Raw genomic sequence first — 57,671 nt, 5'->3', positions numbered from 1 at the left:
GGTTCCGACTGGGCGGGCTCCTCTGCGGAAGAAGTTTCGTCTCCCGTATAGACCTTGATTCCGCTTACCGTTTCATTCGTATGCTGCACCTGTGCGCTGCTTGTCGCCCCTTCGTCGGGAGAAGCATAGTTGACCACGCTGTCGTAAGTGGTCCAGGCCGCAACACCAACCGCAATCAGGCACACGCCAAGCGCGATATAAAATCCCTTGGAGTTATTCTTTTGTGATTTGTTGTTTAGCAGATGTAAATTACTCATTCGTGCCACCTCCGAATATATTTTGGCCATAAATCAAACGTTATATTCGGGGGATAACATTTTTATCATAAAAATAAAAAAAGAAAAAAGACCTAATCCATTTCGACCAGGTCCTTTTTCATTAGCTTGAGGGGTATATTGAGGAGGGTAGAACATGTATCAAGTAATGGTGCGGCTCCATATCCTTGATTACGTCTATATTATATCGCATGGCGGGATTCAGTTGTTACATAGCTATGAATATCTTATGAATTTTTAATATTCCAAACATTTGTTTGATTTTTTTCAAAAATGTGCTATAATATTTGCAGAAGCCAAATACACGGGAGGGCTGCGGAATGTTAACCAAAAGCCAGCAAAAAGTATATGACTATTTAAAAAGCCGGGCCGAAAACGGGCTTCCGCCCACTGTGCGCGAAATCTGCAGCGCAACCGGGCTGAAGTCGACCTCCAGCGTACACGCTCACCTGAAAACGCTGGAACGCGCCGGGTATATCAGCCGTGACGCGGGCCTGAACCGCGCAATTCACCTTGCGGGGGAACAGAGCACCATACAGGTCCCCATCGTGGGAAAGGTCGCCGCCGGCCAGCCGATTCTGGCTGTCGAAGAGGTGGAGGGCTATGTCCCCTTCTCACCCGCCCGTCACAGCGATGAAGAATATTTTGCGCTGAATGTCCGAGGGGAAAGCATGAAGGACGCCGGGATTCTGAACGGCGATATCGTCGTCGCTCTGAAAACGCCGACCGCGCTCGACGGGGAAATCGTGGTTGCCCTAATCGAAGACGAGGCTACGGTGAAGCGTCTGTTCCGCGAAAAGGACAGGATCCGCCTTCAGCCGGAAAATCCGGATTACCAGCCGATCTACACGAAAGACGTTTTGATCCTCGGGAAAGTCGTCGCGGTGTTCCGTTATTATTAAATTTGATACGGTCAAAGGCGGGAAATTTTTACAATTTCCCGCCTTTGCTATTTGCGAACGAAAATTTTTAAACAAAAAACCGTCAATCTATAATATCCATACAATTATCCGTCCGCTTTACTCTGAACCAATAGTGGTAAAGCACATGGAAGCCTAATTTCTGATACAGGCTGATAGCCTTGTGATTTTCACAACTCACCTGTAAATATGCTTCCATTCCATTCGCAGCTTTACCGGCCTGTAAAATAGTCCTGCAAATACGCGTACCGAATCCCAATCGGCGATGGTTTTCATCCACCCGTATATCATACAATCCGATAGAACCGCCGTCGAGGACGCCCAAACCGCATCCAACCACCCTTTTATCTTGCCTAACCTTTACGCAAACAGTCCTGCCCGCAATCTTCCTTAAAATCCTTTTTTGGATGTTCTGCATGGCCTTATGGTGTATATCAGAAAAACAGACAGCCGCATTCAGCCATTCCTCATCTATTTTTTCTGATACCTCCACACCGTTCAAGCAATGCGCGTCAGAGTCCGGTGGTATCGCAGCGCTCATAAGGTCCACGCTTTTCGCTATGGAGAAACCTCGTTGTTCCAAGATTCCGTCCAAATCCCGTGTGTTTTCCGTCATTTTAAAGACCGCCGGCAAGCCTTTTGCAGCATATTTTTGTTCGCATAGCCTGATTTTATTTTCCAGATTGATTTCCGACGGATAAAGAGGGCAAATACAGTTCGCCCGATAACTAAACCCATCCGAAAAGCGTAAAACCCAACCGTCAAACAGTTCCGTCTGTAAAGCTGGAAAAGCATTAACGGTCAGTTCTTCAAATCTCCGAATCTGTGGATTCATAAAAACAATCGCCTTCATTCTCAAGCAGGACGGCCCTTACCGGGGAAGCCTCCGCTCCGCCCAGGCGGAGCGGCAGGGCGATCAGCCGGTAGTCACCGGGCTCCGCCGCGGAGAGGTCCAGCCCTTCCAGAATCAGTACGCCCGCCCCCAGCAGCTCTTTGTGCGCGGGAAAGGAGTCGTCCTCTTCCGTTTCGATGCTGAGCGCATCCGTTCCCACGAGGGTAACGCCCGCGGCCGTCAGCGCGAAGGCGGCGCTTTGGGACAGGGATGCCTGCCCCTTGAAAAGAATCATTTTCTGAGCATACGGCACGATATTGTCAATATCGGAACCGGTAATGATACCGCTTGCCTCTGCGACGGTACAGGGGCCTGTCAGCCGCGCCAAATCGAGCTGGTCGACCGTCTCGCCGTCCTCAATGAAATGGCGCGGTGCGTCAACGTGGGTGGCGCTGTGGCATCCCGTGTAAAAACCTGAAAGATTGCAGACGTCCCCCAGCTCCATCCGGCGCACGGGGTCCCGGTAAGGCTCCGGATCCCCCGGATAAACCGGTGCGGAAAAAAGCTCACGCGACACGTCGATGATCTTCATGTCTTACACCTCTTTTTCAGATGGAGGGTAATATTTTTGTGATAAGCTCCGCAGTCTTATGTGCGGAGGAAATAGCAAAAGCGGCAAAATCGATATTGGCCGCCTCATTGGCATTATCCGAGATGGCCCGGATGACCACGAAATCCACATGGTTTATGTAGCATACCTGGGCGATGCTCCCGCCTTCCATTTCGCACGCCGAAGCCTGAAAATCCCGGGCGATTTCCCGCAGCTTTTCCCCGCTGCTGATGAACTGGTCCCCGGTGGCGATCACGCCGACATGCACGCCCTGGCCGTAAATCTGCTTCGCGGTGGAAACCACCAGATCAACCAGCCTTGTGCTGGCGGGAATGGTGACGATATTCAGTCCGCTGATCAGGCCTTTTTCATCCCCAATGGCGGTGGTATCCATGTCGTGCTGCACCAGCCCGCTTGATACGACGATATCCCCGATATGAATGTTTCCGCCGATACCGCCCGCAACGCCGACATTGATGACCGCGCTGGGGTGATAATTCAAAATCATGGTCTGTGTGCAGACCGCCGCCGCAACTTTTCCAACGCCGCATTTGGCAACAACACAGTCGATATTCTCTATTCTTCCGGTATAGTAAACCACCGAACTGACTGTCTGCGTACTTTTATCCGTCATGACCGCGATTAAATTTTCCACTTCTACCGACATTGCCCCGATAATTCCAATCATACCCGCACCTCAACGCCTTCCTTAAACTTTAAGCCATACTGCATAGGGAATCTGTTCCCTACATTTTCTTATAAAGATAATACATCTTCCGGCTTCTCCATGGCATATTCCGGAGAAATGCCCTCCGGAGCGCGGCAGCCCCACAAAGCCAAAGCAAAGTCCACACCCGCCCCGTGCGCGCATCTGCAGTCATAAGCGGAGTCCCCGATATACAGCACATTTTCCTTACTCGCACCGGACAGCTCCATATATCTGAACATCGGCGCCGGATCGGGCTTGTGTCCGGATGAATCCTCCGCACAGAGAATGTGTTCAAAATAATGATCCAGCCCGAAAGAAGAAACAACCGTCGCGTACTCTTCCCTCGTCCGGGACGTAATAATGCCCATTTGAATCCCATTTTTTTTCAGCTGTAAAAGCGTTGAAGGGATTTCTTTGAATGGTTTTATGGAATAGGAAAACTCCAGTTCATATTCTCCCCATATGCGGAAAGCCTCTTCGAGCGGCTCAACCTTCATTTTGGTCAACGTGTCATGCCCGGGGATTCCAAGGGAAAACCGAAGTTCTTCCAGCGGATACATTTTTCCCTGTATGGTAAAAAGCATCTTCTGAAAGGATAAAAGCACCGCGTCCTCACTGTCAAGCAGTGTTCCGTCAACATCAAAAACGATATGAGTATATTTCATCAACCATAATACCTTTCTAAAATCATTTGATAAGTTCCAATCGCTTCCATGATTGTCACTACAGCAGAAATGTTTTTTCTGTTCTTTTTATCCTCATTATAGGGAAGCAGACCGGGTCTGTCAAGTTTTGTAAAGGCAGTATGATGATTTATAGTTAGTCTGAAAAGGCCGTCTTAACAGCAATTCCTTTTCAGTTTGCAAGACAAAACAGGTTTCTCCCCCGCCTTCGGCTTGGGAGAAAAGCAAACTTATTGCAGAATCAACTGGAATGCTGTAAGATGTCTTTTAATTGTCGGAAAAGCTCTTTGATTTTCAAAATTTTTAAGAATTCTTTTGAAACTGCTGCACTGATTTTCCACAAAGCTCTTTCCATCTGTTGAAAAAGGAAGGGATTAGAAATAAAAAAGCAATTCGCAAAATATGACTCCTTTTTCCTTTGAGAAGCCGCCTCCCGAGTTACGTTGCCATCAGCTATAAAAAAAAATCACCCATCTTGCGACGGGTGATTCCTTCGTCTCTCCAAATTATGCTCGCCCCTAGGGTCATGGTCCAAAACAATCCGGCCTGTAATTTTCCGACGCCCTGATTGAATCTTTCAGGACATGCAGGTAAAACACAAAGACCACCAATCCTACGACTGGTGATCTTCTCTGGCTCCCCAAGTTGGACTCGAACCAACGACCCTGCGGTTAACAGCCGCATGCTCTACCGGCTGAGCTATTGAGGAATATTTGTGTTGGCACCTTCCTATTGTCCCGGGCCGTTACCAGCCAAGTATCTTCGGCACCAGTGAGCTTAACTTCCGTGTTCGGGATGGGAACGGGTGGACCCTCACCGTCATCAGTACCAACTAAACTTATTGAATTGTAATTCTCCGACTCGGCGGAAACAAAAACTGATTGCCATAGAACAGAAAATGGTGACCCGTGGGAGGACTTTGCAGTCGGCACACACCTACGGCGATTACCTCAGACAGCCACTTCGAATCTCAACCCTTACTTTCCTGTGGAAGACCGGAGTTCGATTCTCCGACTCGGCGGAAACAAAAACTGATTGCTGCGGAACAGAAAATGGTGACCCGTGGGAGAATCGAACTCCCGTTATCGGCGTGAGAGGCCGGTGTCTTAACCGCTTGACCAACGGGCCATATCTTTCATACAGTCAGATGCAGAGGCCAGAGGCTCCAGCCCCCGTTCCGACTTCTTAATGGTGCACCATCAGGGACTCGAACCCGGGACACCCTGATTAAGAGTCAGGTGCTCTACCAACTGAGCTAATGGTGCATATGGCAGGTTGAGCCTGCACGCTCCGGATTTTCATCCGCTGCTCTTTGCATTTCTACAGGTACAAATTGTACACTGAAAACTGAATAAAGGGAGGGAAGCAGAAGTGAGAAATAGAGGGTTGCCAAGAAAAATATGGTCAAGCCCTCGGCCTATTAGTACTGCCAAGCTGAATACGTTACCGTACTTACACACGCAGCCTATCAACCTTGTAGTCTTCAAGGGGCCTTACTAGCTTACGCTATGGGATATCTAATCTTGGAGTCGGCTTCACGCTTAGATGCTTTCAGCGTTTATCCGATCCGCACATAGTTGCCCAGCTGTGCCATTGGCATGACAACTGGTGCGCCAGCGGTGCGTCCATCCCGGTCCTCTCGTACTAAGGACAGCTCTCCTCAAATATCCTGCGCCCACGACAGATAGGGACCGAACTGTCTCACGACGTTCTGAACCCAGCTCGCGTACCACTTTAATCGGCGAACAGCCGAACCCTTGGGACCGAATACAGCCCCAGGATGTGATGAGCCGACATCGAGGTGCCAAACCTCCCCGTCGATGTGGACTCTTGGGGGAGATCAGCCTGTTATCCCCAGGGTAGCTTTTATCCGTTGAGCGACGGCAATTCCACTCTCATACCGCCGGATCACTAACTCCAACTTTCGTTACTGCTCGGGCCGTCACCCTCGCAGTTAGGCCAGCTTACGCGTTTACACTCAAAGGCACGGTTTCCGTCCGTGCTGAGCTGACCTTTGAGCGCCTCCGTTACTCTTTTGGAGGCGACCGCCCCAGTCAAACTGCCCGTCTAACAATGTCCCCCGGCCGGATTCACGGCCGCAGGTTAGAATTTCAGCAACTTAAGAGTGGTATCCCAACAGCGACTCCACAAAGGCTGGCGCCCTTGCTTCGCAGTCTCCCACCTATCCTGTACATAAATTACCGAAACCCAATATTAAACTGCAGTAAAGCTCCATGGGGTCTTTCCGTCTTGTCGCGGGTAACCGGCATCTTCACCGGTACTACAATTTCGCCGGGCGGGTAATTGAGACAGTGCCCAGATCGTTACACCATTCGTGCGGGTCGGAACTTACCCGACAAGGAATTTCGCTACCTTAGGACCGTTATAGTTACGGCCGCCGTTTACTGGGGCTTCAATTCAATGCTTGCACATCTCCTCTTAACCTTCCAGCACCGGGCAGGTGTCAGCCCCTATACTTCATCTTGCGATTTGGCAGAGACCTGTGTTTTTGCTAAACAGTCGCCTGGGCCTATTCTCTGCGGCCACATTGCTGTGGCACCCCTTTTCCCTAAGTTACGGGGTCAATTTGCCGAGTTCCTTAACTACCCTTCTCCCGTTGGCCTTGGAATTCTCTTCCTATCTACCTGTGTCGGTTTGCGGTACGGGCGCCGAAGATATACATAAGACTTTTCTCGCCCTGCGCTAAGCATACTTCCCTACTCTAATTTCGGTCCCTTACGCCCGGGTCAACCATCGCCCGGGTTATGCCCTTTGCAGGTGTCCTCTTACTTAAATCTTTTGGCGGCTACGGAATTTCCACCGTATGTGCATCGGCTACGCCTCTCGGCCTCACCTTAGCTCCCGGCTTACTTGGAGCGGACGAACCTTCCTCCAAAAACCTTAGACTTTCGGCCAATATGATTCTCACACATTTCTCGCTACTCATTCCGGCATTCTCACTTGAATAAAGTCCACCAGCGCTTCCGCTCTGACTTCACCCCTTATTCAACGCTCTCCTACCATTCCTTGCGGAATCCCAAGCTTCGGTATATGATTTAGCCCCGTTAAATTTTCGGCGCAGGGTCACTCGACCAGTGAGCTATTACGCACTCTTTTAATGAGTGGCTGCTTCTAAGCCAACATCCTGGTTGTCTGTGCAACCCCACATCCTTTTCCACTTAACCATATTTTGGGACCTTAGCTGTGGGTCTGGGCTGTTTCCCTTTTGACAACGAAACTTATCTCACGCTGTCTGACTCCCGTACATCAATTATCCGGCATTCTGAGTTTGATAGGTTTCAGTAGCCTTTCGGCCCCTAGACCATTCAGTGCTTTACCTCCGGTAATCTAATACGAGGCTAGCCCTAAAGCTATTTCGGAGAGAACCAGCTATCTCCGGGTTCGATTGGAATTTCTCCGCTACCCACACCTCATCCGCTACTATTTCAACAGGAGTCGGTTCGGTCCTCCATGGGGTTTTACCCCCACTTCAACCTGGACATGGGTAGGTCACCCGGTTTCGGGTCGAATACAACTGACTTCATACGCCCTGTTCAGACTCGGTTTCCCTGCGGCTCCATCCCTTAAGGACTTAACCTTGCCAGTTACATTCACTCGCCGGACCATTCTACAAAAGGTACCCGATCACCCTTTGACGGGCTCTCGGTGCTTGTAAGCACAAGGTTTCAGGTTCTTTTTCACTCCCCTTCCGGGGTCCTTTTCACCTTTCCTTCACAGTACTGTTCACTATCGGTCACTGGGTAGTATTTAGGCTTGGAGGGTGGTCCCCCCATATTCCCACCGGGTTTCACGTGTCCGGCGGTACTCTGGATACAGCTAGGCGCTTTCCTTTTTCGCATACGTGACTCTCACACTGTTTCGTTGGCCTTCCCATGCCATTCTGCTAAATTCCAGCATCCACATTGCTGTCCGAACCCCGGGAGTATTGCTACCCCCGGTTTGGCCTCTTCCGCGTTCGCTCGCCACTACTAGCGGAATCTCATTTGATGTCTTTTCCTCGCCCTACTTAGATGTTTCAGTTCAGGCGGTTCCCCTCATACACCTATGAATTCAGTGTATGATAACTGGACATGACTCCAGTTGGATTGCTCCATTCGGATATCTATGGATCAATGCCCACTTACGGCTCCCCATAGCTTTTCGCAGTTAGTCGCGTCCTTCATCGGCTCCCAGTGCCAAGGCATTCCCCTTGCGCTCTTTGTAGCTTGACCATGTGTTTTTTCTTGGTTCTTCTTTAAAAATTTGAAATTGTAGATTTAAATCTAAAAATAACAAGTTATTTCTCGCTTAATATCTGCTTCTTCTTTATTCAGTTTTCAATGTACACGGCCGCAGGCCGTTTCGTCACGGGACAGTTCCCAGATCAAAAGACCCGTTCTGTCGCGGATTCTACCTTCTGCCGACCTTTTCCACACGATACCCTTTCCTCCACCGAAGTGAATTCAAACTACCGTATGTATTTTTGAGGACTTCCTCCGTTACGCGGGCACTCTGCTTCCTCTTTCAAGTTTGCTTTGTGCGCGGCAAAAACGGACTGTGTCCGTGGTGGGCTTAAGTGGACTCGAACCACCGACCTCACGCTTATCAGGCGTGCGCTCTAACCGGCTGAGCTATAAGCCCATATTCCGGCGTTCAGGTTGTCACCCTTAGCCACATTTTGTTTTGGCTCGTCTTCGCTTCTTTCCGCGTGCACTCATTTCACGTTTCCATCAAATCTTACCCGCGAATTGTCTGCGGCGACTCGCCGCTGGTGGAGATTAACGGGATCGAACCGTTGACCTCCTGCTTGCAAAGCAGGCGCTCTCCCAGCTGAGCTAAACCCCCATATAAAGGTAGCTTCACTCAGGTGTTCTACCCTTGTTTCCACTTTTTTTCTGAAAGCTTTGCGCTTCGCTCCTCGCCCCGGAAGCCGGTTGTTACCGTCCCGCGGCGCCAAGACACTTTCCTCGGACTGCTGTCCGCGGGCCGTGCCTCTGAGCTCAGCTCAGGGCCTTCAAAATTAAACAACGATTCGAATTTCGTCTTCCGTAACCGACCTAGGATGTTAGACCAGCGTGTTTCAGCTGCTCATGTCTCCATAGAAAGGAGGTGATCCAGCCGCACCTTCCGATACGGCTACCTTGTTACGACTTCACCCCAGTCGCCAATCCTACCTTCGGCAGCGCCTCCCTTGCGGTTAGGCTACTGACTTCGGGTATTACCGGCTCCCATGGTGTGACGGGCGGTGTGTACAAGGCCCGGGAACGTATTCACCGCGGCATGATGATCCGCGATTACTAGCAATTCCAACTTCACGCAGGCGGGTTGCAGCCTGCGATCCGAACTGAGACTGTTTTTTAGGTTTTGCTCCACCTCGCGGTCTTGCTTCCCTTTGTTAACAGCCATTGTAGTACGTGTGTAGCCCAGGTCATAAAGGGCATGATGATTTGACGTCGTCCCCACCTTCCTCCGTTTTGTCAACGGCAGTCTGATTAGAGTGCTCTTGCGTAGCAACTAATCACAGGGGTTGCGCTCGTTGCGGGACTTAACCCAACATCTCACGACACGAGCTGACGACAACCATGCACCACCTGTCTCAACTTTCCCCGAAGGGCACCTGATGCATCTCTGCTTCGTTAGTTGGATGTCAAGACCTGGTAAGGTTCTTCGCGTTGCTTCGAATTAAACCACATACTCCACTGCTTGTGCGGGCCCCCGTCAATTCCTTTGAGTTTCAACCTTGCGGCCGTACTCCCCAGGTGGATTACTTATTGTGTTAACTCCGGCACGGAAGGGGTCAGACCCCCCACACCTAGTAATCATCGTTTACGGCATGGACTACCAGGGTATCTAATCCTGTTTGCTACCCATGCTTTCGTGCCTCAGCGTCAGTTAAAGCCCAGTAAGCCGCCTTCGCCACTGGTGTTCCTCCCGATCTCTACGCATTTCACCGCTACACCGGGAATTCCGCCTACCTCTACTTCACTCAAGCTCCACAGTTTCAAACGCAGTCTATGGGTTAAGCCCATATATTTCACGCCTGACTTGCAGAGCCGCCTACGCACCCTTTACACCCAGTAAATCCGGACAACGCTTGCTCCCTACGTATTACCGCGGCTGCTGGCACGTAGTTAGCCGGAGCTTCCTCCTTGGCTACCGTCATTTGTTTCGTCACCAAGGACAGAGGTTTACAATCCGAAAACCGTCTTCCCTCACGCGGCGTTGCTGCATCAGAGTTTCCTCCATTGTGCAATATCCCCCACTGCTGCCTCCCGTAGGAGTCTGGGCCGTGTCTCAGTCCCAATGTGGCCGTTCAACCTCTCAGTCCGGCTACCGATCGTCGCCTTGGTGGGCCTTTATCTCACCAACTAGCTAATCGGACGCGAGTCCATCTTTCAGCGGATTGCTCCTTTGATATTCAGACCATGCAGCCCAAATATGTCATGCGGTATTAGCGTCCGTTTCCAGACGTTATCCCCCTCTGAAAGGCAGGTTACTCACGCGTTACTCACCCGTCCGCCACTAAATTAAGCTCAACACCCACCACTCGGTAAGGCGTCCCCACCAAACAAAGTGTTCGGTGTTAAACTTAATTCCGTTCGACTTGCATGTGTTAGGCACGCCGCCAGCGTTCGTCCTGAGCCAGGATCAAACTCTCTAAAATATTGTATATAATCGCCCGAAGGCGTTTATATCGTAATACTCAGAGTTTTTGAAGAGCTCTAAATACGATACACTAACGTGTATTTTCGTTGTCTTTTAAAGTGACAACCAACTTCGTCCGAAAGTACATTCTATACTCTCAAGTTCATTACGGGTTCCTTAATTCTATCGTTGTTTAATTTTCAAGGTCCTAGTCGAAAACTCCGCTTCCGCTCTGTGTTTGTGCCGCTTCAGTTTCGTTTTCGTTTTTTGCGTCTTTCGTAAGGCGCTTGACTATAATACCAAATACATCCCCGTAAGTCAACCCTTTTTCCAAAGTTTTTTTAACTTTTTTTAAAAAGGGTTCTCCCCAGCCCATTTTGCCTTATAATCCGACGCCTTTCAGCCGCGGGCCCGCCGAATCGCAAACGCGATCTTCGCGGCCTGCACCGCCTGTGCGACATCGTGGGCGCGAACCATATCCGCACCGTCCGCCACGGCGATGCCGTGGGCGGCCAGCGTTCCGGCAAGGCGCTGCTCGTAAGGCGGGCTGCCGCACTCGGCGCCGATCACTCGCTTGCGCGAAGCCGCGATCAGCAGGGCGCAGCCGTCCACATGGAGCCGGCCCGCGTTTCCCAGCAGCCGCAGATCCTGCTCCTGGGTTTTCCCAAAGCCGATACCGGGATCAAAGCAGATGCGCTCTTTGCAAATACCCGCATTTGTTAGGATATCCAATTTTTCCATAAAATATTGATTGACATCCTGAATAATCTCTTCTTTTGTTTCGCGGTGATGCATGACAATACAGCCGCAGTCGGAACGCGCCGCCGCCGCGACCATTTCCGTGTTATCGAAGCCGTTCAGATCCCTGAGAACGGACACCCCGTATTTTAATACCTCCGCCGCCACCTGCGGATAAAACGTATCCACGGAAAGGGGCACGGCAAGACGGCCGTTCAGCTGCATCAGCACCGGCAGAAGCCTTTCCAGCTCTTCCGCCGGAGAAAGCACCGTGCTGCCCGCGCGCGCGGACTGCGCCCCGATATCAATGATATCGGCGCCCTGCTCCTGCATTTCCAGCGCCCGGCCCGCCGCTTTTTCGGGTGTGAGGAAACGGCTCCGGTCGGACAGGGAATCCGGCGTAACATTCAATATTCCGATTACATAAGCTTTTTCGCCCAGAGAAAAACGATATTTTCCCGCACAAAACAGATTCATCCGCATATGCCTCCTTTTCCCACATACCGTAATTCACGGTTCCATTTTCCTACGTTTTTCTTTTCCTTAATTAATGATATTCCAGAATGACCGTCAGCCCGCGGCAATTGTCCGCCTGGACATACTGGATTTTATCCTCGTTGATCCGGCTCCCCGCTTTCAGGGAACGGTTTGCCGTTTGAATATAATGAAAAAGCTGATACTTCGGCGCGCCGATCATCTGCGCCACCGTATTCTCATAATTTAATTTCTCATCAATGTAAAATTCGACCGTACTGCTTTTGGATTTTGCCGCTGCGGCGACCGCAGCCGCGGCCTTTTTGTTGTTTTCGGAAGTAAACCCGCTGACAGGGATTCCCCTGGCCCGGAAATAGTTCGCCTTCATGGAGGTGCAGGCGGGCAGGGACAGGTTGTAATCGGCGGAAGAGCCGTCCTCGTTTTTTACTTTTTCCCCTTTTAACAGAAGAATATTCTCGCTGATGCTGTGGTCCGCACGGATGATACTGTCCGACACATTAAAGTAATGATAATTCAGAAGGTCGCTGTCGCCCCAGGTGGGATCGAGATGATACCAGTCGCCGTCAATGCTGATGACGTTCCACATGTGCGGCTCGCCGTTGCCCTCTCCGCTGACCGTACGGCAGTCGATCCCGCAGTAAGAGGCCAGCAGCTGCATGGCCCGTGCATAACCCTCGCAGACCGCCGTGCCGTCGACCAGCGCGCCGGTCACCTCGTGGGCGGCCAGGCGGGTCTGATCGGTCACCGCGGCGTTGTCGTAAGTACACCTTTTTGCAATAGCCTGAAAAAGATAGAGCTCCCGGTCCAGCTCGCTCAGCCCCTTGGGCATCCCGCCGATGACCGAAGCAACCTCCGCGTTCAGCTTTTTGACCAGTTCGCTGCATTTTGAGGGAGGCAGATACGCGAACAGCTGCACCGAGGTGCTTCCGAACTGATAGGTATAAGAATACTGGTTGGTAAGCCAGAAAATCTGCGGATTGTCACACCGCAGGGCAAGCACCGCCGCACGGATCTGCTTTTCGGAAAGCTCCTCATTTTTCACCGTCGCCTCATCGGCAGGATAATATCCGTCCTCGTTTGCCTCCTGCGCGATGGCATATGCCGATTTCAGAAGTCCCTGATAAAGCGCGCGGCTGTCGCTGTCCGTCAGGCTGTCCAGCCCCGCCGTCTGGTGAAAAATGGGATAATTCGCGGACGCGGGCGCAGCGTCCTGCAAAACGGAAGAAGCCTTTTTATCCGAATTTTCCGTATCCCCGGCGCTCCCGTCCGGCTCTTTGGAAGCGGAAGCCTCCAAAGCATTCTGTAAAAAGCCCGTAAACGGATCGTCCCATGCAAGCCCCAGCCTGTCGTGATACAGGACCAAAAATCCGAACATCCCGATCAAGCCGGTCAAAAGCAGCGTCATGACTGCGGTCAGAAATTTTTTCATGGGCTCCTCCGGACGTTGGTAGAATTAGTATGATTATTATAGCACGCCCAAAAATAAAATCAATTGACAAATAAAGGGGTCTGAAAGCAACTGTCCTTTGCGGAACCGTCCGCTTTCTTCGTATCCTCCAGAAACCGCTGCGCATAAAGCAAAAAGTCAGAACAGCCCACCCTTTTCGGAGAAGCTGTTCCGGCTTTTTTCGCGCTGTTTTGTATCGGTTCCTTCCTTAAACATGTATTTTTAATCCTTCGGGGCAGCCACCCGTATTTTCAGGCGGCGATTTTTGACCAGTGGACAAATTATCTAAACTTTTAAAAAAGGCCCGCTGACAAATTCGTAAGCTTATACGGTCAAAAGCCGTCTTATAATTGCTAAAATTATAACAACCTAAGAATTGAGCAATCATCTCTTATGGACCTAATGAACAGGAGGTCAATGTTACATGAATATTCTCGTTTGTGTAAAACAGGTTCCGGATACAACCGAAATCAAAATCGATCCGATTACCAAAACGTTGATTCGCACAGGCGTACCCAGCATTCTTAATCCCTTTGACAGCTACGCTCTGGAAATGGCTCTGCGGATCAAAGACGCGACCGGCGGCAGAGTGGTGGCCGTTTCCATGGGTCCCCCGCAAGCCAAAGCCGTGCTGAAGGAAAGCCTTTCCGCCGGTGCGGATGCCGCTTATCTGGTAAGCGACCGGGCGTTTGGCGGCTCGGACACACTTGCTACCAGCTATATCCTTTCCTGCGCCATTGACGCGTTGGAAAAAAAGGAAGGCAAATTTGATGTGATCTTCTGCGGCAAGCAGGCGATCGACGGCGATACCGCACAGGTTGGCCCCGAAATTGCCGAACACAGAAATCTGGCGCAGGTCACCTGCGCCATTGAAGTTACCCCGGAAAGCGAAAAGACCCTGCTGGTCAAAAAGGAAACCGAGTCCGGCTATCAGGAAATCAGGGTGGGCGTTCCCTGCCTGATTACGGCGACGAAAACCGCCTTCGACCTGCGTTGGCCCACGCTGCGCACGCGCGCCGCCGCTTCGCGCGCCGACATTCCCGCCGTTACCTCAGCGGACGTAATCATCGACCTGACCCGTGCCGGGCTCAAGGGTTCCCCGACGAAAGTAAGCAAATCCTTCACTCCCGATATGACCAAAAACAGTGTGAAGGTAGAGGGCGTCTCGCCCGCAGATACCGCAAAGCAGCTGATTCGGCTGCTCAGCAAAGCACTTTAAGGGAGGGATATAAAATGTCTATGGAAGAAACCAAAAACCTTTGGGTCTATGTAGAAACCGAAGAGGACGGTACCGCAAAGAATGTCGGCCTTGAGCTTCTAAGTCCCGGACGCCGCCTGGCGGACAAGTCGGGGGACACTCTGTGTGCGGTGGTGATCGGTTACGGCGCGGAAGCCGCCGTGCAGGCAGCCGTGTCTTACGGCGCTGAAAAGGTGTATGTGCTGGACAGTCCGGAGTATCGCCAGTTTACTACCGACGCCTATACCGACGCAATGTACGCTCTGGTCAAAAAACACCTGCCCTCTAAAATCCTGATCGGCGCGACGCCGAACGGACGTGACTTTGCACCCCGTCTTTCCTGCCGTCTGGGCACCGGGCTTACCGCGGACTGTACAGCGCTGGACTTTGATCCGGAAACCGGAAATGTGGAGTGGACCCGTCCGGCTTTCGGCGGCAACCTGATGGCGACGATCGTCTGCCCGCAAAATCGTCCCCAGATCGGGACGGTACGCCCCGGCGTGTTTAAGAAGCCGGCGGCGGCGGAAGCCCGCACCGCGGAAATTATTTCTGAAAACATCCACGTTGCCCCCGAAGCGATCCGAACCGAAATTCTGCACACAGTAGCGGAGGAAACCGGAGCAAAGATCGACTTGGAAAACGCACAGATCATTGTTTCCGGCGGGCGCGGAGTGGGCTGCCCCGAAGACTTCAAAGTGATTCAGGATCTGGCGGACGCACTGGGCGGCACTGTCGGCGCCTCCCGCGCGGCTGTGGACGCCGGATGGATCCCCCATTCCCACCAGGTGGGACAGACCGGCAAAACGGTAGGGCCCAAGATTTATTTTGCCTGCGGAATTTCCGGTGCGATTCAGCATGTGGCCGGCATGAGCAGCTCCGATATCGTCATTGCCATCAACAAGGACCCTTCCGCCCCCATCTTCCGGGTAGCGGATTACAGCATCGTAGGCGACCTGCACGAAATTCTGCCGGAGCTGACCGCAGAGTTCAACCGGATAAAAAACCGCTGATCTGCTGAAGCTCGGTGCCGTTCCGAAAAACGGCTGGTTAAAATGACCACGGATCTTCCCGGAAGCCGCCGGAATTTTCGTAGGGTCCGACGTAGTGGTGCGCGAAAAAGAATGATATTTTATTAACAGATGAAAGATTCCCTTCGTCTCTGGTTCGGTATCTTATAAATTTTTACGAAGAAGAAGGAGAGAGAACATGTCACCTGAAGTTTTGAGCCTGATTGGAATTCTGCTGGGGGTTGGAGTTTTTGTAGTAGGTGTATTTAAGGGTTTCAGCATCACCTTTTCTACACTGGCCGGCTCCATTGTCATTGCCCTGTTTTCCGGCATGGATATCCTGAAAGCCATGACCGACACCTATATGGGAAAACTGGGCGGCGTTATGAAAGCATATATGCTGCTGTTTCTCATGAGTGCGCTTTTTGCCAAAATGATGGGCGATACGGGTGCGGCCCAGTCCATCGCTTACAAGATGGCCCGGCTTGCCAAGCGTTTTCCCCGGCACGAAAAATTCGTCGCCTGTTTGTCCATGGGTCTGCTGACAGCCGTGTTCATCTACGGCGGCATCAGCGTTTTCGTTGTTATTTTCACCCTCATCTATATTGGAAAAGAATTGTTTGAGGACTTGGACATTCCGTGGTCCATGTTTACCTGCATCGGCATGGGTACCGCTACCTTTGCAACCGGTATGCTGCCGGGCTCCCCGCAGCTGACCAACCTGCTGCCCATGAACTATTTCGGCACCACGGCGGCAGCGGCTCCCGTTTTGGGCATTATCTGCTCGGTCGCGTCGCTGGCTTTTTCCTGCTGGTGGATCTGGTTTTCCGTACGCCGGTGCGAAAGGCTGGGACTTGGCTTTGAACCCACCGGTGCGGAAATCAGAAAAGGCTGGAAAGAGGTTGCCCGCGTTGACGAACAGCCGCTGTGGAAATGCCTGCTGCCTTCCGTAATCATGCTGATCGCATTGAACGGTTTTAAGCTTGACGCCCCGGTTGCCCTGGGAATCGGCTGTCTGATCATCATGCTTCTGTTCGGTATTACCAAGCTGAACTACAAAGCAGACATGAAGGACGCTACGGCGAACTCCTGCAATACGGCCCTGGCTCTCGGCTCCGCCGCCGGTTTCGGCGCGGTTCTGGCCGCCTCGTCCGGCTTCTCCTTTATCCTGAGTGCGCTGAATTCTATTCCCGGCCCCGGAACCTTCCAGGTTATTATCGCACTTGGCATTGCTTCCGGTATCACGGCCTCTTCGTCCACAGGACTCACAATTGGCCTGGATGCCCTCGGCACACACTTTATGTCCCTCGGGATTCCCGCGGCGGCACTGCACCGTCTGTGCGCCATATCTTCCCTCAGCCTGAGCACACTTCCCCACTCTTCCGCTCTGGCCAATACATACACCCTTTGCAAACTGGACTACAAAGACGCCTATATTCATCACTTTATGCTCACGATTGTCGGGAATGTACTCGTCACCATTCTGGCGGCTTTCCTGATCTCTATCGGTATTACCTTCTAAAATACAAATGAAGCTTATCAGTTGAATCGAGGATTAAAAATTATGATCAAAACAAAAATGACAGAACTGTTCGGAATCCAATACCCTATTATGCAGGGCGGCATGCAGCACTTGGGCGTGCCGGAGCTTGCCGCCGCCGTGTCCGAAGCCGGCGGTCTGGGCACCATTAACGTTACTATTTTCCCGGAGCCTGAAAACCTTCGCGCGGCAATCCGGAAAACCAAGTCTTTAACAAACAAGCCTTTCGCGGTAAACCTTTCCCTGATCCCCAGCCTGCGTCCGGGAAAAGATCTGTTCCAGCAGGTGGACGTCATGATGGAGGAGGGCGTCGCCGCCATTGAGACCGCCGGAGCCAGCCCCAAGGAGCTGGCCGAGGTGCTTGCCGCCAACAAGGACCGCATTAAATGGATTCACAAGGCCGCCTGTGTCAAGCACGCGAAAAAGGCGGAGAGCCTTGGCGCCGATTTAGTGACCATTGCCGGATTTGAAGTAGCGGGACATCCTTATAAGGATGAAGTCGGAACCATTGTGCTGTCCAACCGCACCAGCAGGGAGCTGACGGTGCCGGTGCTCGCCGCCGGAGGAATCACGGACGGCCGCGGACTGGTGGCCGCTCTGGCGCTTGGCTGCGAGGGCGTCGTTATGGGAACCCGTTTCGTCGCCAGCAAAGAATGCTGGATCCATGAGAATTTTAAAAACTGGATTGTGAACGCGGAAGAAGCGGATACCGCAATCTGCCAGCGCACGATCAACAATATGGTTCGTGTCGCAAACAACGGCGCGGCCAAGAAGTGCCTGGAAATGGAAGCGCAGGGTGCTACTCTGGAGCAGCTGATGAGCGTTATCTCCGGAAAGAAAGGCCATGCCGCCTACGAATCCGGCGACATTGACGGCGGCATGTTCGGTATCGGGCCCGCCATCGGACTGATTCACGATATTCCCAGCGTTAAGGAAATTATTGACGGTATGGTTGCCGAAGCGGACGCAGTGCTGGCGCGCCTGAGTGCCATGAACGCCTGATTCGGCGGAAAGGGAGGAAACCCATGAGCAAAAAAGTCCTGGAAGGAATCCGTATTCTGGATTTTACCACAATGGCCGCCGGACCCACGGCGGGCGCAATGTTTGCCGACTACGGCGCTGAAGTCATCAAAGTGGAACGTCCCGGCAGAGGCGAGGACGGCAGGAAATTCCCCCCGATGATAGATGGGGAAAGCCTTACCTACTGCTGGTTCAACCGCGGAAAAAAATCGCTGACCGTTGATCTCACCGATCCGGACGGGCTGGAAGCGGTAAAAAAGCTGCTGCCCACCGTCAATATCATTATTGAAAATTTCCGCCCCGGCGTCATGAAAAAATACGGTCTGGATTATGAAAGCGTATGCAGGGTAAAGCCGGACATTGTTTACGGTTCCCTTACCACCTACGGCCAGACCGGAAAATATATCCATAAGCCCGGCTACGACATTGTGGCGCAGGCAATGTCCGGCTTTATGAGCATTACCGGAGAAGCGGACGGCGCTCCGCAGAAACACGGCGCTCCGCTCGGCGATATCATCGGCGGCGTAAACCTGTTTACCAGCGTAATGACCGCGCTCTACCACTGGCGCGACACCGGCGAGGGACAGTTCGTGGACGTTTCCCTTCTTCGTTCACTCATTTACATGAACACCCCGCTGATCCACTGTAACTTCGGCCCGGAGCGCATGAGCAGGCGGCAGGGCAACCACCACCCGACCATGTGTCCGTACGGCCTGTTCCAGTGCAAAGGCGGCGATATCATTATTGCCGCAGCCGGGAAACGGGTCTGGGAAAGCCTGTGCGACCTGATGGGACGCCCGGAGATGAAGGAAGACCCGAATTATCTGGAGGTCACCGACCGCGCGCGCAACCAGAAAATCCTCATTCCAATGATCAACCAGTGGCTGCAGGAAACCTTTGAAGGACCCGAAGACGCTCTGGCCACGCTGGACACGGCCGGTATTCCAAGCTGCAAGGTTTATGACCAATACCAGGTTTGGAGCGATGAGGAATACAATGCCAACGGCTGGATTATTGAAACCCCCACTCTGCCGGACATGCCGAGTATGCGCACCTATCGCGACCGCGGCCCGAACTGCTCTATGAGCAGGACACCGGCCGAATTCACCCGTGCCCCCATGCTCGGAGAGCACACGGCCGAACTGATGCGTGAGGCCGGCTATACCGACGAAAAAATTGAAGAAATTCTGGCACGCTGGAACCAAAAATGATTTCAGATCGGAAATGAAACAGGAAAGGCGGAAATAGCAATTGAGCGGTTTATATCAAAGAACGGAAATTCAGCAGGATCTTGTTAACCTGATTCGGAGCTTTATGACCAGAGAAGTTCAGCCCCATGTGCTGGAATGGGAAAAAGAGGGCCATTATCCTCAGGAAATGATTCAAAAGGGCATTGATATGGGCCTGCATATGATGCAGGTACCGGAGGAATACGGCGGAATGGGACTTGACACCACCACCACCGCCATGCTCATTGAGGAGGGCGCCAAAGTTGAAAGCACCTATCTGGGCCTGTTCAACGTAACCAGCATGGGCGGCAAGATCGTCATGTCCGCCGGTAATGAAGAGCAAAAGCAGTACTACGCCGGACTGCTTCAAAAGGGGTATTTAAGCTCCTTCTGCCTGACGGAGCCGGACGCGGGATCCGACGCCAGCGCAGTAAGGACCACGGCCGTAAAGCAGGGAGATAAATATTTTCTGAACGGTACCAAGATGTTTATCACCAACGCCTCGCTGGCGAGCGTTTTCCTTGTGGTTGCTTCGGTCGACCCGTCCAAGGGCGCGCGCGGACTCGCTACCTTTATTGTGGGGCGGGACCGCCCCGGCGTGTCTGTAGGACGTAAAATTGAAAAATTCGGCATGAGACTTTCCAACACGGCGGAGGTCGTCTTCGACAACGTGGAAATCCCCGTGACCAATCTGGTCGGAACGGAAGAAACGGGCTTTATGAACGCTATGAAGGTTCTGACCGCTTCCCGGCCGATTATCGCCGCTTCTTCCCTGGGAATCGCCCAGCTGGCAAGAGATCTTTCGGTTCAGTACGCAAAGGAACGCATTGCGTTTGGCAAGCCCATCAGCCACAAGCAGATGATTCAGGAAAAGCTCGCCAATATGGAAATGCTGATTGAAGCTACCCGAGGTGTGGTGTACCAATCCACCGCGCTGCTGGACGCGGGGGTAAAGTGCGACAAAGAGGCCGCCATAGCCAAGTGCTTCGCAACAGAGGCGCTCGGCAAGGTAGTGGACGACGCGCTCCAGATTCACGGCGGCTACGGCCTCTGTGACGAGTACCTGATCAGCAAGCTGTACCGTGACGCGCGTGTTCCCCGTATTATTGAGGGTACCAACGAAATTCAGCGCGTGGTAATCGCCAAAGCGATGCTGCGCTGAACCTGACTCTTTTCTAACAGAATTCTTCCTCATCATGTTTTCAAAGCGCCCCGCAGGCTGATACCCTGCGGGGCGCTTTTCTGCGGGGCACACTCCCGAAGGTACTTTGGTCAAAAGCGCTTTGGAGATATGCTGATCGTATGATATAGTAAATACACCGCTGCGCATATTTTTTACCCGCGGCGTCAAAGATCCACTCTGGATGAACTGCACGAAGGACGCGGCGTTTACGCCGGGCGGCTCTCTTCACAGGCGGGCGGAGATGTTGTAAAACCGCAAAACATCCGCCGAAAACCCGCTGGTCAAAATGACTACCAATCCTGAAGAAAGCCCTTTGAATTTTCGTAGAGTCCAACGTAGAGACACGGGTAAAAGAATGATATTTTATTAACAGGGGAGTGCTCCTTCGCCTTCAGTGAGGCGTACCTGAAATCACAAAAAACAAGGAGAAAGAACATGTCACCTGAAATTCTGAGCCTGATGGGAATTATATTGGGCGTAGGGGTGTTTGTTGTAGGGGTATTCAAAGGCTACAGCATCACCTTTTCCACTCTCGGCGGCGCAATTGCAGTCGCGCTGTTTTCCGGTATGGATATACTGAAAGCGCTCGGCGACATCTATATGGGTAAGCTGGGCGGCATTATGAAAGCCTATATCCTGCTGTTCCTGATGAGCGCACTGTTCGGAAAAATGATGGGCGACACCGGCGCCGCGCAGTCCATCGCCTACAAAATGTGCCGGATCGCCAAGCGCTTTCCCAAACATGAAAAGTTCATCGCCTGTCTGTCCATGGGTCTGCTTACTTCCCTGTTTATTTACGGAGGAATCAGTGTATTCGTTGTGATTTTTACCCTGATTTATATTGGGAAAGACCTGTTTGAAGAACTGGACATCCCCTGGTTCATGTTTACCTGCATCGGCATCGGCACCGGAACCTTTGCGACCGGAATGCTGCCGGGCTCCCCGCAGCTGACCAACCTGCTGCCGATGAGCTACTTCGGCACCACCGCCTCCGCGGCCCCCGTACTCGGCATTCTCTGCTCAATCGCCTCTCTTGCTTTTTCCTGCTGGTGGGTCTGGTACGCGATTGGCCGGTGCGAAAAGAAAGGCATCGGCTTTGAGCCTTCCGGAACAGAAATCAAAAAAGGCTGGAAAACCGTCGAGCGGGTAAAGGAACAGCCGCTGTGGAAATGCCTGCTTCCGTCCATCGTCATGCTGATTGCCCTGAACGGCTTTAATCTGGACGCGGCGGTCGCCCTGGGAATCGGCTGTCTGGTAATCATGGTGTTGTTTGGCGTAACCAAACTGGACTACAAAGACGACATGAAGGACGCAACTGTAAATTCCTGCAGTACGGCGCTGGCTCTTGCTTCCGCCGCGGGATTCGGTGCCGTCGTGTCCGCTTCCCCCGGGTTTTCCTTTATTTTGAGCGGCCTGGATTCCATCCCCGGCCCCCCTGCCTTTCAGATTATCGTAGCGATCAACATTGCCGCTGGTTTTTCGGCCTCTTCTTCCATCGGTCTGACGCTCACACTGGATGCTCTTGGCGCCCATTTTCTCACGATGGGAATTCCGGCCCCCGCGCTGCACCGCCTGTGCTCCATCGCTTCGCTGGGTCTGGATACCCTGCCCAATTCTTCCGCGCTTGCAAACACCTACACCCTTTGCAAGCTCACCTATAAGGATGCCTATATGAACCACTTCATGCTTACGGTCGTAGGACCTGTACTTGTTTCCATCCTGTGCGCATTTCTGATTGCCCTCGGTATTACTTTCTGATCTCAGTACATATACCGCGGGCGTCTGATCGGATCAGGGCTTTCCGGCGTCCCGACGGAGTGCGCGCTATAAAAAAGAACGGCAGAGCCGCGCTCTGCCGTTTCTTTCTTAATCTTATGACGATCCGTTTTCTGTTTTGTAAATCGGTCCATACTTCTCCGTCAGCAATCGGCGCAGGACTTTCCCCGCCTGATTCACCGGCAGCTTTTCCACCGGCCAGATGCGCTTTGGCACCTTATAGCCGGCCATGTGCTTCCGGGCAAAGCAGCGAAGCTCCTCCGCGTCAAAGGGAACACCGCCGTTCGGTACCACACAGGCCACAACCGCTTCCCCCCAGTACGCGCTCGGGACGCCGAACACGCAGATCTGATTCACGGCGGGATTGTCGTAAAAAACATCCTCCACTTCCTTGGGGTAGACATTTTCCCCGCCGGTAATAATCATGTCGTGCGAGCGGCCCTTCAGATACAGGAAGCCTTCCTCGTCCAAATACCCCATATCCTGCGAATGATACCATCCGCCGCGCATAATGTATGCCGTCTTTTCGGGATCATCATAGTAGAACTTCATCATCCCGGAGCCCTGGATGGCGATTTCACCAACCTGTCCCGGTGGGCAGACCGAGCCGTCCGGCGATTCGATCCGCAGACTGCAGCCGTCTATGACCTTTCCCACAGAGAGACGGCGGGGGTCGCTCCCGCCGGAATGCTGAGCAGGGTGCAGCACTGTGACGGCACCGCACATTTCCGTCATCCCGTAAATCTCCATCAGCTGCACATGCGGCAGCTGAACACCGAGCTTCTCCAGCAGAGAAGGCGGCATGGGCGCCATGGAACAGTTAATGGTCCGCAGGGTGGAAAGATCAAACCGCCGGAACTGAGGATGATCCAGCAGCCTTTGCAGGACATTCGGGGCAAGGGTAATCCGGGTGACCCCCTCCCGGTCAATCCATTCCAGATAGTCGGTTTCGTTAAAATGGCTGAGCAGAATCAGGGTGCCGCCGCAGGCAAGGCACATATACCCGCCAAGGCTCCCCGCATGGAACAGCTGGGTCATCGTCTGGTATACCATATCCGCTGAAAAATCCTGTGCTAGGATGGTGCAGACCACTTTATCAAGAAAAATCCGGTGAGTATAAACGGCGGTTTTGGGTGTTCCGGAGCTTCCGCTCGTATGATAAAAAGTCATAATGTCATCCATGCTGCCCTCTATGCGAACGGGAGCCGTGCTCTCGTTTTCAACCATTTTCCGGAAAGGAGAACCCCCGGTTTCGTCCTCCGCCAGATTAACCATCCGCAGTTTTTCGCCAAATTCCTCCACCACTGCCCCGCGCCAATCGGCACGGTCGATTTTATAAAACACGATTTCACAGCGTGTGCTGCGCAGCAGGTAACCCAATTCCCGCGGGCTGCACCGCCAGTTGATATGCACCGAAACCATACGGGCACGGGCACAGGCCAGATTGAGCATCAGGTACTCCACGCTGTTGGTGGAAATCAGGCCGATATGCACCCCCGTTTTTCCGTTTGTCAGCCTTAGCAGCAGGCTTGCCATCTGGTTCACCCGCTCCTCCATTCGTCCATAGGTCACACGCGTTTCTCCGTCGATCACAGCGGTTTTCGTTGCGTAGCGGGAAGCCGCGGCGGAAAGCAGTTGGGAAGCGTCTAATTCTGTGTTATATTGAAAGGGAAACTTTTTCATGATTCACTCACTTGCATTCAAAATTTTATTTTCCCTGGAAAGCGGGTTTTCGTTTTTCCAGAAACGCATTGACGGCCTCGGCATGATCCTTCGAACGGGTCAGGCGTTCCGCGCAGGCGGCTTCATTTGCCATGCACTGGTACAGTCCGTCGTAAAGAATCCGGTTTACCGCTCCCTTGATTTCGCCGTAAGCCCGGGTGGGCCCGCCTGCCAGCTGTGCCGATAAGGAAGCCACCTCTTTGTCAAGCTCTTCTGCGGGTACGGCTCTGGTGATGATTCCCCAGTCCGCAGCCTGCCGTCCCGTAAAGCGCCGCGCAGTCATAAACAGGTCGGTCGCTACGACCGGGCTGGTCCTGCGCAGGAGTATCATGGTGCTCCCCATGTCCGGGGCCAGTCCGATCCCGGCAAACGCACAGGTCATTTTGACATCCTGCGCGGCAATGGAAAAGTCGCAGGCCATGGCCAGGCTTATCCCGCCGCCCGCGCACGCGCCCTCAATCCAGGCAATCACCGGTTTCTCCGTCTGCCGGATGGTAAGCACCAGACGGTTCAGGTTCCACATATTGGACGGAACGGACGTATCCGGCGCAACGCCCTGCGCATAACAATCGACCCGCTTTTTCATCGATTTGATATCACCGCCCGCACAGAACCGGCCGCCGGCTCCCCGAAGAACGATCACTCTTACGCTTTCGTCGTAGCGAGCCTGTTCCAGTGCGGAAAAAAGCTGCTCTGCCATTGGCTGGCTTAGCGCGTTCATCTTATCAGGATCATTCAGTATCAGGGTCGCAACGCCCTGAACAATTTCTGTCATCACAAGTTGTGACATATTCCCGCCTCCCTGTTTGTTGGTTAATTAACGAACGATCTCCCGCAAAGGGCCCTAGGGCCCCTGCTTCAATTGTTTCAGTATACGTCGTATCCGGAAAGATTTCATTGTATGAGATTATGAAATATGGGAGAATGAAAACGTCCCTCAGTGGGCACTTTATCCAGTGTCCCAACCGTGGAAAAGGAAGGAAAAAACAGTGAAAATTTCTTTGGAACTGATTTTGGAAATTCTGTACAGTCAATGCTCTGACTGGGAAAAAGGAATACAGGTCTCCCCCATGAAGGACGCGGAGTCCGCTTCCAAATGTCTTTTTGAGAAATGCGGCCTTTTCAGCGTTCGGGCGGCGCAGTCCTCCAATAAGCAGATTTCCCCCAACACCCTGTGGTTCTGCAGAGCGGAGGAGCTAACGTCTGTTCAGCCGGAGCTGATGAAAGGAAGCAGCTTTCTTCTGTATGGCGATCAGGATGCCTACCGCCAAATAGCGGACAAGCTCTGCTGCAACCTGCTGATGCTTCCCGACCAGGTGGACGCGGCCGAAGCTTACAACCTGATTTCCAACTTTTTCTCCCGGCTGAACCGCTGGAGGGCGGATATGGAAATGGTGCTTGCCAATAACGGCAGTATTCAGAATCTGGTGGACACGGCCCAGGGGATTCTGTCCCACCCCATCATTATCTGGAACCCATCGTTTGAATATCTGGCCTGTCTGAACTGTGAGGACGTGGGAGACCGAATGCCCATCAGCGACATGGTAAAAAACGGCAGCTTTTCCGGAAAAACCATAAAGCGTATTATTGAAATGGGTTATCTGAATAATGTCAACCAATACGACCGGATTTCTCTTGTTTACCCGCCAAACTGGGCCAACTGCCCGTTTGCTATCCGGGTGTTTTCCCACCAGAACCGGAACGTCGCCACGATGGCGCAGTATTACTTTGACAGCCCACCCACTCTGGGCCAGCTGGAATTGCTGGGCCAGCTGGAAAAATATCTTTGCCGGTACACCACTCAGATTCCGCGCAACGCGGTAGAAACAAACAAGCGGCTATATGAACCGTTCCTGATCGACCTTCTGGAAAACCGGCTCCGATTGGAACCGGATATTCACGACCGGCTGCAATTTGTCCGGCTTCCCTTTGAATCCAGCTTTTTGCTGCTGGAAATCAAGCTTGCCTACTTTTCCGCTCCCCTGATTACCTATGTGACCAATAACTGCAAGGCGCTGTTCGCCCACAGCAAAGTAATCAGCCACGCGGAGAGTATCTTTGTTCTGATTTACCGGGGCGGCCAGGATTCCCATGCAAAGCTCCTTCGTCCCAATCAGATTGACGACCTGCGCAAAATGATGGAGACCGTAAACGGGATCTGCGGCTGCAGCCAGCCGTTTGAGACCCTTCTGCAGCTGCATGACGCCCGCCTGGAGTGCAGCGCCGTACTGAGAGCCTCCGCTTTCCTGCAAAACGGGCAGCAGATTCTTCATTTTTCGGAATACACCTTTTACTGCCTGCTGGAAATGTGTCAGGCCAGCGGAACCATGTCCCTGAAAAATTTGATAACCAAACCGGTCCGGCGGCTGTACGCCGCAGCAAAGGAAACCGGGAACGATAACACGGAACTTTTGGACTACTACCTCAATCATAACTGCAATATCACCGATACTGCCAGAAAAATGAACCTGCACCGCAACAGCGTAATTTACCGGCTGGAGAAAATGAACGACCATCTGGGCGGCGCCCTGGATGATGCGGAGCAGAAATTCCAGATTACCGCCATGCTCAAGCTGCTTCGGCTGCCATCAATCAAAAAGCAGCTCGATGAAGAGCTGTTTCAATCTGAGAAACAGACTGAAAAGAAAAAGCAGCAATCGGAACCGGTATAAACCGGCTCAAACTGCAAAGAACCCATCCTTCGCTTGATGCGTAGGATGGGTTCTTTGAGAAGTAAATGGCCCGTAAGACAAGCTTGCGGGCCATTTCTTATTTATATTTTAGGAAAAGGGTAATGCCCCGGTTCACTTTATCGCCGAGATACTGCAAATTATCCGTGTCAATCCGGCTCCCGGCCGCCTGTTTGCTGTTCACCGCATTAACGCACTTCAGAAGCTCATACGGCGAACTGGTCGTCATCCCGGCCATCACGGTTTCAAAGTCAACGCTTTCGTCAATATAGAACGAAACGGACGAACTCTTCGACTGTACGGCAGAAGTCAGCGCGGCTGTCACGGTACTGTCCTCCAAGCTGCTGCTCACCTTCGCGGCCTTCGCCCTGAAATAGTTGGCGGCGGTCGCGGTGCAGACCGGAACAGTCAGGTTGCATTTTGCGGCTTCGCCGCCCACCGTACCGTCGATCTGGTCGTCCGTCAGGGTGGACGCACTTGGGAAAATGGTACGGCTCTGGGCAATCGCAGCATCGTTCAGGTTGAAATAGTTATATACCTCCGTATCGCTGTCGCCCCACGTCGTATCCAGATGATACCAGCTGCCGTCTATTTTGATGACGTTCCACATGTGGTTGACCCCGCTGCTCTGTCCGCTCAGCAGCATGCACTGCAGGCCGGCATAGCTGGAAAGGAGCTGCATGGCTCTGGAATACCCTTCACAGACCGCGGTTCCGTCAATCAGCACGCCGTAGGAGGAAAAAGCCTGCCAGATGCTGGAGTCGGAGACGGCGGCATTATTATAGGTACAGTTCTGCGCTATATAATGAAAAAGGTACAATTCACGGTCAAGCTCGCTTAACCCAGCCGGCATTGCGCTGATGACCGCGCTCACTTTCTGGTTCATCTTCTGGATCATCGCGGTGCAGTTGGGCTGTGACACGACGGAATAAAGCTGGATATAGGTGCTGTCATTGGAGTACGCATAGGAATACGCGTTCGCAAGCCAAAAGACCTGAGGATTGTCGTTGAGGAACGCAAGCAGGATCACGCGAAGCTGCGCCTCGGAAAGGCGGCTGCCGGATACGACGATCTTCTGGGTAGGATAGTAGCCCTCGGAAGTGGTTGAGGCCGATATCTTGTAGGCGCTTTCAAAAATCTGTTTATATACGGCGCGACTGGCGAGGTCGGGCAGGTAATTGTAGCCCTCCCGCTGATCCACGTAGGTATAGCCCGATTGGGCTGCAAAGCTTTTGGGTACGCTGAACTGTACGCCGTTGTCCGCCAGCGCGTCGCCGGAAGTCTTTTTGAGCGTCTGTTCGTCCGACGCTGCCTGTGTTTTCGGCGCCGCCGTTGTTGTTTTCTGGCTTTGCTTTGTTTCAGAAGCAGTCTTCGCCCCGGAGGCAACGGCGGAATCGGTTTTTTTCGCGCTCTGCCCCGAAGTTTCCGCTGAACCCGACGGATTTATCTGGGGAGCGGGATTGTTCGTTACCGCGGAAGATTCCGTCCGTAAGGACGAATCGGGAACGGCGGCTGTTTGTGCACACCCGGCGAGAGGCAGCGCCAAAATGACCGCGGCCAGAAACCCAGCGAGGACTGTATGTAAGCGGCTGTGTTTTATAAAATTCATATTTCCAATCCCTTCCAAATAAATCTTTGTGTTTATTATAGCATGTCTTTGTGATATTTTTGTGAAAATATTTAGAAAAAACTGGAAGAATTTTTTTATTTATGAAAATACGGAGGTGATCGCCGACCAAAGCTTTGTAAATACGCTGCGGATCCGGTCAAGAACACTCGAACCGTTTTCCTGCTGCTCCAGGTCCTTTTCCCCCTGATTCCCATCATCCTTGCTGATTTCCTCCGTCCGCAGGACGATCTGGATGCTGGACGGGGACGCGTTTTTCAAAGACGTGAACGAAATCGGCTTTGCCTTCGCATCAAGATTCAGAAAATTGTTCTCATCCTCGAACTTGTTGAGCTCCTTGTCGACGGCGCTCTTAATCGTCTGATTCGCATTTTTGACGGTGGAGGTATCGTCGATCTGGCCCAAAGCCTTCTGCAATACCGAAATCAGTCCGTTCAGGGTCTGGCGGGTACCGTCGTCCAGCTTGTTCCCGCTGGTTTTCGCAACGGTTTCCAGAGAGGTCAGGAACGCCTGCGCGCTGGAAATCGTGCGGGCGAGGCTGCCAACCAGACTTTCCATATCCTTCAGCGCGCCGACCGTATCGTCCTTGTACTGGTTCATGGTGCCGTTCAGCGCCGCAATATTGTCGGTGACGCTCTGCGAAATATTGAGGAGATCTTTCAAATTGCCGCCGGCCTGATTCGCATGGCGCAGCAGGTCGTCCGCCGAGTCCGCCCCGTCGTCGAGCACGTCCAGATAGGAATCCACTACGCCGACGGTTTTCGCTCCCGTATCAAACAGGGTATCCGACTGTCCGAGTATCGCTTTCAGAGCCGTTTCCAGCGTTGCGGAGGATTTTTGAGTGGTTTGCAAGCTGGTCAGCACCGTACCGATACTCTGCATCAGCTGATAGGTAGATGCATTGCCTGTTCCGGACTGTTGTATCTGCTGCATAGTCTCCATCAGCGATTGCACATCCGCAGTGAGCTGCGCGGAACCGTCGTCTATTTGCGAAAGCAGCGCGGCAAGCTGTTTGGCCGTCGTTTTGGCCGTGCCGAGCTGCGTATTCAGGTCCTTGGCCAGTGCGGCGCGCCGACCGGACGCGTCGTCCGCGTCGTCAAGGACGTCCCGCAGGTCGTTCACGTCGCTGCGCACCTTGCTGATGGTAGCGGACAGCGAAGCCATTGTGGAACCGACGATGGTCACGTTCTGCGACATGGTGTTCAGGGTGGTGCTCACGTCCTCCACCAGCTGCTGGCTTTTCTGCAGATGGGGAACCAGCGCCGAGGTCTGGGACGCCGTTTGGGACAAATCCGCAAGCGCTTTGTCCGCGTTGCTGTATACGCCGCCCTTGGAGGAGCTGACGCTTTGGCGGGCGCCGTCCAGCGCGGCAAGGCCGGACTGGGTCTGCTTGAGTCCGCCCGACAGGCTTTCCAGCGTGCTCAGGATTTCATTCGCACTGTCGCTGATGGCGTCCATGGAGCCCTTGATGGTATCCTTATCTTCTTTCAGGTCCTTGATATCCTGCATCTGCTCCAGCGTACCGGGCACCATCATCATAACGACCCCGATCGATTCAAAGCTGTTTGTGCCGATGCGGATGACGTCCGTCGTCTCTTCCCCCGGCAGCCCGGCGAACAGGATCGCCTTATAGTCGCCCAGAGACTGGACCTGCGCCCCGGGGGCCTCCACACTCAGCGTGTCCTTCATCTTTACGACCGTCCCGACCTGCAGCAGAAGGTTGTTGCGGTAATACTCCGGCGCGCTTTTGTCGGGCGTCGTTTTAATATCGATCTCCACCAGCCCGGAAGCCCCGGCCAGTTTGTCCGCCGCTGTGGGAACGCCGTTCAGCTTGTAGGAAACGTCGAAATTCCACGGAAGCGTGACCGTCCCGTTTTTCGGCGTACATTCATAATAGAAACGGCCCGTGCTCTGGGGAAGCTTCCAGCTGACCGAATCCCCGGAGACGGTGGGCTGTGCCTCATTGGTCATATTGGTGACCTTTTCGTAAGAGCCGTAGTCCGTAAACTGGCCGACGCCGTCCAGGTCGCAGCCCTTGACAATGTTGACCTTCTGCGGTTTGCCGTAATAATCCAGATTGACGTAGACTGCCTCGTCCGTGGAGACGGACGGCGCCGCAGCCCGCGCGGTGGTGGACAGGGACGGGACCAGCACCGCCGCCGCGAGGATTCCGGCCAAAGCCCTCTGTATTTTTTTCATGGAAAAATTCCTCCTTGATTGCATGTTCTTGCCTGTCAGGCAGCGGGGTTCGAGCGGCCCCTGTGAAGCGCGGGCAGCCTTTTCCGCGCCTTTTCGCGCAGGTCCCGCATCCGCTGGGTATGGCGTGTAATGGGTTTGTCAAAGAAGTACAGCAGCGCCGGCAGCGCGAAAATCACCATCGAAAGGCTGAGCAGAGCGCCCCTGCCGATCAAATGCCCCATATCCGCTATGGCGCTGATAGAGGAAGTGAAGTACAGGATATAACCGACGCCCGCCAGAATGGTGGCGGAGGTGAGGAGCGGCGGGGTCGTCATGGCGACCGCCTCGATCGTCGCGGCCTTGCTGTCCAGATGCTCCCGGCTTTCCAGATAGTTGTTCGTCATCAGGATGGCGTAATCCACCGTGGCGCCCAGCTGGATACAGCTTACAATAATATAGCCCATGAAAATCAGCTGGTTTCCCACCAGATATGGGAAAAGCATATTGATAAAAATGGCGACTTCGATCGGGATCAGAATCAGGATAGGAATCAGCAGGGACCGGAAGGTGATCATGACGACCAGAGCCACGCTGAGCAGCGACAGCATATCGACAAAGTCGTAATCGCTGGTGATCGTCGTCTTGATATCCTGCGTGAACGGAGTGGTTCCGACCACATAGGAGCTTTCCGGATAATATTTTTTCACAATGGACTGGATTTCGTCCGAGCACTGAAAGGCGAGCTTGCTTTCATCCTTCGTTTTTATGTAGATCAGAATGCGCGAATATTTGTCCGTGTGAAGCTTTCCCGTCACGCTCTGGGGAAGGATGCTTTCCGGGATGCCCTCGGGCAGAGTGTTCGCAAGGGAGGTCACGCTCTTGGTGTAGCTCAGGTCCTCCAGCTTCTGCGAAAGTTCCCGTTCCTTTGCCACGCTGGTGTTGGGAACAATAGCGAGCAGCATATTGCTGCGGCCGAACTTCGCGTCGATCGCCTGTTCATCCTCGTACACCTTCGTCCCCTCACCGGCGCCGACGGCCTGACTGCCGTACACAAAATCCGTCATTCCTTTTCCTATATAAGCCGGAGCGGCGACAATCAGCACCACGGCCAGAACCGCGTACCGGCTTTTAAACACGCCGCGGGCGAATTTTTCAAAAGAGGGCAGGAACGGCCGGTGGGCGGTTTTTTCGATCAGTCCGGCCCAGCGGATGATCAGGGCCGGCATCAAAAACAGCACGGTCAGCACGCTGATGAGAATTCCCTTTGCCAGAACGATTCCCATGTCGAATCCGATGGAAAACTTCATTAAAGCCAGCGCGATAAAGCCGAAGAAGGTCGCGACGCCGCAGGCCAGAATGGATTTGGCGGAGTGCCGGATCGCGTTGGCGATGGCGGTCGTCAGGTCCAGCCCCTTTTCCCGTTCCGCCGTAAACGAATGAATAAGGAAGATGGAATAGTCCATGGCCACCGCAAGCTGCAGGACGGAAGAAACGCTGGAGGTCAGGAACGAGACCTCGCCCAAGAAGATATTCGTCCCCTGATTGATGATGATCGCGATTCCCATAATCAGAAGGAACAGCACGGGTTCAAACCACGACGTGGTGGTCAGGCAGAGAAACAGGAAAATCATGGCGACGCAGATGACCGTCGCCCTTGCCATTTCCTTTTTCAGGTTCTCGCTCAAAGACTTGTTCTGAACGGCCGCCCCGACAAAATGCCCCTTATCGCCCGTGATTTCCTGAATGCGGTCGATGGCCTGCGAGGTGCGCGTGCTGGTATCGCTTTCGTCAAAGGTAATGTCCATTACGGAATAGCCGTCTTTATAATAGTCCTCAATATCCTTGTATCTGATAAACTGGTCGGCCTGATAAACGTCGGTCGCCGTGTCCGTCCACATCACCATGTCGACGCCGTCCACGGCCTCGATTTTATCCTTGTACGCCTTGGCCTGATATAGCGAGACATCGTCGATCATCACCCGCGCCGTGCCGGGGTAGCCGAATTCCTTTTTCATGACGCTGATTCCCTGCTTGGCGGGAGTGGTCTCCGGCAGATACTTCGTCAGGTCGTAATTGATGTCGACAAACGAGTTAAAGAAAACGCTGGCCACAACCAGGACGATAAAGACGATTTCGATTTGTTTTCTGCGATTGATAATCAGGTCTACTACAGAATGCGAGCCCTCCCGGGTTCCTGGCAATTTCATTCCCGATGCTCCCTTATTTGTTGTATTTTTATTAAAAGCGCTTTCAATGGGTTTGTTTCGCCTGCGGGCGTTCAGGCCAGTATTTCCCGGATCGACCGGTACAGTTCGCCTTTCACGCTGTCGATCGGATAGGGCATTTCCAGAACAATGGAGTTGTAGCAGACGGCCCCGACCATGGAAACAACAATGTACAGGCGCTGCCTGGCGATCTCGCTGTCGCCCCCCGCGGTAATGAAATGCTGAATAAAGATCCTCTTCGCCCCTTCCATTTCGTCATAGGTCAAAGCCTTTTCATACAAATCCCAGGACAGATTTTTATAGATCAGGGACAGCAGCTTTTTATTTTTCTTGAAAAACTCAACTAAATAATCCACGAAAAAGATCACGCTCTGAAGAAAATCCATCTCTTTGATCTTCTGACGCTCCGCAACCGCTTTCATCGCTTCGTCAAATACCGCCGCGCTTTTCTTTAAAATGATTTTATCAACCAGATCATATTTATCCTTGCAGTACAGATAGAACGTTCCTTTTGCAACGCCCGCTTTTTTTACAATATCGTCTATAATCGTGTTATGCACGCCGTTTGAAGTAAACAGCTCGTAAGCGGCGTCATAGAGCTTTGTCATTTTCAGCTTTTTGTTTTCCAGAATCTTTGTCGTCTTCAATTTCCGTCATCCCCTCGCCCTTTTTCTGTTAAATCATGGAAAATGACTATTAGTCAATATCCGTATTATAATCTTGCCCCTTCCGTCTGTCAAGAAAGGAAGTATACAAATACGGTATAGATTCCTCTGATGAAATTGTGTAAATTTAGCCTGCCCGCGGACAAAAAAACACCCAGGCAATCCGCCTGGGTGTTTTAACCGCTTAACCGCAGCAACATTTATAATACTGTAAACCCGAACTGTTCGCTGAAAACCTTTTTCAGCTGCCGGGCAAAGTCCCCTTTTCCCATCACACCAGTCTCCTGGTAGCCCTGATTCCGGAATTTCCGCGTCAGCTGCTCCGGATGTTCCGTATACAGGGGCCGGTTCAGTGTCCGCTTTGACGCCGCGCAATCTCCGCCGCTGTAAAAAAGCCGTTCCACACTGCAGAAAACCCGTCCTTCCTGCATTTTACAGGCAATCAGCGTTATCGGGAACAGATCGCCACTTTCCGAACCGCAGCATTCCTGCAGCCGTTCAAAAATCAGATCGACCGGTACGCTGTAGGAAGAGCTTCCGTTGGCGGCGGAAAGAAAATTCTTCATCATGCCGTTCAAATGCTGCGCGTCACACGGGAAATTTCCCCGCATGCGCTCTCTGGCCTTTAGGATTCGGTACTCAGGATTGAAAACGCGCAGTGCCGCAAGCTCCGGAACAAGATCGGCGGAAACGTCTCCGTCGTAGGTGCAGTCCGTAAACAGTCTGCACAGCGAGCGCCCCCTCGCCGCACGTCTGCTGTAGTCTCCGCAATAGGAATCACAGGTGAATTCTGCCGTGCTCATCGTTTCCCTCCCCTTTCCTTCCACAACTGTCAGAAAATTCTTGAACCTTCTTCTGATAACCAGTATAATGATAATATCTTCTATTATCTATCGGAATTTTGCCTATTCTTATAACAATATTATAATCATGGAGGACAGCGCCATGAAAAAATTAATCCTTCGGAAAAACCTCTCCGAGGAGTCGCCGCACGGGGATTACGGGTTCCCGTTTTTCCTCAGCCACGAGATTCTCTCCGAATATGAGCACGCAAGCTTTGAGGTCCACTGGCACCCCGATCTGGAATTTACCGTTGTTCTGGAAGGGGCGATGGAATATCAGGCAAACGATACTGTCTACATTCTTACGGAGGGCTGCGGGATGTTTGTCAACGCAAACGTCCTGCACACCGCAAAATCGTACGAAGGGCAGGACTGCTCGTATCTGGTCATTACATTTAACCCCGTGCTGGTCTTCGGGCATGAAAACAGCACGATTGAAAACGCCTATGTGCTGCCGGTCATCCAGTCGCAGAACTGCCCCTCCCTCTACCTGAGTCAGGAGGTTCCCCCGCAGAGGCGGATGATGCAGCTCATCAGGGAAATCAACCGGGCGTACACGGAAAACGGCCTTTACCGGGAACTGCAGATCAAGGGCAGGCTGTGCGAGCTGTGGACTCTGCTTTTCCGGGAGCTGCAGGGCGTGCTTGCTGAAAAGGACAGCGCCGGTTCCAAAGATATCCTTTATTTAAAGCAGGCGTTAAACTATATTCACAGCCATTACTCTGAAAGGCTCACGCTGGAAGGGCTGGCCGCCTCCTGCAACATCAGCAAAAGCGGATACTGCCGTTTTTTCAAAAAGACCATGCGCCAGACCCCTTTTGAATACCTTTTGAAATACCGGATTGAAAAAAGCATTCCGCTCCTTTTGAGCGGGGAGTATAACGTCACCGAAATCTCCGAAAAGGTCGGCTTCTCCGGCGCGAGCTACTATTCGGAAAATTTTAGAAAATACATGAACTGTTCCCCGACGGAATACCGGAAAATGCACGCATCTTCATAAAAGCCACGCATTGGCAGCCCGTTCATAGCTTACTATCAGCGGACGCGAATATCCAAAATAAGAAGGAAGGAAAATTGAATGGATATGGTTAAAAAGCCGCAGGGTCTCAGCGGCCTTATCACTGTGTTTATCATCATCGGCATCGCGGGGGTATTTCTTACCTACAGGGCGGGAGGTCAAAACACGCAGCAGACAATTGACAACATTGCCCTTTTGCAGGCGAACAGCACCTATATGCTGAAAGACGGAAAATTCGTCATTCGGGACGGTAAGGGAGCGACCTGCACCGTACCGCTTGAAGCCGGCACGGGCGATTCGGCTTCCTACTTCAGCGATAAGGCGGTCTACATATCCGACGAAGTTACCGCCGTTGCGTATGGCGGAACCGAAGCGGACAGCAGCGTAAAGATCCTTGTCAGCGACGACAAGGGAAAGACCTGGAGCAGCACCCGGGTGGCGGAAGCCGGGGCGGATCATGCCGGAACCAAATTTCTCGGATTTCTTTCGAAAAAGGACGGATGGCTGGTCACCGCGGGCGATGTCGCGTCGGGGTCCCAGAAAAACCGCGTTTTTCTGACGGCGGACGGAGGAAAAATCTGGTCTGAAATCGGCAATACAAGCGAAGCTTACCCGCATGTTGTGACCGGAGCGGGCTTCGCAAGTCCAACCACGGGCTTTCTGTCCTTCCGCTATGACAGCGATGCGGACCCGGTCGTGTACCGAACGCAGGACAAGGGGAAAACCTGGGCGAAATGCGCCGTCGGGCTGCCGCCGGAGCTGAAAAACGTCAATTCCTATCCTACGGCTCTGTCCCCTGTTTTTCACGGCGCGTCCGGCGTTTTGCCCGTTGCTATGACGGACAATGATACCGGAGCGCAAACACAGATTCGTTATATCACGGATGATTCCGGCAAAACATGGACGTTTGACAAAAAGAGTCTCCCTCAATAAATGTGAGCGCCTCAACATAAAAAACGGCCTCACTCCGTTTGAAATCCGAAGTAAGGCCGCTAAAGCCGTGTTATTCTACGACAGGGTTTTTATTTCTTTCTCTGTTCAACGGGGCACAGTCCAAAACTTTTGTTTTGCGGCGGTCCCTTCTTTGCAGAACAAAGCTTGGGTCGCGGCACCGGGCTGGTTCTATCATCAATCGACAATCGAAGCGTCCCGCAGATAAAAGCGGGCTTTACAGCTACGGACAGTAAAAAAACAGGCAAGCCTTAAAGGCTTGCCTGTTTTCTGGTGGGAGAGGATGGATTCGGACCATCGAAGCTATAAAGCAACAGATTTACAGTCTGCCCCCTTTGGCCACTCGGGAACTCTCCCATATTCTATTGATAAGTTTGCACTTATTTGCAATTGGAGCTGGCAGACGGACTTGAACCCCCGACCTGCTGATTACAAATCAGCTGCTCTACCAACTGAGCTACGCCAGCATTTTCAGCACTCGACTAATATATCATTTTACGGTTTATTTGTCAAGCAATTCGATGAAATTTCTGTCTCTCCCGGCTGTATCGCCAGATTCCGCCAATGAACCACTTACGACGAAAAAATGGCGCCCAACTCCACGAGCTGGGTCCCATTTTTTGGTCGAGGTGACAGGGTTCGAACCTGCGGCATCTTGGTCCCAAACCAAGCACTCTACCAAGCTGAGTTACACCTCGTCGCTGACGATATGCACGATGAAATTCCCTGCACCGTGCGGCTAAAAGCTTTCACTATCAATGGCAGTCAACCTGCGCCCGCGTCATCGGGCAGCCCTATTATTATATGTAATATGCGGGTCATTGTCAAGTGAATTTATAAAATTAGCAGTTTTTTGGCAGACTATAACCGGGCGGTTTTCCATTTCAATTTCCGCCTGTCCGCCGGCTTCACGCGCAGCAAAGCCGGCCGCGACCGCCGAAAAACGAAAGTCACTTCCGGTTATTCAGTTCAATTTTAAAAACGTATTTGTCCCCCCGCACCACAGAGGAAGTATATTCCACCAGACCGTCACCCTCGTAGCTAAAGCGCTCCAGCAGGATACAGGGGATTCTGGGGGAGATCTTCAGCAGCTCGCACTGTTCGGAGTCCGGAAGAATGGGAATAAAGGTTTCGGTCGCCCGGTCCACCTTCAGCCCATACTTGGCGCTGAGGTAATCATAAAGAGACCGGCTTTCCACCGCGTCCACATCGATATGCACGAACCGGTTTTTCGGCAGATAGGTGGTTTCAATGACCAGCGGATAGTCGCGGGCAGAGCAAAGCCGCACCAGCTTGTGGTAAGCTTCCCTTCTCTCCGCCCTGAGCTTCAGGGCAAGGCTTCGGCTGAGGGTGATCGTTTCATAGCTTAAAACATGGCTGTGAAAGGAGATATTCTTGTTTTTCAGGTCATCGGTAAAGGTATAAAACTGGGAGAGGTTTTGCTCAAATACCTTCGGCTTTACAAAAGTACCGATGCCATGGATGGTATAGACCATTTGCTCCTCTTCCAGTAAAGCCAGCGCCTGCCTTACGGTCGACCGGCTGACTTTATACATCTGGCACATGTCGCGCTCCGATGGAAGCAGGCCGTTTTCGGGGTATTCGTGGCTGTTGATGTACTGCAGGATATGGTCGTGCAGTTCCTGATACAATGGCAGATTCGGCATTGCATATACTCCTTTCCCGTCTTTTCGACAGCAAATAAACCATCGTCAATTTAAACAAAAACCATGCTATTATTCTATCATAAAAAAACCTATTGTACTAGTGGTATCGATCGAAATTCGGAACCTGTTTTTGAACTGGTTGAAAAAAAGTCATAATTATTGTATTTCTGTTCATGATATGTTAAAACTTATCTAACAAATCTGAAACAATTGAACGAGGGGTGATTTTAAGTGGGAAATCCAAACATACTCTTGACGAGAATCGACAACCGCCTGGTCCACGGCCAAGTGGGGGTCACCTGGACGGCGACGCTGGGTGCAAATCTGCTTTTAGTCGCGGATGACGACGTGGCTCACGATGAAATACAGCAGCAGCTTATGGCAATGACTGCTGAATCTTCCAGTGCGGGAATCCGTTTCTTTACTTTGCAAAAGACCATCGACATCATCGGCAAAGCAGCTCCAAGCCAGAAAATCTTCATTATCTGCAGGACTCCGGCGGCTGTGCGTACTCTGCTGGAAGGCGGCGTGCCCATTAAGGAAGTCAACGTGGGAAACATGCATTTTACCAGCGGCAAGCGTCAGCTGAGCAAAAAAGTCTATGTCAATGACAAGGACATGGAGGATTTGCAGGCGATTCAGGCGATGAATGTAGATCTCTATATTCAGGATGTCCCGGGGGACATCAAAGAGCACATACCCAAAAAATAATCCATTGGAGAGGAAAGGGGGAACATCACCGGCATTATCGGCAGCTTTTACCGTATGGCGAAACTTCTGGAACAAAAATAAAGGGGGAAAAACTAATGGCAATTACTTTAGCTCAAGGCATTGCGCTCGCTATTATGGCAATTATAGTCGGCGTTGACTTCTGGCTTGAGGCTTTGTTTATTTTCCGGCCAATCATCGTCTGTACTCTGACGGGTATCATTTTAGGCAACGTTCCGCTGGGCCTTATGGCGGGCGGACTGACGGAGCTGGCTTTCGCGGGTCTTACGCCCGCCGGCGGCACACAGCCGCCGAACCCTGTTCTGGCCGGCGTTATGACCACGGTCATCGCCTACACCACGGGAAAGGATCCTGCAACGGCGATCGGCCTTGCCCTTCCGTTCAGCTTCCTGATGCAGTATATCATTCTGTTCTACTACTCCAGCTTCTCTCTGTTTATGAAGAGAGCCGACAAATACGCGGAAGAAGCGGACGGCAAGAGCCTTGCCCGCCTGAACATTCTCACAACGGGAATCGTAGCCGTTACCTACGGCATTGTTGTCTTCCTCTGCGCCTATGTCGCACAGGACGCGATGCAGGCTCTGGTAAAGGCGATGCCCGAATGGCTGACCCACGGCTTTGAGATCGCTGGCGGTATCCTTCCGGCAGTCGGATTTGGTATGCTGCTGAAGGTCATGCTGAAGGGCGAATTCGTTCCATACCTTATTTTAGGCTTTGTCATCGCAAGCTTTATTCCTTTTTCCAATCTGCTGCCGGTCGCCGTCGTCGGCATGGCCATGGCGCTGATTGTGTTTAACAATGAAAGAAACAACAGAAAAACCGCGGTTGCAACCGGTGTTGCATCTGAAGGAGAAGGAGATGACGGCAATGAAGGAATCTGAGAAGAACACGGCTCCTGAGAAAGTATTAACCAGAAAAGACATCACCAGACTCGGCTGGCGCTCTTCCCTGCTGCAGGCCAGCTTCAACTATGAAAGAATGCAGAGCGGCGGCTTTTTGCTGGCGCAGATGGAATGTCTGAAGAAAATCTACAAGAACGACAAGCAGGGCCTGTCCGAAGCAATGACGGATAACCTTGAGTTCATCAACACACACCCGAACCTTGTCGGCTTCCTGATGGGCCTGTTGATTTCCCTGGAAGAAGCGAAGGAAAACAGAGGCACCATCAAAGGCTTGAAGGTCGCTCTGTTCGCACCGCTTGCCGGTATCGGCGACGCGATCTTCTGGTTCACCCTTCTGCCCATCATCGCCGGTATTACCGCTTCCATGGCAATGAGCGGAAGCATCGTCGGCCCGCTGCTGTTTTTCGCGGTTTACCTGACCATCTTTATTCTCCGTCTTGCGTGGACCCATGCAGGCTACAATCTCGGTCTGAAAGCGGTGGATACGCTACGGGAATACTCGGGAATTATTTCAAAGGCTGCCACAATTCTTGGCGTAACAGTAATCGGCGGACTGATTGCATCCTATGTGCATATTTCTCTGCTGCCGGAAATTGTGGTAAATGCGTCAAAAACCGTTTCAATTCAGAAAGATTTTCTTGATAAGATCTTCCCAAACATACTGCCCTTCGCCTATACCCTGCTGATGTTTTTCTTCCTGAGGAAGAAGAAAATGAGCCCGGTCGTGCTGATTGCGGTTACTTTCGGTCTTGCGATTCTTCTTTCCTTCCTGGGTATCCTTTAATTTCTAAAAGTGTCGGGGGTACAGTTCTCTGTACCCCATTTCACTATCATGGTTTGTCGAAGCTGTTACCGGAGCCGCCCGACCCCCGCTCACGGACAGAGCCAATGACTTCCTATCGGAGGATTCAGCAATGAATTTACAGGAAAACAGGGAAGGGATCCCTTCCCTTCATCATGAAAACACGGGAGCCCCTCCAAAAACAATCATTTGCGACGACTTTGAGGCGATGTCGCAGCGCTGCGCGGACTTTCTTTGTGAGGCCGTAAAAACGAAGCCGGATTTACTGCTGTGCCTGGCCGCGGGAAACACCGCGATCCGCACCTATCAGATTCTGAAGGAGCGCGCGGATTCCGGCGAAGCGGACTTCAGCAAGGCGGAGTTTGTGGAACTGGACGAATGGCTGGATTTGGAAGACGAATCGGAAAACTGCACTTCATTTATGTTCCGAAATTTTTACGGACCGCTTCATATTGAAAAGTCGAAGATTCGTTTATTTGATATTCACGCGAAAGACATGGAAGAAGAATGTAAAAAAATCGATCGGTTTATTTTTGAACGCAGCGGAATTGATTTTATGCTTTTGGGATTGGGAATGAACGGCCATCTGGCTCTGAACGAGCCGGGGTCTTCCTTTGAGAGCTATGCCAAAGTCGTCACCCTCGACCCCGTCACCCAAAAGGTAGGACAGAAATATTTTTCAAAGCCTGTTCCGCTGTCCAGAGGGGTTACTCTGGGAATCCGCCACATTCTGGACGCAAAGCAGGTCGTTCTGCAGGCGGGCGGAAAAGCCAAGGCGGAGATCGTAAAAAAGGTTTGCCTGACCAAACCCACGCCCATGCTGCCGGGCACGGTCCTGCAGCTTACGAAAAACGGGGTCGTGGTTCTGGACCGGGACGCCGCTTCGGAAATCCTGTAGGCGGACTTTCCTTACATTAGAAGAAACCAGGCAGTTTTCAGAAATCCCACAGCAGCCCCGTTCCAATCGGGAACGCCGCGCCGTACGAAGCTGCCTGCAGTATAGATTGCTTATAAAAGGAGTAATATAGAACGATGATCGGAGTATTGATAACCGGACACGGCAGCTTTGCCACCGGAATGATGAGCGCGTCCAGGCTGATTGTTGGACCGAGGGAAAAATATCTGGGCGTGGATTTTGTGGAATCGGACAATGTCGACACGCTCTCCGATAAGCTCAGACAGGCGATGAAAGCGCTCGGCGATCAGATTCTGGTTCTGGTGGACCTGGCCGGCGGATCTCCCTTCAAAACCGCCGTTACCCTCAAAAGCGAATTCCCGGACAAAGAAATTGAAGTCATTTCCGGTCTGAATATGCCCATGCTGACTTCCGTCCTGCTGGAAGAGAAAGAAACGATGGAAGAATACGTTCAGGGCGCAATGGAAATGGGTGCAATCGGCATCAGGCAGTTCAAAAAGAAACCAAAGCTGCAGCAAATCCCTGCGGAAGACGGGATATAGCCGAACCTTTCCGGCATGTTTTTAAGGAGGCACAAACCATATGATTTATCACGGCAATCCCGTTTCAAGAGGAATTGCGGCAGGTCCCGTTTTTCTTTACCAGCCCTTTACCGCCGCCGTCAGCGAAGCGCCGCTAGAAGAAGGCGCGGCTGCAGAGGCGTTAAACAAATATGAGTCCGCACGGAAAAACGCGGAAACGGAGCTCAAAGCCATCCGTACCCGCCTGCAGACCGCCGACCCCGAAAAAGCGAAAATTTTTACCGCACATATCGATATTCTGTTTGACGAGGCCATGGACGGCGATATCCGCGAGCTGATCGAAAACGACCGTTACTCGCCGGACAGGGCGATCGACGAAGTCTTTGAAAAATACGCGCGGATCCTCGGAAAATCGCCCGACCCGCTCATCAAGGAGCGCGCGTCGGACATCCGGGATGTAAAAAACCGTCTGATCCGCGTCTGGAACGGCGTACCGGAGAAAAACCTGTCCTCTCTCCCCGCTCCCGCGGTCATCGTCGTTCACGACCTGCTGCCTTCCGACACGGCTACCCTGGACCGGAAAAACGTGCTGGCCATTGTCACGGAGATCGGCGGAAGCACGTCCCATTCGGCCATTATTGCCAGAAGCTACGGAATCCCCGCCATTCTGGGCGTGGAGAACGCGACGGAGCACTTTTCCCAGGGGGAGACTGTGATCGCCGACGCGCTGACCGGTCAGGTCATCAGCGAACCAACGGCGGAGCAGCTTTCCGACTGCGCCGAGAAGCGCCGCCGCTTTCTTGCACAGCAGGCGCAGATCAACGCGTATATGGATAAAGAAGCCGTCACTCCGGACGGAGTGCGGGTGGATATTGAACTGAATCTGGCCTCCATTAGCGGGCAGTCGCTGGAAGGGGCAAAATGCACCGACGGCGTCGGCCTGTTCCGCACGGAATTCCTGTACCTGGGCAGGGACAGCCTGCCCACCGAAGAAGAGCAGTTTGCAGTTTACCGCGAGGTTCTCACCAGCTTCGGCGACCGCCCCGTAACGCTGCGCACGCTGGATGTCGGCGGCGACAAAAAACTCGACTGTCTGAACCTTCCGCATGAGGAAAACCCGTTTCTGGGCAACCGCGCCCTGCGGCTCTGCTTTGACAGGCCCGATATTTTCCGCACGCAGCTGCGCGCCGCCTTCCGCGCTTCCGTTTACGGCAACCTGTGGATCATGTTCCCCATGGTCGCCAGCATGGACGACATCCGCCGTGCCAAACAGGCCGTTTCCGAAGTAAAAGAGGAACTGACCAGCGAAGGAATCGCGTTTTCCCCCGACGTAAAGCTGGGGATTATGATTGAAATCCCCTCTATTGCGCTTCTGGCGGATTTTGCGGCGAAAGAAGTCGACTTTGCCAGTGTCGGAACCAACGACCTGTGCCAGTACACCATGGCTGTCGACCGGTTGAACCCCGCCGTCAGCCAGTATTATCAGAGCTATAATCCGGCTCTTTTCCGCCTGATCCACACCGCCGCGAAAAGCTTCCTTGAAAACGGCAAGGCCATCTGCGTCTGCGGCGAGCTGGGAGGCGACCGTCTCGGCGCCGCGGTCCTGATGGGGCTGGGCGTCCGAAAGCTGAGCATGAGCATTTCCTCCGTCGCGCAGACCAGAAAGCTGGTCAACGAGCTGCCGATGAAAAAGGCTCAGGAAATCGCGGAAAAAGTGCTGGCTCTTTCCACCGCAAAAGAAGTGGAACAGTACCTGAACGACGCTTTGAAGGACATCCTTTCCTAGGCCTCGTCTGTAAAATCAAGAGCCTTGTCTTATTGATGAAAATCCGTCGGTTTTTCATTTACAAACAAGGCCTGAGCACTGTTCCCTGCTGTCACTGAAACAAAATATCAATTTTCGTTAGTAACAAGGAGGCATCCGCCATGTATTCCAAAAAAACAGCCATTAACAATCGGACCGGCCTGCACGCCCGCCCCGCTTCCGACTTTGTGAAGTGCGCTTCCCAATTCAAATCGAAGATCACGATCAAAAATCTGGAGGACGGCGAATCCGCAAGCGCGAAATCCATTATCCTGATTCTGGCGCTCAGCCTGAGCCAGGGTATGAAGGTCGAAATTACCGCGGAAGGCGAAGACGAAGTGAAAGCCGTCGATACCCTGGTCGCGCTGATCGATTCCAAATTCGGCGAATAATTCAGATTAAAGCCGGTTTACTACCGTGCCGGACAGAAGCCGCTTCAGGTCGTCCTCACGGAAGCAGCCGGTTTTTTCATGCAGCGCATTGGCCGAGGCGACGGACAGCGCAAAGCGGATGGTCTCTTCGAGAGGATCATTCCGCACCATTCCGACGGCAAAGCCCGCGACCATGCTGTCGCCGCAGCCCACGGTGTTGACCACCTCGATTTTGGGGCAAATCCCCTGAAAAACACCCTCGTCCGACACGACCAGCGCTCCGTCTCCGCCCAGGGAGATCACAACCAGCCCGATTCCTCCGTCATGGAGCTTTCGCGCCGCTTCAATCAGCTCTCCGCGCGAGGCGGCGGCGGTCCCCGTCAGCTGACGGATTTCGTCCGCATTGGGCTTGATCATCGTCGGTTTTGCCGCAATGCTCTCCCGGAGCGCGGCCCCGCTGGTGTCCAGAATCACGCGTTTCCCCGCGCTTTTCGCGGCCGCAATCAGTTTGCCGTAGTAATCGGCGGGGGTCCCGGCCGGAACACTGCCGGAAATCGTGATTACATCGCTTGTTTCCACGCATTGCAAATAGGTCCGGTAAAAATCTTCCAGCGCGCTTTCCGTAAGCTGCGCGCCGGGCTCCAGAAATTCCGTATGCTCGCCCTTAGATTCGTCCCTGACATTGATGCAGCAGCGGGTTTCGGCCCCGGAATCGGTAAAACAGCCCTCTATTCCGTCCTGCGCAAGCAGGGACTTGAAATATGCGCCGTGAAAGCCGCCGACAATGCCCGCGGCCACCACCTTTTCCCCCGCGAGGGAAGCGACTCTCGCCACATTGACGCCCTTGCCCCCGGCCGTTTTGATACAGCTTTTTACCCGGTTGACGCTTCCGGTACGGCAGGAATCCATTTTGTATAACTGATCGATCGCTGTGTTCAGTGTAACGGTAGTAATCATGCTATTCTCTCCTATTGCTTTATCGCAGAACGATATTGTATTTCAGCCGGTCGCCGCGGACGATGCTGTCGCAGTACTCCACAAGGACGCCGCCGGCGCTGGTAACGCGTTCCAGATGAAGCGCGGGCTGGTTTGCGGCCGTTTTCAGCGCTTCCGCCTGGCTTTTGTTCACCAGCACCGCTTCAAAGGATTCCTTTGCTGTATTCGGCGTAATCCCCGCTAAAAGATGCAGCGAATTGTACAAGCCCTTTTCAATGACAATGCCGCCGGTAAGATCCGGACAGATTTTGCAGGGGATGTACGATTTCTCCAATGCAAACGGCATATTGTCCGCACAGCGGAGCCGCTGTATGCAGAAAAGCTCTTCCTTTTCCGGAAGGCGGAGCGCTTCCGCCGCGACGGCATAGGCAAGCCTTTCAAAAGAAATCAGCTGATTGGTAATGGTATGACCGTGATTGGGCATATTATTGCCGAAGCTGTAAAAGGACGACAGCTCTTGCTCCACCTTCGGCTGAAGGATATAGGAGCCCTTTCCCTGCTTGCGGTAAATCAGGCCCTGCGTTTTCAGCCCCTCCAGCGCCAGCCTGACCGTCATGCGGCTGACCCCGTACTGCCGGCAAAGCTCGGACTCGGTGGGAAGCTTTTCCTCCGCCGGCCACACGCCGCTTTCAATATTGTTCTGAAAAATATTCTGAAGCTGGCGGTAAAGAGGAATCGCACTGCTTTCATCCAACATGTTCTCACATTCCTTTATTTCTCTATTTTGTATCTTGACAATCCCCTTCGATAATCTTATTATAATGTTATAACAAGTTTTTGTAAAGAGGGTGCATTCATGAAATATTATATCGGCGTCGACGGCGGCGGAACCAAAACCGCATTTTCCCTCTGCAGCGGGGACGGAGAACCGGTTGCGGAGCATCTTACCGCCGGCTCCTCCTACCTGATGTATGGAATTGACCTCGTTGTGGAAAGGATAAAGACAGGCGTGGACCAATGCCTTCAGAAGGCAAACGTTTCGCTCAGCGACGTGGCGGCCATCAGCATGGGGCTGCCGTGCGTAGGGGAAAACGCCGTGATGGACCCGCAGCTGAAGGAAAGAATTTACGCGTGCTTCCCCGGCGTGCAGATCTATGTGACAAACGATGTGGAGGTCGGCTGGGCCGGTTCGCTCGCGTGTGAAGAGGGAATCAACGTCGTGGCGGGAACGGGCTCCATCGCGTTCGGCGAGGACGGCAGCGGAAAAACCGCGCGTTCCGGCGGATGGGCGGAGTTTTTCTCCGACGAGGGCTCCTGCTACTGGACCGGAAGAAAGACGCTGGAGCTTTTCTCCAAGGAAGCTGACCACCGGCTGCCCAGAGGGCCGCTGTACGACATTATCCGCGAAGAATTCCGCCTTTCCGACGATTTCGAGCTGATCGACCTGATGGTAAAAGAGTATTTTCCGTACCGGGAAAGGGTGGCCGGCCTGCAGATTCTTCTGGAGAAAGCGGCCGTCAGGGGCGACCCGCAGGCAATCGAAGCCTACCGCGCCGCCGCCGCGGAGTTGGGCCTGATTGTCAAAGGCGTGCTGAACCAGCTGCATTTTGAGCCCGGGTTCCCCATTTCCTATTCCGGCGGGCTGTTCAAAGCCGGAGACCTGATCTTAAAGCCCTTCGGCGAGCAGATTCACGCGCTCGGCGGCCGATTGGTCAAACCGCAGCTTTCCCCGGTCATGGGAGCGGTGCTCCTGTGCTTCTTCAAGTTCAACCCGGCGGATTTCCCGTCGGTTGCCCAAAAAATAAAAAAACAGACAGTGAGGTAAAAAAGATGTATTTAACAGAACAGGAAATCATGGCGACCAAGGACGCTCTTGATAAAACCTATGCGCAGGTACTCAAGCAGGAAGACGAAATCCGGAATTTCTTCCGTGAAAACACACGGCGCAAATTCGTATTTCTCGGCTGCGGCTCCAGCTATATGCTGTCCAAGAGCAACGAGCGCCTGTTTGTGACCCGTCCGGACACCTCCGCCGTCGCGCTTGCGGGCGGCGATTACCTGGTCAATCCCGACACCTACCTTCACACCGTTGAAAACAGCATCGTACTGGTTCTGTCCCGTTCCGGCACGACCACGGAGATCGTCCGTGCGGTCGAGCACATGAAAAAGGCAGCCAATGTCAAAATCGTATCGATCACCATGAAGGAAAAGAGCGCCCTTGAGGAGCTTTCCGACTTGACCGTCGTGCTTCCGTGGGCTTACGACAACAGCGTCTGCCAGACCCGTTCCGTCACCAACCTGTACGCCGCCAGCCTGCTGATCGACGCGATCTGCTACGGTGACGAGGAACTGAAAGCCGCCGTTAAGACCGCGATCGACCAAAACAGGGACCACATGGAAAAATACCGCGCCGAGCTGGAAACCATAGGAAAGAAGGATTTCACCGACGTGATCGTCCTTGCCGACGGCGTGCTGTGCGGCCTTGCGGAGGAAGGCGCGCTCGCCTTTACCGAAATCTCGCTCATCAGCGGCAAATACTTCAATATGCTCGACTATCGTCACGGTCCCAAGGTGCTCAACGGCCCCAAGACGCTCACCATTTTTGCCGTACAGCCCAACGAAGGCGCCTATCAGCGCGACATGATCGACGACGTGAAAAAGCACAACGGCACCGTGGTCACCTTCGGTTCTGAACAGGACAATGTTTACGGCTCCGACCTTCATATCTCCATCAGCGGCATCAGCCGCTTTGAAGCATACGGCATTCCGTTCATCTACACCATGCAGATGATCGCCCTGACCAAGGCCCTTGCCGCCGGAGGAAACCCCGACGCACCGACCGGTCTGAACGCTTATATCACACTGAAATAACAGGAGGCAAGCGAATTATGCTGGTAACTACCAAAAAAATGCTCAACGACGCCAGAGACGGCGGATACGCGGTGGGCGCTTTCAACGCGGAAAACGCCGAAATGGTCTGGGCCATTGTCAACGCCGCGGAAGAACTGAAAGCTCCCGTCATCATTCAGACGACATCCTCGACCTTAAAATATTTTCCGCCCGCCTATTTCGCACAGCTGGCGAAGGCGGCCGCCGAGTCCGTCAGCGTGCCGGTGGCCATTCATCTTGACCACGGCGCGAGCTTCGAGCTGGCGAAGGCATGCATTGACAGCGGCTACACCTCCATCATGATCGACGGCTCCGCCCTTCCCTACGAGGAAAATGTCCGCGTCACACAGAAAGTACGCGATTACGCGGATAATTTCGGCATTCCGGTCGAATCCGAGCTGGGAAAAATCGGCGGAAAGGAAGACGACACCGAGAGTGACGAGGACCAGTACACCGACCCCGACCAGGCTGCGGACTTCGTGAACCGCACCGGGATTTCCTCTCTGGCCGTCGCCATCGGAACCGCTCACGGCATCTACGCCAAAAAGCCGGTGCTCGACTTTAACCGCACCACCATGATCCGAAAAGTGGTCTCCATCCCGCTGGTCATGCACGGCGCTTCCGGCCTTTCCGACGAGGCGCTGCGCGAAGGCGTGGAAAAGGGCATGTCCAAAATCAACTTCGCCACCGAGCTGCGCATCGCGTTTACTGACGCTATTAAAGCGCACATGGCGGAGCACCCGAACGACTTTGACCCGAAAAAATACATGGGTCCCGCCCGCATTGCCGTAAAGGAACTGGTAAAAGCGAAAATCCGGGTTTGCGGCAGCGCAGGAAAAGCATAATTCCCTGACTCCCTCGCAGAGGGAGCCAAATCCTTCCGCGAAATTGCGGGGCAAGTTTTTTGACGCTCCCGAATCATAATTTCCCATCGCAGTGAAAAGCTGCGATGGGAAATTTTTTTGTTGCAAACAAAAGAGAAACATGATATTATAATCATGTGCTTATTATATAAACAATTGATTATAAAATTTACAGTATCCTTACAGCAATTCCATTTCAGTTTGCGGGACAAGACACGTTTCTCCCCCGTCTTCGGAGGGGGAGAAACACAGCCTTATTGCAAAATCAACTGGAAATGCTATCGCCTGTAACAGGGTGGCTGTAAAAAGGAGGGGGCCTTTTGACAAACAGGGAACAGGAAATCATTGAACTGATCCGGAAAAATCCGATGATTACGCAGAACGAGCTGTCGGAACAGCTTTCCATTACACGTTCTTCCGTCGCGGTGCACATCACCAACCTGATGAAAAAGGGCGTGATTAAAGGGAAATGCTATCTTCTGGACGACGAGCCGTATGTCTGTGTGGTCGGCGGGGCAAATATCGACATTCAGGGCTTTCCCGGCGAACAGCTGGTCATGAACGACTCCAACCCCGGCAACGTAAAGATTTCGCACGGGGGCGTCGGCAGGAATATTGCCGAAAATATCAGCAGGCTGGGCGTCGCCACCCGGCTGATCACCGCGGTCGGCAACGATGACTACGGCCGAGGGCTCCTGGAAGCCGCCGGGAAATGCGGAATGGATATGAAGCATTCGCTGGTGTCGGACGAATACCCCACTTCCATTTACCTTTCCATTCTCGACGAAGAGGGCGACATGAAGGTCGCGATCGCCCAGATGCACGTGCTGGAAAAGATCACCCCGGAATTTATTGAAAACCGCAGGCAGCTGATCAAACGCGCGCAGCTTTGCGTCATTGACACGAACCTGCCGGAAAAGACCCTTGTTTTCCTGACGCAGGAGTTCCCGGAAATGGACTTTTACCTGGACACGGTTTCCACCGCAAAGGCGGTCAAGGTGAAAAACATTCTGGGCCGCCTGCACACGATCAAACCGAACCGGCTGGAGTCTGAAAAGCTCACCGGAATCAAAATTACGGACGAGGACAGCCTGCGCCGGTCGGGAGAATTCTTTCTGAAGCAGGGCGTCAAACGCGCGGTGATTTCGCTCGGCGGCAGGGGAACCTATTACCGCGACGAAAAAAACGAATTTATTCTGGAAACGGAAAAGGCGAAGGTGGTGAACGCCACCGGCGCGGGGGACGCGTTTATGGCCGGGCTGGTTTACGGCAGCCTGAACAAAATGAGCCCGGAGGAAGCCATCCGCTTCTCGGCGGCGGCTTCCAAGCTTGCGCTCCGCCACGAAAACACGATCAACCCGGATATGTCCGTCAAAAATATTCAAAAGCTTATGGAGGAAACGTACCATGTTAAAAGACTATCTTGAAATCAATCCCGGCGTACAGAAGGCTCTGGATGCCGGAAAGCCTGTCGTTGCTCTGGAATCCACCATCATTTCCCACGGCATGCCCTACCCGCAGAATGTGGAAACGGCGCGCAATGTGGAAAAAATCGTCCGGGAGCACGGCGCGGAGCCCGCTACCATCGCGATCATCGGCGGAAAGATCAAAATCGGCCTGACCGACGACGAGCTGGAGCATCTGGGCACGGCGAAAAACGTTATCAAGACCAGCAGAAGGGATATCCCCTTCATCATCGCCAAAAAGGCGGACGGCGCCGCCACGGTGGCGACCACCATGATTCTGGCGGCGCTGGCGGGCATCAAGGTCTTCGTCACCGGCGGCATCGGTGGGGTACACCGCGGCGCACAGGAAACCTTCGACATTTCCGCCGACCTTGAGGAGCTTGCAAGGACCAACGTCGCGGTCGTCTGCGCGGGCGCAAAGTCCATTCTCGACCTGAAGCTGACGCTGGAATATCTGGAAACCCGCGGCGTGCCCGTCGTCGGTTTCGGCACGGACGAACTGCCCGCCTTCTACACCAGAAAGAGCGGGTTTCAGGTAGACTACCGCGTCGACTCCGAAAAAGAGCTGGCACAGGCGGTCAAGGTCAAATGGGAAATGGGCATCAACGGCGGTCTGGTAATCGCGAACCCGATTCCCGAGCAGTACCAGATGGACAAAGCGGTCATCGACAGGGCCATCGACGAGGCTTTGGCGGACGCCGCGCGCGAAGGCGTCAAGGGCAAGGAAACCACTCCTTACCTGCTCGCCAAGATCAAGGAAATCACCGGCGGCGACAGTCTGGATTCCAACATCCAGCTGGTTTACAACAACGCCGTGGTCGGCACGAACCTTGCAGTGGAGCTCGCGAAGCTGCAGTAATTTATCTCTTATACAGCCGCAAAACGGCGTCACACAGTCTGTGTGGCGCCGTTTTGTTATACTATCTACTATCTACAGCATTCCAGTTGATTCTGCAACAAGATTACGTTCCTCCCCCGCCGAAGGCGGGGGAGGAACGTGTTTTGTCTCGCAAACTGAAATGAAATTGCTGTAATTGCTGCATTGCGTATCGTTTCAGGGAAGCTGATACCGCGCTTTGAAATCCTCATATACCTCGTCCCAGACTTCGGGACGGCACGGGGTGTACTCCCGGATATCCGACGAAAGGCGGACCAGCTCGCGGCCCTCTTCAATTCCGGACAGCTCTCCATGCGCGATCAGCTGAACCATCATGTTCCCGAACGCGGTCGCGTCCGCGGGTCCGGCCACCACCGGCTTATTGGAAGCGTCGGCGGTCAGCTGGCACAGGAACCGGTCCTGCGACCCGCCGCCGACAATATGGATAACGGGCAGCTTTTTCCCCGCCACATGCTCCAGACGTTCGACGGCCCACCGGTATTTCAGCGCGAGGCTTTCCAGCACGCAGCGGACGATCTCCCCCGTGCTTTCCGGCGTGGCGCCGTATTTCTCCCTGCATTTCTCCTGAATTTTCTGCGGCATGTTGCCGGGCCGGAAAAAGGCGATGTCGTCGGGGTCGATCAAAAACGCAAACGGTTTGGCATCCCTGGCCAGCTCCCCAAGCTCGTCAAAAGAAAGGCTGTGATTCTGCGATGCCAGACAGGACTGAATCTCCTGTAAAATCCACAGTCCCATGATGCTCTTGACCATGCGGTGGTGGGCACCGTGATAGCCGCCCTCGTTCGCGATATTGTACAGATAGGTGTATTCATTGATAATGGGTGACGTTACCTCGGTCCCGACCAGCGACCATGTCCCGCTGCTGATGATCGCGCAGTCCCCGGCGCACGGCGCGGACAGATAGGCGGAGGCCGTATCATGCTCGCACACGGACACGACCGGGAACGACGGGATATGAAGGCTGTCACAGAGCCCTTTCTTCAAGCCGCCCACAAAGGTCCCGGGATGAACGATCGGGGCCAGCAGCGTTTCCGGTATCTGATAGGCGGAAAGGATTTCCCGGTTCCAGCCCTTCTTCCGAAAATCGTACATTTCGCTTACGGAGGAGATCGTATATTCCGACACCGCCTGTCCGGTGATGAACTGGATCAGCAGGTCGGGCACCAAAAGCATTTTGTGTGCGTTTTGAAGCAGAAAGGCCTGTCCCGACTGCGCCATGGCGGCAAGATGCATCAGCGTGTTGCTGGGAGCCACCTGGTTGCCGGACAGCCGGTGCCGCAGCGGCGGCGGCATGATCCCGTCAATCTGCGCTTGATAGCGGGTACTCCTTCCGTCCCTGTAGCAGTGAACCGGGGAAAGCAGGCTGCCAAAGGCGTCGATGAACCCGAAGTCGTTGGAAAACGAATCCAGACCGGCGGAAGAAATGCGGCCGCCGGATTGGACGGACGCTTTCTGAATCCCCTCCAGCAGATTGGAGTATATGGAAATAATGTCCCAGAACAGGGAGTCGTTAATCGCGGTGCTGTTATTTTTAAAGCTGTGCACTTTTTGGACGGAAAGGCGGCTGCCGGAGTAGCTGCCCAGAAAAACTTTACCGCTGCTTCCGCCCAGGTCAAAGGCAATGGTATTGATAGTCATATGATCTCGACCTCATCAGGCTATTTTTTTGCGATATCCAGCTTCACGTTGTATCTTTCCAGATATTTCAGCTGATTGATGTCCGCTCTCTCGTCGGTGATAATGGTATCGACCGAAGCAAAATCGGACAGGCCGACCGTGCCGACCTCGGAAAATTTCGTATAGTCGGCGAGAATGTAAACCTCTTTGGAAAGGTTCAGCATTTCCCGCTTTGTGTCCACTTCATAGACGCTGCTGTCGGTAAGCATCGTATTCGGATTGATCCCTTTACAGGAAACAAACGCCTTGTCCGGGTAGAAGGACTTTGCGTTCGCCTGCGAAATACTTCCGTACATTGAAAAATTGGTGCTGCGGAAAATCCCGCCCAGACAGATCATGAGCAAATTATTGTTTTTCAGCGAAGCAGACTCAATCAAAAGCTGAATGGAATTGGTTACAATAGTAATCCGGAGGGATTTGTCAATGTACTTCAATAGATTGGAGGTTGTGGAACTGTTGTCAATAAAAATGGTGTCCCCGTCACAGATATACTGTGCCGCCCGCTTGCAGATAATATTCTTCTCTTCGTACCGCTGTACGCCGCGCACCAGCAGAGGATATTCCTGAACCCCCTTGCTGCTTTCCGTAAACACGGCGCCGCCGTGCGTCCTTTTTACAAAACCGTCGGCTTCCAGTTCCCTCAGATCCCGTCTGATCGTCTCTTTTGAAGCCCCGAACATTTCCGCTAAAGCATTTACATCTACCTTGTTGTTCTTTTCCAGCAAACTGATGATTTCGGCTTTCCGCTCTATCGTGTACATTGAACTCACTCCAAACAAGTATTCTAAAATACAATTATTATATCATATTTCAGATATACTCTCCATGTATTTTGTAAAGTTGCCGAATCAAACCTCGTCTGTCAATCAGGATTGACACTTTTCAGCCGAAACAGACAAGACTGTTGATTTTGCGGACCGGTCCTAAATCAGATTCTTAAAGATGTTGCACATCGCGTCGGTCTCGATTCTTTCCAGCATGCTGTAGGCCATATGGATATCCGGGCCGGACACGACGACGCCGTGCAGGGGTAGGATGCAGCCGATCGGCTGCCGGCTGGCCAACTCGCGCCGGTCCTCCCAGTATTTATAGACCTCCTCGGAAAGCTCCGGGGTATACGCCTTGGTATAGGGAATGCACTCCACCGGTCCGCGCTTCATGGTTGCTTCCGTAATGTTGGGAATACTCTTGGTCTGGGACGCGTACACCATGCAGTACTGCGGATGTGCGTGGATGGTACAGCCGATATAATCGAAGTTTTTCAGAATCAGCATATGCATGTGGCCTTCTCTGGAAAGCTTTCCGCTCCCCTCCAGAATATTCATATCGTAATCGATCAGAAGAAAATCATCCTCGTTCAGCTCGCAGAAGCGCCGTTCCGACATCAGGGACGGGGTAATCAGGATCCGGTTGTCCGCAACCTTGACGGCAAAATTGCCGCCGGCGGAGTTTGTCAGCCTTCTGTCCCACATATAATGCGCGACCTTTACCATTTCTCTTCTTTCTTCAATATAGGATAAATTGCTCATAGTAGACCTTCCTTTATTTTAATTTGATAATCTGCACTTTTTCCAGAAGGGCTTTTGCCCGTTCCGGGTCGAACCCGACCGAGAGCTCCGATTCGGCGGTCGCCGCTGAAACCGCGGTCGCGATCCGGATCGTTTCCTCAATGGGCTTGTTTTGCTGAAAGCCGTAGACCAGGCCGGATAAATAGCAGTCCCCGCAGCCGATGGTGTTTTTCACATTTACCCGCGGCGGCGTAACCTTATAAATCTGCGTTCCGTATTTCACAAGGGAGCCCCTGCCCCCCAGCGAAACGGCAATCACGGAAATATTGTATTTGTCCAGGCTGAACAGCGCCTCCACAATCTCTTCGTCGCTTTTCAATTCCCGCCTGCACAGGGACGAAAGCTCGTCCAGATTCGGCTTGATCAGAAAAGGGGACGTTTTCACGCATTTCTCAAGGCTGTCGCCGCTCGTGTCCAGAAACACCTTCAGCTGTTTGCCGGAAAGCGCGTCCAGAATATCGTTGTAGATCATCGGGTTGCTGCAGTTCGACGCGTCCCCGGAAAGCACCAGATACTCCCCCTGCCGGATTTGCTGCCGCATCTGCTCAATCAGGCTGCTCAGGTGCCCCGAAGAAAGAGTGACCCCCTTGTCCGCTACGATGGTACAGTCGTTGGTATCTTCTATTAACAGGTAGTTCGTGCGGCTTTCATTTCCTCCCTCCCAAAGGAAGGATTCCTCCACCCTGCTTTTCCTGAGAACTTCCATGATTTCTTTTCCCGTGTTCCCAAAGCAGATTCCAAACGCCCTGTTCTCCGCGCCGAGGATGCCAAGGTTGATGGATACGTGGGTCCCTTTGCCGCCGATTACGGATTGTGTTTTTTGAATTCGGTTTGTACAGTTCTTTTTTAAATCTGTCAGAAAAATAAGTCGGTCAATTGCTGGATTCAACGTCAGCGTATTAATCACTATGTAATACTCCTTTCGCTCAAACGTCTATATTCAAACATCCGTTTATGTGTCTATGGTCAAATTATAGCACCTGTATTTCCGATTTGCAACCCGATAATCAAATTTGCGGTGTATTTGGTTTTTATATCTATATTAAAGCATTTAAAATAGTATATATTGACCATTTTATTCTAGTTTCCGTAATTTTCCTCGTTTTTTGATTATTGATTTTTTACATAAAATCATCTTATTATTTGTCCTATTTGCATGATTCAACATATTTTCGAAAGCTTTCTATTGCAAATCGAATAGGTAGATGTTATAATCCAAATGTAATCAAACGTTTGAATGTGTGTGTTTTGGGGAATCGAGATTTTTGAGCGCCAAAGAGATTCCCACCATCTATCACATGTAAAGGGGGAGCCCAAAATGGAAGAATACAGGCTGGAGATCAAACACCTGCATAAAAGATTCACGGGCGTCTATGCCATAAAAGATGTGAGTTTCCAGGTGAAGCCCGGGGAAGTTCACGCCATTGTTGGAGAAAACGGAGCGGGGAAATCCACTCTGATGAAAATGATTAACGGGGAGCTGACCCCAAACGAGGGCGAAATCCTGCACAACGGTCAGCCGAGCACCCCGCACAGCGTAGCGGAGGCCAAAAAGCTGGGGATCGCCATGATTCATCAGGAGCTGTCCTCCCTTTCCAATATGACCATTGCGGAGAACCTGTTTCTGGGTCATGAAGAATGCTTCGGCAAGTCTTCCTTTGTAAAGAAAAAGCAAATGAACGAAAAGGCCCGCCAGATTCTGAAAGAGTACGACATGTCTCTGGACCCCAATACCCTGGTGGAAAGCCTGAGCGTGGCGCAGACACAGATGATCGAAATCATCAAAGCGGTCCGCGCGAACGCCGACATCGTCATCATGGACGAGCCGACCTCCTCGCTTTCCAGCAAGGAAGCGGAAAAGCTTTTCCAGATCATCCGGGATCTCAGCAGCAAAAACGTCTCCATTATTTATATATCACACCGTCTGGAGGAAATCCTCGACATTGCCGATTCCATCACCGTGCTGCGGGACGGCCAGTATATTGAAACGGTGGACGCCAGCACGGTTTCACAGGAAAGACTTGTGGAGCTGATGGTCGGCAGAACGCTGGACAACATCTATCCGAAGGAAGACGCACCCATTGCGGACGTCGCGCTGGAAGTCAGGAACCTGAGCCGGAAAGGCGTATTCGACAATGTGTCCTTTCAGGTTCACAAAGGAGAAATCCTTGGGATATCGGGCCTGATGGGTGCGGGCCGCAGTGAAATAGCCCGTGCGATTTTCGGCATCGACAAGCTGGACGGCGGTTCCGTCCTGATCGGCGGAAAAGAGATCAGAATCAAATCCCCGATCGATGCGATCAAAAACAAGCTGGCCATGGTCAGCGAGGACAGAAAGCTGTACGGTCTTGTACTCTGCCGTTCCATTAAGGAAAACATTTCGCTCCCGAACCTGTGGAACCTGTTCAAGGGACTGTTCATCCGCTCGGGTAAAGAGGTGCAGGAAGTCGAAGAGCTGAAAAAAGTGCTGGGGATCAAATGCTTCAGCATCAACGTAAACACCGAAACGCTCAGCGGCGGCAACCAGCAGAAGGTCGTCCTTGCAAAATGGCTGCTTTCCAAACCCGAAATCCTGATTTTGGACGAGCCGACACGAGGGATCGACGTGGGGTCCAAATTTGAAATTTACAAGCTGATGTCGCGGCTTGCAAAGGAAGGAATGGCGATTGTCATGATCTCGTCGGAGCTTCCTGAAATTATAGGAATGAGTGACAGGGTGCTGGTGGTCTCTCACGGGAAAATCTCCGGGGAATTCCTTCGCAACGACATTACAAGCGGCAATGTAACGCAAAAAGAATTGCTGCAAAGCGCTTTGAAAATATAAATTTGGAGGTAATAACATGGAGTCCCGAAAAATTGACACGATGGGTTTGGTAAAAAAATACGGCATCTTTATCGTATTAGTGACATTGTGGGTTGTTTTCAGTCTTTCCTCTTCGACTTTCAGAACTGCGGACAACTTCTCCAATATTCTCAGACAGGTTTCCACCAACGGCATTATCGCGGTCGGTATGACCTTCATCATTATGGTGGGCGGAATCGATCTTTCCGTCGGTTCTCTGGTCGCCGTCGCCGGCGTCATCGGCGGCAGCATTCTGGTGGCCAATCCGGCCAACACCGTGCTTGCGGTGATTGCTTCCGTTGCCGTCTGCTGCCTGTTCGGCGTGATGAACGGATTTTTCGTCGCGAAAGGAAAAGTCCCGGCGTTTATCGTGACCCTGGCCACGATGACGATGGCCAGAGGGTTTGCGTATGTATATTCCAACGGAAAGCCCTACACCCTGAAATCCCCCGATTTTAATCTGATCGGCAAGGGAAACACCCCGATCATTATCTTTATCGTCATTGTCATTCTCGCCCATATTCTGCTTTCCCAGACAAAATTCGGCAGATATGTT

At 52.7% G+C, this 57,671-nt stretch carries 46 protein-coding genes, 8 tRNA genes and 3 rRNA genes (2 of these 57 only partly in view); 25 read left to right on the top strand and 32 right to left on the bottom strand.

From position 1 onward, the window contains the following. On the bottom strand, window positions 1-257 hold the 5' portion of the coding sequence (locus LY85_RS13595) for a M23 family metallopeptidase (protein WP_141827069.1). Its footprint begins 487 nt before the window's first position; 257 of the gene's 744 nt are visible here — the first part of the coding sequence; its start codon is at window positions 255-257; its stop codon lies off the left edge, out of view. Between the two features lie 338 nt (window positions 258-595). Here LY85_RS13595 and lexA point away from each other — a divergent pair, with 338 nt between their 5' ends. Continuing rightward, window positions 596-1,177, top strand: coding sequence for a transcriptional repressor LexA (gene lexA, locus LY85_RS13590; protein ID WP_038322427.1), 582 nt, complete (start codon window positions 596-598; stop codon window positions 1,175-1,177). A gap of 82 nt (window positions 1,178-1,259) precedes the next feature. Here lexA and LY85_RS13585 read toward each other — a convergent pair whose 3' ends face one another. The 14 genes from LY85_RS13585 to LY85_RS13520 form a co-directional block, all read right to left on the bottom strand. Continuing rightward, window positions 1,260-2,030: a GNAT family N-acetyltransferase gene (locus LY85_RS13585; RefSeq protein ID WP_185741222.1), complete on the bottom strand. Its 771-nt coding sequence runs from the start codon at window positions 2,028-2,030 to the stop codon at window positions 1,260-1,262. Further along, window positions 2,005-2,619: a cyclase family protein gene (locus LY85_RS13580; RefSeq protein WP_141827067.1), complete on the bottom strand. Its 615-nt coding sequence runs from the start codon at window positions 2,617-2,619 to the stop codon at window positions 2,005-2,007. Before LY85_RS13580 ends, LY85_RS13585 begins: the two co-directional genes overlap by 26 nt. A gap of 16 nt (window positions 2,620-2,635) precedes the next feature. Further along, window positions 2,636-3,325, bottom strand: a complete 690-nt coding sequence (locus LY85_RS13575) for a 5'-methylthioadenosine/adenosylhomocysteine nucleosidase (RefSeq protein WP_141827066.1) — start codon at window positions 3,323-3,325, stop codon at window positions 2,636-2,638. Window positions 3,326-3,393: 68 nt separating this feature from the next. Beyond that, complete coding sequence (locus tag LY85_RS13570; RefSeq protein WP_141827065.1) at window positions 3,394-4,011, bottom strand: HAD family hydrolase; 618 nt, start codon at window positions 4,009-4,011, stop codon at window positions 3,394-3,396. A gap of 651 nt (window positions 4,012-4,662) precedes the next feature. Further along, window positions 4,663-4,738, bottom strand: a tRNA-Asn gene (locus LY85_RS13565). Window positions 4,739-4,745: 7 nt separating this feature from the next. Next, window positions 4,746-4,862: ribosomal RNA gene (gene rrf, locus LY85_RS13560) — 5S ribosomal RNA — on the bottom strand. A gap of 220 nt (window positions 4,863-5,082) precedes the next feature. After that, a tRNA-Glu gene (locus LY85_RS13555) sits at window positions 5,083-5,157 on the bottom strand. Window positions 5,158-5,218: 61 nt separating this feature from the next. After that, window positions 5,219-5,294, bottom strand: a tRNA-Lys gene (locus LY85_RS13550). 135 nt (window positions 5,295-5,429) lie between these two features. After that, window positions 5,430-8,261: ribosomal RNA gene (locus tag LY85_RS13545) — 23S ribosomal RNA — on the bottom strand. Window positions 8,262-8,593: 332 nt separating this feature from the next. After that, window positions 8,594-8,670, bottom strand: a tRNA-Ile gene (locus tag LY85_RS13540). A gap of 128 nt (window positions 8,671-8,798) precedes the next feature. Beyond that, window positions 8,799-8,874, bottom strand: a tRNA-Ala gene (locus tag LY85_RS13535). A 257-nt stretch (window positions 8,875-9,131) separates the two neighbouring features. Then, window positions 9,132-10,693: ribosomal RNA gene (locus LY85_RS13530) — 16S ribosomal RNA — on the bottom strand. The 16S, 23S and 5S rRNA genes sit together here with 5 tRNA genes alongside, the layout of an rRNA operon. Before the next feature lie 380 nt (window positions 10,694-11,073). Beyond that, entirely contained in the window at window positions 11,074-11,889 is an 816-nt protein-coding gene (gene folP / locus LY85_RS13525) for a dihydropteroate synthase (RefSeq protein ID WP_141827064.1), read from the bottom strand. A gap of 70 nt (window positions 11,890-11,959) precedes the next feature. Next, complete coding sequence (locus tag LY85_RS13520; RefSeq protein ID WP_141827063.1) at window positions 11,960-13,336, bottom strand: transglutaminase domain-containing protein; 1,377 nt, start codon at window positions 13,334-13,336, stop codon at window positions 11,960-11,962. A 442-nt stretch (window positions 13,337-13,778) separates the two neighbouring features. Between LY85_RS13520 and LY85_RS13515 the strand changes: the two genes are divergently transcribed. The 7 genes from LY85_RS13515 to LY85_RS13485 all read left to right on the top strand — a co-directional run bounded on the left by LY85_RS13515 (window position 13,779) and on the right by LY85_RS13485 (window position 22,328). Continuing rightward, complete coding sequence (locus tag LY85_RS13515) at window positions 13,779-14,573, top strand: electron transfer flavoprotein subunit beta/FixA family protein (RefSeq protein WP_141827062.1); 795 nt, start codon at window positions 13,779-13,781, stop codon at window positions 14,571-14,573. A gap of 14 nt (window positions 14,574-14,587) precedes the next feature. Beyond that, window positions 14,588-15,601 carry an electron transfer flavoprotein subunit alpha/FixB family protein gene (locus LY85_RS13510; RefSeq protein ID WP_347562440.1) on the top strand — a complete coding sequence of 338 codons (1,014 nt, stop codon included), beginning with the start codon at window positions 14,588-14,590 and terminating at the stop codon, window positions 15,599-15,601. Window positions 15,602-15,797: 196 nt separating this feature from the next. Continuing rightward, a complete protein-coding gene (locus tag LY85_RS13505) occupies window positions 15,798-17,120 on the top strand; it encodes a GntP family permease (RefSeq protein WP_141827061.1) in 1,323 nt (440 codons plus the stop codon). A 42-nt stretch (window positions 17,121-17,162) separates the two neighbouring features. Further along, window positions 17,163-18,140, top strand: a complete 978-nt coding sequence (locus tag LY85_RS13500) for a nitronate monooxygenase (protein ID WP_243122563.1) — start codon at window positions 17,163-17,165, stop codon at window positions 18,138-18,140. 23 nt (window positions 18,141-18,163) lie between these two features. Further along, a complete protein-coding gene (locus tag LY85_RS13495) occupies window positions 18,164-19,369 on the top strand; it encodes a CoA transferase (protein WP_141827060.1) in 1,206 nt (401 codons plus the stop codon). Window positions 19,370-19,409: 40 nt separating this feature from the next. Beyond that, a complete protein-coding gene (locus LY85_RS13490; RefSeq protein ID WP_141827059.1) occupies window positions 19,410-20,549 on the top strand; it encodes an acyl-CoA dehydrogenase family protein in 1,140 nt (379 codons plus the stop codon). 456 nt (window positions 20,550-21,005) lie between these two features. Beyond that, window positions 21,006-22,328, top strand: coding sequence for a GntP family permease (locus LY85_RS13485; RefSeq protein WP_141827058.1), 1,323 nt, complete (start codon window positions 21,006-21,008; stop codon window positions 22,326-22,328). A gap of 114 nt (window positions 22,329-22,442) precedes the next feature. Here LY85_RS13485 and LY85_RS13480 read toward each other — a convergent pair whose 3' ends face one another. Beyond that, complete coding sequence (locus LY85_RS13480; protein ID WP_141827057.1) at window positions 22,443-24,029, bottom strand: AMP-binding protein; 1,587 nt, start codon at window positions 24,027-24,029, stop codon at window positions 22,443-22,445. Between the two features lie 25 nt (window positions 24,030-24,054). After that, a complete protein-coding gene (locus LY85_RS13475) occupies window positions 24,055-24,858 on the bottom strand; it encodes an enoyl-CoA hydratase-related protein (RefSeq protein WP_141827056.1) in 804 nt (267 codons plus the stop codon). Window positions 24,859-25,057: 199 nt separating this feature from the next. Between LY85_RS13475 and LY85_RS13470 the strand changes: the two genes are divergently transcribed. Then, entirely contained in the window at window positions 25,058-26,740 is a 1,683-nt protein-coding gene (locus tag LY85_RS13470; RefSeq protein WP_141827055.1) for a PucR family transcriptional regulator, read from the top strand. A 97-nt stretch (window positions 26,741-26,837) separates the two neighbouring features. Here the strand turns inward: LY85_RS13470 and LY85_RS13465 are convergent, their stop codons facing one another. The 5 genes from LY85_RS13465 to LY85_RS13445 all read right to left on the bottom strand — a co-directional run bounded on the left by LY85_RS13465 (window position 26,838) and on the right by LY85_RS13445 (window position 34,256). After that, window positions 26,838-28,367: a transglutaminase domain-containing protein gene (locus LY85_RS13465; protein ID WP_141827054.1), complete on the bottom strand. Its 1,530-nt coding sequence runs from the start codon at window positions 28,365-28,367 to the stop codon at window positions 26,838-26,840. A 99-nt stretch (window positions 28,368-28,466) separates the two neighbouring features. Beyond that, complete coding sequence (locus LY85_RS13460; RefSeq protein WP_141827053.1) at window positions 28,467-30,584, bottom strand: hypothetical protein; 2,118 nt, start codon at window positions 30,582-30,584, stop codon at window positions 28,467-28,469. Between the two features lie 35 nt (window positions 30,585-30,619). Continuing rightward, a complete protein-coding gene (locus LY85_RS13455) occupies window positions 30,620-32,770 on the bottom strand; it encodes an efflux RND transporter permease subunit (protein ID WP_141827052.1) in 2,151 nt (716 codons plus the stop codon). 71 nt (window positions 32,771-32,841) lie between these two features. Beyond that, on the bottom strand, window positions 32,842-33,435 hold the full coding sequence (locus LY85_RS13450) for a TetR/AcrR family transcriptional regulator (RefSeq protein WP_185741220.1): 594 nt from the start codon (window positions 33,433-33,435) through the stop codon (window positions 32,842-32,844). A 218-nt stretch (window positions 33,436-33,653) separates the two neighbouring features. Further along, window positions 33,654-34,256: a hypothetical protein gene (locus LY85_RS13445; protein ID WP_141827051.1), complete on the bottom strand. Its 603-nt coding sequence runs from the start codon at window positions 34,254-34,256 to the stop codon at window positions 33,654-33,656. A gap of 142 nt (window positions 34,257-34,398) precedes the next feature. On the opposite strand from LY85_RS13445, the gene LY85_RS13440 reads away from it, so the two are divergent. Both LY85_RS13440 and LY85_RS13435 read left to right on the top strand, forming a co-directional pair. Next, window positions 34,399-35,295 (top strand): AraC family transcriptional regulator, encoded by an 897-nt coding sequence (locus LY85_RS13440; protein ID WP_185741219.1) that lies wholly within the window; start codon window positions 34,399-34,401, stop codon window positions 35,293-35,295. Window positions 35,296-35,373: 78 nt separating this feature from the next. After that, window positions 35,374-36,246 (top strand): exo-alpha-sialidase, encoded by an 873-nt coding sequence (locus tag LY85_RS13435; protein WP_141827049.1) that lies wholly within the window; start codon window positions 35,374-35,376, stop codon window positions 36,244-36,246. Window positions 36,247-36,535: 289 nt separating this feature from the next. Here LY85_RS13435 and LY85_RS13430 read toward each other — a convergent pair. The 4 genes from LY85_RS13430 to LY85_RS13415 form a co-directional block, all read right to left on the bottom strand. After that, a tRNA-Tyr gene (locus LY85_RS13430) sits at window positions 36,536-36,621 on the bottom strand. 34 nt (window positions 36,622-36,655) lie between these two features. Further along, window positions 36,656-36,731, bottom strand: a tRNA-Thr gene (locus tag LY85_RS13425). A 154-nt stretch (window positions 36,732-36,885) separates the two neighbouring features. Next, window positions 36,886-36,962, bottom strand: a tRNA-Pro gene (locus tag LY85_RS13420). A gap of 252 nt (window positions 36,963-37,214) precedes the next feature. Further along, window positions 37,215-37,931, bottom strand: coding sequence for a GntR family transcriptional regulator (locus tag LY85_RS13415; RefSeq protein WP_038321954.1), 717 nt, complete (start codon window positions 37,929-37,931; stop codon window positions 37,215-37,217). Window positions 37,932-38,162: 231 nt separating this feature from the next. Here LY85_RS13415 and agaB point away from each other — a divergent pair, with 231 nt between their 5' ends. The 7 genes from agaB (at window position 38,163) to LY85_RS13380 (ending at window position 43,997) form a co-directional block, all read left to right on the top strand. Next, window positions 38,163-38,642 (top strand): PTS galactosamine transporter subunit IIB, encoded by a 480-nt coding sequence (gene agaB, locus LY85_RS13410; protein WP_038321955.1) that lies wholly within the window; start codon window positions 38,163-38,165, stop codon window positions 38,640-38,642. A 95-nt stretch (window positions 38,643-38,737) separates the two neighbouring features. Next, window positions 38,738-39,541, top strand: coding sequence for a PTS galactosamine transporter subunit IIC (agaC, locus tag LY85_RS13405; protein ID WP_038321956.1), 804 nt, complete (start codon window positions 38,738-38,740; stop codon window positions 39,539-39,541). Continuing rightward, window positions 39,528-40,346 (top strand): PTS galactosamine transporter subunit IID, encoded by an 819-nt coding sequence (gene agaD / locus LY85_RS13400; protein ID WP_038321957.1) that lies wholly within the window; start codon window positions 39,528-39,530, stop codon window positions 40,344-40,346. The genes agaC and agaD overlap by 14 nt, the downstream gene beginning before the upstream one ends. Before the next feature lie 130 nt (window positions 40,347-40,476). Then, complete coding sequence (locus tag LY85_RS13395; RefSeq protein WP_141827048.1) at window positions 40,477-41,262, top strand: glucosamine-6-phosphate deaminase; 786 nt, start codon at window positions 40,477-40,479, stop codon at window positions 41,260-41,262. A gap of 134 nt (window positions 41,263-41,396) precedes the next feature. Further along, window positions 41,397-41,822, top strand: a complete 426-nt coding sequence (locus LY85_RS13390; protein ID WP_038321958.1) for a PTS sugar transporter subunit IIA — start codon at window positions 41,397-41,399, stop codon at window positions 41,820-41,822. A gap of 40 nt (window positions 41,823-41,862) precedes the next feature. Next, a complete protein-coding gene (gene ptsP / locus LY85_RS13385) occupies window positions 41,863-43,587 on the top strand; it encodes a phosphoenolpyruvate--protein phosphotransferase (protein WP_243122562.1) in 1,725 nt (574 codons plus the stop codon). A 140-nt stretch (window positions 43,588-43,727) separates the two neighbouring features. Continuing rightward, window positions 43,728-43,997 carry an HPr family phosphocarrier protein gene (locus tag LY85_RS13380; RefSeq protein ID WP_038321960.1) on the top strand — a complete coding sequence of 90 codons (270 nt, stop codon included), beginning with the start codon at window positions 43,728-43,730 and terminating at the stop codon, window positions 43,995-43,997. Between the two features lie 6 nt (window positions 43,998-44,003). On the opposite strand, the gene pfkB is transcribed toward LY85_RS13380, so the two are convergent. Beyond that, window positions 44,004-44,933: a 1-phosphofructokinase gene (pfkB, locus tag LY85_RS13375; protein ID WP_141827047.1), complete on the bottom strand. Its 930-nt coding sequence runs from the start codon at window positions 44,931-44,933 to the stop codon at window positions 44,004-44,006. 19 nt (window positions 44,934-44,952) lie between these two features. Beyond that, window positions 44,953-45,669: a GntR family transcriptional regulator gene (locus LY85_RS13370; RefSeq protein WP_185741218.1), complete on the bottom strand. Its 717-nt coding sequence runs from the start codon at window positions 45,667-45,669 to the stop codon at window positions 44,953-44,955. A gap of 99 nt (window positions 45,670-45,768) precedes the next feature. On the opposite strand from LY85_RS13370, the gene LY85_RS13365 reads away from it, so the two are divergent. From LY85_RS13365 to LY85_RS13345, 5 genes are all read left to right on the top strand, one after another. Then, window positions 45,769-46,737: a BadF/BadG/BcrA/BcrD ATPase family protein gene (locus LY85_RS13365; RefSeq protein WP_141827045.1), complete on the top strand. Its 969-nt coding sequence runs from the start codon at window positions 45,769-45,771 to the stop codon at window positions 46,735-46,737. A 5-nt stretch (window positions 46,738-46,742) separates the two neighbouring features. Continuing rightward, the gene (locus tag LY85_RS13360) at window positions 46,743-47,783 is read left to right on the top strand and encodes an SIS domain-containing protein (protein WP_141827044.1); all 1,041 of its coding nucleotides are present in this window, start codon (window positions 46,743-46,745) and stop codon (window positions 47,781-47,783) included. 14 nt (window positions 47,784-47,797) lie between these two features. Further along, entirely contained in the window at window positions 47,798-48,646 is an 849-nt protein-coding gene (locus LY85_RS13355) for a class II fructose-bisphosphate aldolase (RefSeq protein WP_141827043.1), read from the top strand. A 338-nt stretch (window positions 48,647-48,984) separates the two neighbouring features. Next, window positions 48,985-50,091, top strand: a complete 1,107-nt coding sequence (locus LY85_RS13350) for a PfkB family carbohydrate kinase (protein WP_141827042.1) — start codon at window positions 48,985-48,987, stop codon at window positions 50,089-50,091. Continuing rightward, window positions 50,072-50,989: a pseudouridine-5'-phosphate glycosidase gene (locus LY85_RS13345; RefSeq protein WP_141827041.1), complete on the top strand. Its 918-nt coding sequence runs from the start codon at window positions 50,072-50,074 to the stop codon at window positions 50,987-50,989. Before LY85_RS13350 ends, LY85_RS13345 begins: the two co-directional genes overlap by 20 nt. A 195-nt stretch (window positions 50,990-51,184) precedes the next feature. Here LY85_RS13345 and LY85_RS13340 read toward each other — a convergent pair whose 3' ends face one another. From LY85_RS13340 to LY85_RS13325, 4 genes are all read right to left on the bottom strand, one after another. Then, window positions 51,185-52,666, bottom strand: coding sequence for a rhamnulokinase family protein (locus tag LY85_RS13340; protein ID WP_243122561.1), 1,482 nt, complete (start codon window positions 52,664-52,666; stop codon window positions 51,185-51,187). 20 nt (window positions 52,667-52,686) lie between these two features. Continuing rightward, window positions 52,687-53,466, bottom strand: coding sequence for a DeoR/GlpR family DNA-binding transcription regulator (locus tag LY85_RS13335; protein WP_141827040.1), 780 nt, complete (start codon window positions 53,464-53,466; stop codon window positions 52,687-52,689). 162 nt (window positions 53,467-53,628) lie between these two features. After that, window positions 53,629-54,234 (bottom strand): class II aldolase/adducin family protein, encoded by a 606-nt coding sequence (locus LY85_RS13330; RefSeq protein ID WP_141827039.1) that lies wholly within the window; start codon window positions 54,232-54,234, stop codon window positions 53,629-53,631. A gap of 13 nt (window positions 54,235-54,247) precedes the next feature. Continuing rightward, window positions 54,248-55,180, bottom strand: coding sequence for a hexose kinase (locus LY85_RS13325; protein ID WP_141827038.1), 933 nt, complete (start codon window positions 55,178-55,180; stop codon window positions 54,248-54,250). A 411-nt stretch (window positions 55,181-55,591) separates the two neighbouring features. On the opposite strand from LY85_RS13325, the gene LY85_RS13320 reads away from it, so the two are divergent. Both LY85_RS13320 and LY85_RS13315 read left to right on the top strand, forming a co-directional pair. Next, a complete protein-coding gene (locus LY85_RS13320; RefSeq protein WP_141827037.1) occupies window positions 55,592-57,097 on the top strand; it encodes a sugar ABC transporter ATP-binding protein in 1,506 nt (501 codons plus the stop codon). A gap of 16 nt (window positions 57,098-57,113) precedes the next feature. Then, window positions 57,114-57,671: the 5' portion of a sugar ABC transporter permease gene (locus LY85_RS13315; protein ID WP_081928129.1), read on the top strand. Its footprint extends 381 nt past the window's final position; only the first 558 of its 939 coding nucleotides appear in the window; it begins with the start codon at window positions 57,114-57,116; its stop codon lies off the right edge, out of view.

Origin of the sequence: Clostridium sp. KNHs216, assembly GCF_006714885.1 — a bacterium.
Classification (GTDB): Bacteria; Bacillota; Clostridia; order Oscillospirales; family Acutalibacteraceae; genus Caproiciproducens.
This window is presented reverse-complemented; position numbering and strand designations above follow the sequence as displayed.

Bases quoted from the DNA above. Each gene is read 5' to 3' on its own strand.
- lexA (WP_038322427.1), top strand. From the start codon at position 596: ATGTTAACCAAAAGCCAGCAAAAAGTATATGACTATTTAAAAAGCCGG.
- LY85_RS13585 (WP_185741222.1), bottom strand. From the start codon at position 2,030: ATGAATCCACAGATTCGGAGATTTGAAGAACTGACCGTTAATGCTTTT.
- LY85_RS13580 (WP_141827067.1), bottom strand. From the start codon at position 2,619: ATGAAGATCATCGACGTGTCGCGTGAGCTTTTTTCCGCACCGGTTTAT.
- LY85_RS13575 (WP_141827066.1), bottom strand. From the start codon at position 3,325: ATGATTGGAATTATCGGGGCAATGTCGGTAGAAGTGGAAAATTTAATC.
- LY85_RS13570 (WP_141827065.1), bottom strand. From the start codon at position 4,011: ATGAAATATACTCATATCGTTTTTGATGTTGACGGAACACTGCTTGAC.
- folP (WP_141827064.1), bottom strand. From the start codon at position 11,889: ATGAATCTGTTTTGTGCGGGAAAATATCGTTTTTCTCTGGGCGAAAAA.
- LY85_RS13520 (WP_141827063.1), bottom strand. From the start codon at position 13,336: ATGAAAAAATTTCTGACCGCAGTCATGACGCTGCTTTTGACCGGCTTG.
- LY85_RS13515 (WP_141827062.1), top strand. From the start codon at position 13,779: ATGAATATTCTCGTTTGTGTAAAACAGGTTCCGGATACAACCGAAATC.
- LY85_RS13510 (WP_347562440.1), top strand. From the start codon at position 14,588: ATGTCTATGGAAGAAACCAAAAACCTTTGGGTCTATGTAGAAACCGAA.
- LY85_RS13505 (WP_141827061.1), top strand. From the start codon at position 15,798: ATGTCACCTGAAGTTTTGAGCCTGATTGGAATTCTGCTGGGGGTTGGA.
- LY85_RS13500 (WP_243122563.1), top strand. From the start codon at position 17,163: ATGATCAAAACAAAAATGACAGAACTGTTCGGAATCCAATACCCTATT.
- LY85_RS13495 (WP_141827060.1), top strand. From the start codon at position 18,164: ATGAGCAAAAAAGTCCTGGAAGGAATCCGTATTCTGGATTTTACCACA.
- LY85_RS13485 (WP_141827058.1), top strand. From the start codon at position 21,006: ATGTCACCTGAAATTCTGAGCCTGATGGGAATTATATTGGGCGTAGGG.
- LY85_RS13480 (WP_141827057.1), bottom strand. From the start codon at position 24,029: ATGAAAAAGTTTCCCTTTCAATATAACACAGAATTAGACGCTTCCCAA.
- LY85_RS13475 (WP_141827056.1), bottom strand. From the start codon at position 24,858: ATGTCACAACTTGTGATGACAGAAATTGTTCAGGGCGTTGCGACCCTG.
- LY85_RS13465 (WP_141827054.1), bottom strand. From the start codon at position 28,367: ATGAATTTTATAAAACACAGCCGCTTACATACAGTCCTCGCTGGGTTT.
- LY85_RS13460 (WP_141827053.1), bottom strand. From the start codon at position 30,584: ATGAAAAAAATACAGAGGGCTTTGGCCGGAATCCTCGCGGCGGCGGTG.
- LY85_RS13455 (WP_141827052.1), bottom strand. From the start codon at position 32,770: ATGAAATTGCCAGGAACCCGGGAGGGCTCGCATTCTGTAGTAGACCTG.
- LY85_RS13445 (WP_141827051.1), bottom strand. From the start codon at position 34,256: ATGAGCACGGCAGAATTCACCTGTGATTCCTATTGCGGAGACTACAGC.
- LY85_RS13440 (WP_185741219.1), top strand. From the start codon at position 34,399: ATGAAAAAATTAATCCTTCGGAAAAACCTCTCCGAGGAGTCGCCGCAC.
- LY85_RS13435 (WP_141827049.1), top strand. From the start codon at position 35,374: ATGGATATGGTTAAAAAGCCGCAGGGTCTCAGCGGCCTTATCACTGTG.
- LY85_RS13415 (WP_038321954.1), bottom strand. From the start codon at position 37,931: ATGCCGAATCTGCCATTGTATCAGGAACTGCACGACCATATCCTGCAG.
- agaC (WP_038321956.1), top strand. From the start codon at position 38,738: ATGGCAATTACTTTAGCTCAAGGCATTGCGCTCGCTATTATGGCAATT.
- agaD (WP_038321957.1), top strand. From the start codon at position 39,528: ATGAAGGAATCTGAGAAGAACACGGCTCCTGAGAAAGTATTAACCAGA.
- LY85_RS13395 (WP_141827048.1), top strand. From the start codon at position 40,477: ATGAATTTACAGGAAAACAGGGAAGGGATCCCTTCCCTTCATCATGAA.
- LY85_RS13390 (WP_038321958.1), top strand. From the start codon at position 41,397: ATGATCGGAGTATTGATAACCGGACACGGCAGCTTTGCCACCGGAATG.
- ptsP (WP_243122562.1), top strand. From the start codon at position 41,863: ATGATTTATCACGGCAATCCCGTTTCAAGAGGAATTGCGGCAGGTCCC.
- LY85_RS13380 (WP_038321960.1), top strand. From the start codon at position 43,728: ATGTATTCCAAAAAAACAGCCATTAACAATCGGACCGGCCTGCACGCC.
- pfkB (WP_141827047.1), bottom strand. From the start codon at position 44,933: ATGATTACTACCGTTACACTGAACACAGCGATCGATCAGTTATACAAA.
- LY85_RS13370 (WP_185741218.1), bottom strand. From the start codon at position 45,669: ATGTTGGATGAAAGCAGTGCGATTCCTCTTTACCGCCAGCTTCAGAAT.
- LY85_RS13365 (WP_141827045.1), top strand. From the start codon at position 45,769: ATGAAATATTATATCGGCGTCGACGGCGGCGGAACCAAAACCGCATTT.
- LY85_RS13360 (WP_141827044.1), top strand. From the start codon at position 46,743: ATGTATTTAACAGAACAGGAAATCATGGCGACCAAGGACGCTCTTGAT.
- LY85_RS13345 (WP_141827041.1), top strand. From the start codon at position 50,072: ATGTTAAAAGACTATCTTGAAATCAATCCCGGCGTACAGAAGGCTCTG.
- LY85_RS13340 (WP_243122561.1), bottom strand. From the start codon at position 52,666: ATGACTATCAATACCATTGCCTTTGACCTGGGCGGAAGCAGCGGTAAA.
- LY85_RS13335 (WP_141827040.1), bottom strand. From the start codon at position 53,466: ATGTACACGATAGAGCGGAAAGCCGAAATCATCAGTTTGCTGGAAAAG.
- LY85_RS13330 (WP_141827039.1), bottom strand. From the start codon at position 54,234: ATGAGCAATTTATCCTATATTGAAGAAAGAAGAGAAATGGTAAAGGTC.
- LY85_RS13320 (WP_141827037.1), top strand. From the start codon at position 55,592: ATGGAAGAATACAGGCTGGAGATCAAACACCTGCATAAAAGATTCACG.